The sequence below is a fragment of the Lysinibacillus sp. NPDC056232 genome (assembly GCF_042267565.1).
Classification (GTDB): domain Bacteria; phylum Bacillota; class Bacilli; order Bacillales_A; family Planococcaceae; genus Lysinibacillus.
Window position 1 is genome coordinate 1 of sequence record NZ_JBHJTF010000031.1, and the last position, 57,671, is coordinate 57,671.

The following is a 57,671-nucleotide window of genomic DNA, read 5'->3' on the forward strand; positions in this document are numbered from 1 at the left end:
CAGCGTTCGTCCTGAGCCAGGATCAAACTCTCCATAAAAAGAAATTTGATTAGCTCAAATTGTTTTGCTGGCATCATGTTTGATGTCCAAAATTTCGTTTCGTTCACCAACTCAAGGTTAGCTAGTAAAAACTTTATTGATTACGTTTTGCTTGTTCAGTTTTCAAGGTTCATTAATCTTTGTTTTAAGTGTCACCTCTTGGCGACTCACTAATAATATCAAGAATCTAAAACTATGTCAACACTTTCTCAAAAAAAATTAAAAGTCTTTTAAAATCTATTGTTCTTCTTCTAAACCACTTTGTTCAGAAGATTAGTTAGCCTTAAATCAGCATTCATCTCACCACCTATAGATGTGGGAGACTTCTGTAGCTGACACTTTGCTTTCGCTACAAAAGACATTTGTAACTGTCGTTTCACTTACGTTACATAAAACATTTGCTGAAAGAAGTGAAATCATTTCGAAGATATCAATTTTCTCGTACTTAGCTAGAGGTTGAAATCTTTGTTGATACTTTGGTTTTATCACCTAAATATAATTTATCGATCGAATTAAAAATAAAAAAGGCGAACGCCAATGTTAATGGGTTGCCTTTCAACTATTATAAATTTGTTATAATACGTGAAATATAGAAGGTACGATTTTTACCTAAATCAAATATCTCCCCTGTGTGGCTTAATTTGATAAGTGGTCGAGTTGGTGCAAATTTATTTACAAACATCACTTCGCCTTGTTCCAGATTAGATAGTTCAACAATTGTCCCTATAGGAAGGTCAGCAACAATATCTATCAATGCACGAACTACTTTAATATCGAACTTCCCAAACTCAGATTCATGAATCATCTCTATAACTTTAAATGAAGATTGCTTTGTTCTATACACTCGCTCACATGTCATTGCATGGAATACATCTGCAACAGCGATAATTTGAGCGAAAGTAGAAATATTGGCGATTTTTTCCCCTTTCGGATAGCCACTACCGTTTAAACGCTCATGGTGCTGGAAAATAGCCTCTTTCATTGTATCCTTTAAGATTGTTACATCTTTGACCATATTATAGCTATAAATCGGATGCTTATAAATTTCATCAAACTCCTGCTCTGTTAAGGTTGTTTTTTTATCGCGGATACGCGGATGAACTTTTGCCATTCCACAATCAGCTAATAACCCTCCAATCGCAACTTGAATCGTAATTCCTTTATCATAGCCTAGTTTTTGTGCAATCACTGAAGAAATCAATGCTGTTGCTACACAATGATGGTACAAATAGTCTTTTGGATTTGAATACTCATTTAAATCAAAAATTATTGCACGATCTTCTAAAACCATTTCTAATAATGGCAAAATAATTTTACGTGCTTTCGCAATATCTACCTTTGCACCAGCTTCCCAATTTTTAAATTCCTTTTTAAATTGTTCAACAGAATTATCATAAATCCTTCTAAAAGTCGGTATAGACTCTATTGGAACAACTAAATCTGTTTCCTTTACTTCTGGTTGAGCCTCTACACCTTCTTTATAAACAGGGACTCTCGAAATATTAAAAGCAAAAAAAACTTGTAAATGCTCGTGGGAAATTATTGTGTTTTTAAAAATTATTGGATGTTGTGTATTAGCAAAAATATCTTCGGAAATTACTTTACCAACGCGTAACTCTGAAATCGGGACATGTATAGTTTCCACGCAATTAACTCCTCTTCACTATTTCACTTGCATAAATATAAGGATCAATTATGCCTCGGCATAATTCCGTTGCCACAGGACATGGCGTTTTTAGACTGAGTTCCTCTTTTTCAGTGGGTGTTTGGACATCCGCTGAAGGAAGTTAAATTTATTTTATCATGGAATTCAAAATAATTACTTATTTTTCATGATTTATGCTAAAAAAAACCGATGAACAGCAACATTAGCTGTCGTCATCGGCCTTTTTATTATTCCTCTACTTGGTCATTTTCCTCAATCGATTCTTCTTCGTTCAATTCTTCTTCGATTGATTCTTCTTCTTTTTCAACCTTCGCTACAGTTGCAACAAGCTCTTCATCGCTTAAACGAATTAAACGAACTCCCTGTGTACTACGACCAATTAATGAAATATCATTCACATCCATACGGATTAGCATGCCGTTAATTGTGATCAGCATTAAATCTTCCGAGCCATCAACAGTTTTTACAGCTACCATTGGACCGTTTTTATCAGTGATTTGAATTGTTTTTAATCCAACACCACCACGGCTCTGTAAACGATATTCCTCTTCAGAAGTACGTTTACCGTAACCTTTTGCTGTAACAACTAAAATTTCCTGCCCTGGTTCAACGATTTCCATACCAACTACTTCGTCACCATCACGTAGTTTAATACCTCGTACACCACCTGCAGTACGGCCCATTGAACGAATATCATCCTCTTGGAAACGTACAAGCATGCCATCACGAGTACCGATAATCACTTGTTTCTCGCCATCTGTTAAACGAACAGAAATGAGATCATCATCTTCTCGCAAACTTATAGCTATTAAGCCGTTTGTTCGGATATTAGCAAATTGAGATACTGGTGTACGCTTTGTAATACCTGTTTTAGTAGTGAAGATAAAGTATGCATCTTCATCAAATGAACCTACACGGATCATTGCTGTTACTTTTTCACCTTTATCAATATTGAGTAAGTTAACAATCGGTAATCCTTTCGCTGTACGACCAAATTCCGGGATCTCATAACCTTTTGCTCTAAACACTTTCCCTTTTGAAGTGAAGAATAAAATTGTATCGTGTGTAGATGTATTCATAAGATGCTCTACAAAATCATCTTCATTTGTGCCCATACCTTGTACACCACGACCGCCACGTTTTTGACTGCGATATGTATTCGCAGCTAAACGTTTGACATAACCATTGTGCGTTAAAGTTACAACTGAATTTTCGACTGGGATTAAATCCTCGTCCTCAATCATTTCTAAACCGCCAGAAGTAATTTCAGTACGACGTTTATCGTTAAAGCGTTCTTTTAGTTCTAATATTTCAGTACGAATAATATCAATAATTTTAGCCTCATCCGCTAAAATTGCTTTTAATTCAGCAATTAAAATTTGAAGTTCTTGATACTCTGCTTCAATTTTTTCACGCTCTAATCCACTTAAACGAACTAAACGCATATCTAAAATTGCCTGTGCTTGACGTTCAGATAAATTGAATCGTTCCATTAATTGAGGTTTCGCTTCATCACCACTACGTGAACCACGAATAATAGCAATAATTTCATCGATATGATCAAGGGCAATACGTAAGCCCTCTAAAATATGTGCACGATCTTCCGCTTTTCTTAATTCAAATTCCGTACGACGACGAATAATAACCTTTTGGTGCTCTAAATAATGATACAGCATTTCTTTTAAGCCCATTACTTTAGGTTGACCATTTACTAATGACAGCATATTAATACCGAAGCTCGACTGCATGGCTGTTTGTTTATATAAATTATTTAAAACTACATTAGCATTTGCATCTTTACGAACTTCAATGACTACTCGCATACCACGTCGGTCAGATTCATCACGTAGGTTTGTTATACCATCAATTTTTTTATCGCGTACAAGCTCTGCTATTTTTTCAATAAGCTTAGCTTTATTTACTTGGTATGGTAATTCATGAATAAGAATTGTTTCTCTACCATTTGATTTTTGTTCAATCTCTACCTTTGCGCGAATAATGATGGAGCCACGACCTGTTTCGTAAGCACGGCGAATACCGCTACGACCTAAAATTAGTCCACCCGTTGGGAAATCAGGTCCTGGGATGATTTCCATCAATTCTTCTGTTGTGATAGCTGGATTTTCTGAAAGTGCTATCACTGCATCTATCGTCTCCCCAAGTTGATGTGGCGGAATATTTGTCGCCATACCAACCGCAATTCCTGCCGCCCCATTTACTAATAAGTTTGGATAACGACTAGGAAGGACAATAGGTTCCTTTTCTGAACCATCATAGTTATCTGTATAGTCAATTGTGTCTTTATTAATATCACGAAGCATTTCCATTGCAATACGAGACATACGTGATTCTGTATAACGCATCGCTGCCGCTCCGTCACCGTCGACAGATCCAAAGTTACCATGACCATCGACTAGCATGTAACGATAGCTGAAGTCTTGCGCCATACGTACCATTGCATCATAAATGGATGAGTCACCATGTGGGTGGTATTTACCCATTACGTCCCCAACAATACGTGCTGATTTTTTGTACGCTTTATCTGCTGTATTCCCTAGCTCTTGCATACCATATAAAATACGGCGATGTACAGGCTTTAACCCATCTCGTACGTCTGGTAATGCACGAGAAACGATTACACTCATCGCATAATCGAGGAAGGATGTTTCAATTTCTTTTGTTATATTAACTCCTTTAACACCGGAGCGTTCTTGTTCTGACAAAGTGTAGACCTCCTCTCAAGAAAAATTAAATATCTAAATTAGCGTATACAGCATTTTCTTCGATAAATTGACGACGAGGTTCAACTTCATCGCCCATTAAACGCTCAAATGCTTGGTTTGCATTAATTGCATCATCTAATTCTACTTGTAACAATGTGCGGTGCTCAGGATCCATTGTTGTTTCCCAAAGCTGCTCTGCATTCATTTCCCCAAGACCTTTGTATCGTTGTACATTTGGTTTTGGCATTTTCGGTAACCGTTCTAAAATTTCTTGAAGAGTAACATCATCATAGCAATACTCAACATGTTTACCTTGCTTAACTTGATAAAGAGGTGGCTGTGCAATATAAATATAACCTGCCTCTAAGAGAGGTCGAAGGAAACGGAAGAAGAATGTTAAGAGTAATGTGCGGATGTGCGCACCATCAACATCGGCATCTGTCATAATAACGATTTTATGATAACGAGCCTTTTCTAAAGTAAACTCTTCACCAATACCTGTTCCAAATGCTGTAATCATTGCACGGATTTCTGCATTCGATAAAATTTTATCTAAACGTGCTTTTTCAACGTTAAGAATTTTACCACGTAACGGTAAGATTGCTTGGAAGTGTCGGTCACGTCCAGATTTTGCTGACCCACCGGCAGAATCACCCTCAACGATATAAATTTCACATTCAGATGGATTTGTTGATGAACAGTCAGCTAATTTACCTGGCAGACTTGATACTTCAAGTGCATTTTTACGACGTGTAAATTCACGTGCTTTTTTAGCGGCGACACGTGCACGAGCAGCCATTAAACCTTTTTCTACAACTTTACGAGCGACAGTTGGATTTTCTAACATAAATCGCTCAAAACCATCTGAGAATAAGGAGTTAGTAATTTGGCTAACTTCAGAGTTACCAAGCTTTGTTTTTGTTTGTCCTTCAAATTGTGGATCAGGATGCTTAACTGAAACAATAGCTGTTAACCCTTCACGAACATCCTCACCAGTAAGGTTTGCATCTGATTCTTTTAATAGTCCATTTTTTCGTGCGTAATCATTAATAACACGTGTTAGAGCCGTTTTAAAACCAGACTCATGTGTACCGCCTTCATACGTATTAATGTTATTAGCAAATGAAAAAATGTTAGAAGAGAATCCAGCATTATATTGCATAGCAATTTCAACTGAAATACCATCCTTTTCCCCAAGAACATCAATTGGTTCATGGATAGGCTCTTTAGATTGATTCAAATGCTCAACATACGAACGAATACCACCTTCATAATGATACGTAGTAGAACGTTCTTCACCTTCGCGTTCATCAGCAATTGTAATCTTGATACCACGATTCAAATAAGCTAATTCACGAATACGATGTGCTAAAATGTCATATTCATAAACAGTTGTTTCTTTAAATATTTCAGGGTCTGCTTTAAAACGTGTAGTTGTTCCGTTACGATCTGAATCACCGATAACCATTAACTCTTGAACAGTTCTTCCACGTTCAAATTTAATTTCATGAATATGACCCTCACGATGAACTTGAACGATCGTCTCAATTGATAGAGCATTTACAACAGATGCCCCTACACCATGAAGACCGCCAGAAACTTTGTATCCTCCACCGCCGAACTTACCTCCAGCATGGAGCACTGTCATAATAACCTCAACAGCAGGCTTACCCATCTTCTCTTGAATACTTACCGGAATACCTCGACCATTGTCCTCTACACGAATCCAATTGTCTTGTTCTATCGTTACTTTTATATCTGTACAAAAGCCTGCAAGTGCCTCATCGATACTATTATCAACAATTTCCCATACTAAATGGTGAAGCCCTTTAGAGCTTGTTGAACCGATATACATCCCTGGTCTTTTACGTACAGCTTCTAACCCTTCTAATACCTGTATCTGATCAGCTTCATAAGCTTGATTTTGTAAACCTTCGTTCTCTATAGCCACGGCTTTCATCTACTCCTTCATAACATCATTGTGTGTAAATGAATGAACAGTCAACCGAGCTGACTATTACCATTCTTTTGTAATCTAAAAAACTCCCCGGGCTAACTTTCTTCAATCGCTCCTTGTTTCACGTGAAACAGCTGTGCATGTTCCATCGTTTCATGATGAATTCCATCAACACTTGTAGTCGTAACAAAGGTTTGAACTTCACCTTGAATGGTGTTTAATAAATGCGATTGACGATAATCATCGAGTTCCGACAATACATCATCTAAAAGTAGTATGGGTGTTTCATTTGTTTCTTGTTTAATTAACTCGATTTCAGCAAGTTTTAATGAAAGAGCGGTTGTACGTTGTTGTCCTTGTGAACCGTATGTCTGAACATCATAGTCATTTACCAAAAATTGCAAATCATCTCGGTGTGGACCAACTAGTGTTACACCTCGATCAAATTCACGGTCCTTAGCTTCTATTAGCTTTTTATGCAAAAAGCCTTCAATTTCACTAGAAGTATGTTCTTTTTCAATACCAGCTACTGTGCGGTATTTAATAGCTAACGTTTCTTTCCCTTGTGAAATACCTGCGTGAATTGGCTCTGCCCACTCCTGCAATAAATCCATGAATTGAAATCTTTTTCGAATAATTTGGGTAGCTGCGTGAATATATTGTTCATTATAAACTTCGTACATCACGTCATCTGGCATTTTTTTACCTTGATTCATTTTTAAAAAATGGTTACGTTGCTTTAAAATTTTTTGAAAGGTTAATAAATCATGCAAATAAACAGGCGAAATTTGCCCAATCTCCATATCAATAAAACGTCGTCGTAATTGCGGACTCCCCTTTACGACATTTAAATCTTCAGGTGCAAACATAACGACATTCATTTGGCCAATATAATGACTGAGGCGGCTTTGTTCTATATGATTTATCCTACCTTTTTTGCCTTTTTTCGTAATCGTAAGCTCAATCGGTAAAATACCATGCCTTTTTTGAACGGCCCCTTCTATTTTACCATAGTCTGAATCCCAACGTATTAATTCTTTATCGTTCGTCGTTCGATGGGATTTAGCCATTGCCAATACGTAAATAGATTCCATAACATTTGTTTTCCCTTGTGCATTTTCACCAATGAAAACATTAATTTTTGGAGAAAAGTTTAATGCTAAGTCATCATAGTTACGGTAATTTGTAAGTTTTAACTGCTCTATCTGCATAATCTACTGTCCAGTTGTGCCAACGATACGAAATCGACCACATCCAGGAATATTTACAATGTCACCATCACGTAGTTTACGACCGCGGCGGTCATCTATTTCTCCATTTACATAAACATCATTTTCATGTAAAAACCACTTTGCCATGCCACCAGAGCTTATAGCATCGGTTATTTTTAAAAGCTGTCCTAATGTGACAAATTCCACATCAATTTTAATGTCCTTCATAGCTGAGTTCCCCTCCAAATACAGACTGTCTATCTCTCTATCATACCTAAAATTCCGCCATAAGTAAAAAAAGATAGCCGCAGCTAGCGACTATCAGAACGATTTTCAAAGTATTTAGAGCTTGAAATTATGAGTATATTCTCTCCAACAAAAACTGTTTGAATTTTAATAAGTTCGTACAGGTAAAATCAACTGTAAAATTGCATCGTCATGAACAGAACGCAAAATAAACGGTCTCATTGCTCCTGTGAATTGAATGACTACTTCTTGACCATCTATTGCTTTTAGTGCTTCCATCATGTACTTCGCACTGAAAGAAATCTTTAAGTTCTCCCCTTCTAATGACTCAACAGGAATTTCTTCTTGGACCTTACCGATTTCTGGAGAATTAGAAGAAACTTCAACAGATTGATTATCGAAAATCTCAAAACGTACAACATTATTACGGTCACCACGAGCAACAAGAGATGCACGATCAATTGCTTGTAATAACGATTTACCGTTAATCGTTAGATTTGTTTGATACTCTTCTGGGATTAGACGTGTTGTATCTGGGTAATTACCTTCAAGTAAACGAGAGAAAAATAATACTTCTCCAGTTTTAAATAACACTTGCTGGCTTGTAATAACGATTTGTACAAGATTTGTTGAATCCTCTAAAACTTTATTTAACTCATTTAAACTTTTACCAGGAATTACAACACTATGTTCAACCTCAGGTAAATTTTCCAGTTGAACTTTGCGTCTTGCCAAACGGTGGCTATCTGTTGCAACACAGATTAATGCTTCATTTTTTATCTGCCAGTTTACACCTGTCAACACCGGTCTACTTTCTGAAGTGGCAACAGCAAATACTGTTTCACGGATAATTGACTTTAATAGATCTGCAGGAATAGTAAATTTTTGATCCTCTGTTAATTCGGGTAATAAAGGATATTCAGCAGCATCTGAGCCAATTAAGTGGAATTCAGATTTACCTGAACGAATATGAGTCTGGAAACCAGTTGTTACTTGAATTTCAACCTCATTTGTTGGTAATTTACGTACAATTTCATTAAACATACGAGCTTGTACAACAATAGATCCTGTTTCTGTAATATGAATTATTTGTTGACCATCTTCTTCAACTGGAATAAATGTTTGTATAGTGATATCAGCGTCACTACCTGTTAAACGAATACCCTCAGATGTTACATCGATTTTAATCCCCGTTAAAATTGGAATAGTTGTTTTAGAACTTACGGCTTTCATGACATCATTTAAACCCTCTAATAAACGGTCACGTAAAATATTAAATTTCATTCGTTTTCCCTCACATATTTATATTATTTATTTATATAAAATAAAAAAGATATAGTAATAGGTCCTGTGGATTTGTGGATAAGTGGTTTAAAGTGAATAAAATCAGTCTATCCACATGTAGATAGACTGTGTATAAGTTTGTGTTTAAACGTTGGTGTTGTCCACAGCATTATTTCCCTAGCATGCTTCGAATTTGTTTAATATCTTGTTGAAGCTGAACGTCATTTTTCGACAAAGAAGATATTTTTTCGTGAGCATGGATCACAGTAGTATGGTCACGTCCACCAAATTCTTCGCCAATTTTCGGCAGCGAAAAATCTGTTAATTCGCGAGATAAATACATCGCGACCTGACGTGGAAAGGCAATTAACTTTGTACGTTTTTTCGCGGAAAAATCCTCTAAACGAATGTTAAAGTGCTCTCCTACTGCATTTTGAATGTCTAGTATAGTGACAGTTCTTGGCTTCGAATTAGGAATAATATCCTTTAATGCTTCAGCAGCCAAAGTCGCATTAATATCCTTGTTAACAAGTGATGAATAGGCAACGACGCGAATAAGCGCACCTTCAAGCTCCCGGATATTGGAGTCAATCTGGTTCGCAATATAGAGCATGACTTCATTTGGCACTTCTAGACCATCAGCCTTTGCTTTTTTTCGAAGAATGGCGATACGAGTTTCCAAATCAGGAGGCGCAATATCTGTAATTAGTCCCCATTCGAATCGAGAACGTAAACGATCTTCCAATGTCGGAATTTCCTTAGGAGGACGGTCACTGGAAATAACAATTTGTTTCGATTCTTCATGCAATGTATTAAAAGTGTGGAAAAATTCTTCTTGAGTTGATTCTTTTCCAGCTAGAAATTGAATATCATCAATTAGCAGTACATCTACATTGCGATATTTATTGCGGAAATCAAGTGCCTTATTATCTCGAATTGAGTTAATAAATTCATTTGTAAATTTTTCAGATGATAAATAGACTACCTTTGCATTTGGATTGTGTTCCAATACATAATGACCAATCGCGTGCATTAAGTGTGTTTTGCCAAGCCCTACTCCCCCATAGATAAAGAACGGGTTATAAGCCTTCGCAGGTGCTTCTGCAACAGCTAGCGAGGCAGCATGTGCAAAGCGGTTACCAGAGCCAATAACAAACGTATCAAAAGTATACTTCGGGTTTAACATACCTGGTGAAATATCATGGTGATCGTCATTTTTTGCTTGGATAATCGGCGCTGGTAAATCGAAATCGTCCGAATCCTGGTTTTTTTGAACAACAAACTTAATAAGCAAGTCTTCGCCTGTAAGCTCCGTTAATATACCTGTAATCAAATGAATATAATGATTTTCAAGCCAGTCTCGAGCAAACGAATTTGGCGCAGCAATTGTCACAGTAGAACCACTACCATTGTAGGAAAGTAGTTTAGTAGACTTTAGCCACGTTTCGAAGCTTGGTTTAGAAATTTTTTGTTCAACTTGAGCCAGGACATTATTCCATAGTTCTTCTAAATGTTCCAAGCTGCTAATCTCCTTTACAGTTCAATACAATTAAAAAAGCGCATTTATAGAAACGGTAAATACGTTCATTTTACAACTAATCCACAAACTCACAAGTTGTGGATAAAAGTTAACCAAAGGCTGTGATAAAAATTATCCACAGCATATTAACAGTTGTGGATAAAATAATAAGTAATTTCAGTTTTCAACAAAGTGAAGCACAGATATCGTATCAGAAAAACAAAGCTATTTCAATAGTTTGCGAAACTTATCCACATACCTTTTATTTATGCACTTCCAAGTTGTCCACAAGGTCTGCTTATGTGAAAAAGGTGTAGATAAGTGTTGTGGATAAAAAATAATGCAAAAATTACTATACACAACTCTGTGTAAAAAAAACAAGTATTCTGTGGATAATTTATTTTATTCAGGAGAAGAGGATCGTAGGTATAGATAGGCATAGATTTGCTTAAATATATAAATTTATAAAAGTCATTGACAAAATAACTAGTTACTTTATATAATATTCAGGTCTGTATGTTGAAAAATTCAACTCATTCAGGAGGTGTCTATATAAATGAAACGTACTTACCAACCAAAGAAACGTAAGCACAGCAAAGTTCACGGTTTCCGCGCACGTATGAGCACGAAAAACGGTCGCAAAGTTCTTGCTGCTCGTCGTCGTAAAGGAAGAAAAGTATTATCAGCATAAAATAAGTCCACTGAGACACATCAGTGGTCTTTTTTTTCTTTATTTTTGGTAAACCTAGAAATGAGGATCAAAGGATAATTATCGAGTAGCAGGTGAAAGTAATGAAAAAACGCCAACGAGTGAAAAAAAATGATGATTTTCAAAAGGTGTTTAAGAAGGGTAAATCTTTCGCTAACCGTCAGTTTGTCGTATATTTTTTAGAAAAAGAGGGACAAACAGAATTTCGTGTAGGATTATCGGTTAGCAAAAAACTAGGGAATGCAGTAACACGCAACCAGATCAAGCGCTATATTCGACAAAGTATTCATGAATTAAAAGATGAGCTAAAGCAGAATATGGACTATGTTATTATCGCCAGACAACCGGCGGCCACTATGGATTTTTATGAAGTAAAACAAAGTTTGCAGCATGTACTACGAATCGCAAAAGTATTGAAGAAGACGTAATATGGATGGCAACCAAAGTGGTGAAATAGAAGCGTTTCTGCGCGAAAGTGAAGTCGCTGAAAATACGCGTAGGGGTATTTTGAAGATAGGATTTCACTGCGATATGTGAATGATTAGTAACATTACTTAGCAAATATATGTACATTGTTAGAATATTTAGTAGAGTGAAACGTTATTTGCATGATAAAATAACTGATAACTTTATTCAATAGCAGGAAACTGTAAATGTATAAAGAAGAGAACGCATATAGTTTTAGAAAAAGTGAATAGTATTTGTAGGGGGAAGAAGGTTGAAGAAACAACTTTGGGTAATTTTGTCGCTAGCATCAGTAGTATTACTACTATCTGGTTGTACAGAGTTCAAAGAACCAATCTCCAAAGAAAGCACAGGCTTCTGGAATGAATTCATTGTTTGGCCTTTAGTGTCAGCGATTAAATATTTTGCTGATATGCTCGGTTCATATGCATGGGGGATCATTGTTGTAACGATTATTATTCGTTTAGCCGTTCTTCCATTGATGATTAAACAAACAAAGAGCTCTAAAAAAATGCAAGAAATTCAGCCGAAATTGAAGGAATTGCAAAAGAAGTATGCTTCTAAGGATGCGCAGACACAGCAACAGTATCAGCAAGAGATGATGAAGCTTATGAGTGAGTCTGGTGTCAATCCACTTGCTGGATGTTTACCTGTATTCATTCAAATGCCAATTTTAATGGGTTTCTACCATGCGATTAGTCGTATGAATGCTACAGAGGCTTTCGAATTAGGGAATTTCTTTATTTTCCCGTTAGCAGATCCTGCACCGGCATTAGCAATTACTGCTGGTTTAATGCAATTTATCGTTTTACGTACGGGCCCAGCGATGGATAACCCTCAAATGAAAATAATGATGTATATTATGCCATTTATGATTATTGCTTTCGGTATGGCATTACCAGCAGCATTATCACTATACTGGGTAATCGGTAACATTATTTCGATTGCTCAAAACCTGTTTATTTATAAACCTTGGAAAAAAGATAAAACACAACCTGCTCAAAATGGAGGGGCTAAAAAGTGAAACAACTTACGCAAATAGGCGCAACAACACAAGAAGCGATCTCATTGGCGTTACAGAAACTTGGCAAAACCCGTGAACAAGTAGATGTTGAAGTTTTACAAGAAGGTAAAAAAGGATTTTTAGGTTTTGGGGCACGATCTGCAGAAGTTCGTGTAACAGTAAAGGAAGTACAGGTTCGACCAACGAGTGAGACAGAAAAAGCTGAACAGCAAAATACGACTCAATTTGTCGAACCAACAGTAATAGATGATGTTGAAACAATAAGTTCACAAGTTTCTGAACAACAAAGTGATATCGAAGCTGTTCAACAAGTCGTAGAGGAACAAAAAGAGGAAGAAGAAACCTCGGTAAACCCAATTGAAGATGCAAAGAATTATTTAGTCAATATTGCTGAACAATTGGATATTCATGATCTTGAAATTGAAACGACACGTGAAGGGAAATATGTATTATTTCAACTGAAAAGCGAGAAAGCTGCACTGCTTATAGGGAAACGTGGTCAAACATTAAATTCCTTGCAGCAATTAACACACCTTGTGTTAAATAAAAGTGCCAAGCAGTTCTTAATGGTGAAATTAGACGTAGAAAACTACCGTGAGCGTCGTCAAGAAGCATTGGAGTTACTCGCAGATCGTATGGCGGATAAAGCACTTCGCTTAAATCAGCGTGTGACGTTTGAGCCAATGCAGTCGTACGAAAGAAAAGTTATTCATAATCAATTGGCAAATCGCCTTGATATTGAAACATACTCAGAAGGAACGGAGCCTAATCGTTATTTAGTCATTGAACCTGTAAAAAACGACTAAACTTCGTAAAAAACATACAGACAAAGCTAAAGTCATTTTATCGTCATGATAAAATGACTTTTTTATGTTGTTGAAAAACAATTATGTCAGTGAAATTAAGGTGTTCTATTAAAGAAAGTATGGCTCTTCGGCAAAACGAGGGGTTGATTTCCGTTCCGACTGGACGCTTTGTTGTTGCTGCCGCTTCGCTTACGCACAGAGCAAAGCTTCTTGGGGGCGTCCGATGAGCCGCTTGGGCCAACAGATGTTTTTTGCGCGAAAGCGAAGTGCTAACGTAGCGGCAGCAAAAGGGTTTCATTCTGTGCGAAAGCGTAGTGCAACGAAGCGACAGCAACAGCACCGATGTTGGTCACGAAGGCGTTATCACAGGACGTGATGGTTTTAGCCTTCGTTCCCCTATTTGCTCGCTCCGCGTCTCATCTGTGACGCTAATCCCCAATGAGTCTCCCAGCCTCCACTCCAATCAACCACTTTACAATTTGCATATATCTTTTGGCATGACACTAATATATTAAAATGAAACTTCAGCAATGTTTTATCTATGCGAAAGCAAAGCGACAGTAATAACGGATGTACAATCACTTCACTGCAATAAGTCTATTTTGTTCGATTATGGTGAATAGCCATAGTGTTCACCTATGAAATGAATAAAATTTATAAAAGTTCTACGCTATCGTTGATTGGAGTGGAAGGCTACTTGACTCCCGTGGGAAAGCGAGACAGGCGAGACCCTGCACGGAGCGAAAGCGGCTCGCCCACAGGAAAGCGAGTAGCCTGGAACGGAAATCACCCTCATTTAAAGCGCCACAACATTTACAAAGATTCCATCGACCATTTTGATTTTTTATCTGTTAAAGCAACTAACTATAAGAGTTTTAATTGTGGACAACCAAGGGCATAGTTTTCGTTTAGGCTAAAGAATTATATTTTATAACGATCGCAATTTTTGTCGAAATACGTGCTATAATGTAGAGCTTTCTGATTATCCACAATTGGAAATTATCCTTACTTTAGATTTTGCAGAAAATATGTTAGTCTAAGGTGTTAGTAAGTATTGGTCGGTTTTTATTTATCCACATGTGGATAACGTTAAGGAGGTCATTAAATGGAGTTCGATACAATTGCTGCGATATCCACACCTATGGGTGAAGGAGCTATTGCTATTGTTCGCTTAAGTGGGGACGAAGCAGTCGCAATTGCAGATAAAATATTCAGATCGCCTGGTGGAAAAAGTTTAACAACGAAGGCTTCACATACAATTCATTATGGCCATTTGGTCGATCCAAAAACAAATGAGATTGTAGAGGAAGTAATGCTGTCATTAATGCGCGGACCTAAAACATTCACTCGTGAGGATGTAATAGAAATAAACTGTCACGGGGGACTTGTTTCGGTGAACCGTGTATTAAAGCTAGTATTAACAAATGGGGCAAGACTCGCAGAGCCAGGTGAATTTACAAAACGCGCGTTTTTAAATGGACGTATCGATTTATCACAAGCTGAAGCAGTCATGGATTTAATAAGAGCGAAAACAGATAGAGCGATGAATGTAGCGTTAGGACAAATGGATGGCAAATTATCGCGTTTAATTGGTGACTTACGCCAAGCGTTACTAGAGACATTAGCGCAAGTTGAGGTTAATATAGATTATCCGGAGTATGATGATGTAGAAGAGATGACAGTACCAGTATTAGTAGAGAAATGTACATGGGTACGGAATGAAATTATAAAACTTTTGCAAACATCTTCTCAGGGGAAAATATTACGAGAGGGTCTATCAACTGTTATTTTAGGTCGCCCAAATGTTGGGAAATCTTCTCTTTTAAATAGTTTAGTACAGGAGAATAAGGCTATTGTGACAGATATTGCAGGGACAACTCGTGATATTATAGAAGAGTACGTGAATGTACGTGGTGTTCCGCTTCGGTTAGTCGATACAGCTGGTATTCGAGAGACAGAGGATATCGTTGAACGAATTGGGGTTGAACGTTCTCGTGAGGCGTTGCGTGGCGCGGATTTAATTTTATTTGTGTTAAACTACGCAGAAGAATTGACTGCCGAGGATGAGCGTCTATTCGAAACCATTAAAGCGATGGATTACATCGTTATTGTTAATAAAACAGATCTACCGCAAAAAGTTGATTTAGCACATGTCAAAGAGCTAGCAGGTAATCGTCGCGTTGTGACAACTTCTCTTTTACAAGAAGAGGGTATTGCAGAGCTAGAGGAAGCGATTGCCGCGTTATTCTTTGAAGGGCAAATTGAAGCGGGCGATTTAACATATGTTTCAAATGCAAGACATATTGCATTACTTCATCAAGCACAAGCAACGGTCGAGGATGCATTAGCTGCAGCACAAACTGGTGTACCTGTTGATATGGTGCAAATAGATGTAACAAGAACATGGGAATTACTTGGTGAAATTATAGGTGACACAGTACAGGAAAGCCTAATCAATCAGTTATTTTCACAGTTCTGCTTAGGAAAATAATTTTACTAAAGAAAGGAAGATACGAGCTATGCCAACAAAATATGAGGCAGGCACGTTTGATGTTATCGTAATTGGCGCAGGTCACGCAGGTTCTGAAGCTGCATACGCCGCAGCCAAAATGGGTGCTAACACACTGATGTTAACAATCAATTTAGATATGATTGCATTTATGCCATGCAATCCTTCCATTGGTGGTCCTGCCAAAGGAATCGTAGTACGAGAAATTGACGCATTAGGTGGCGTCATGGGGAAAGTTATTGATAAAACGCATATTCAAATGCGTATGTTAAATACAGGGAAAGGTCCTGCTGTGCGTGCATTACGTGCGCAAGCGGACAAAGTTTTATACCAACAAGAAATGAAAAGCGTGTTGGAGGAAACTGAAAACTTAACAATGCACCAAGGTATGGTGGAAGAGCTAATTATCGAAGACGGGGAAGTAAAAGGTGTTATTACACAAATCGGTGCTATTTACCGCGCTAAAACAGTGGTTATTACAACAGGTACATTCCTTCGCGGTGAAATCATTATTGGAGACATAAAGTATTCAAGTGGTCCTAATAACCAACAACCGTCCATTCGTTTAGCAGATAACTTAAAAGAGATTGGCTTTGACCTTGTGCGTTTTAAAACAGGTACACCACCACGAGTGAATAGCCGTACAATTGATTATGATAAAACAGAGATTCAACCAGGGGATGATGTTCCACGTGCATTCAGCTTTGAAACAACTGAATTCATCATGGATCAATTGCCTTGCTGGCTGACTTATACAAGCCTAGAAACACATGAAATTATCGAGGCAAATCTACACCTTTCACCGATGTACTCAGGGATGATTAAAGGTACTGGTCCACGTTATTGCCCTTCTATTGAAGACAAAGTTGTGCGATTTAACGATAAACCGCGCCACCAAATTTTCTTAGAGCCAGAAGGTCGCAATACACGTGAAGTGTATGTACAAGGTTTATCCACTAGCTTACCAGAGCATGTACAAACACGTTTACTAAAATCAATTCCAGGCTTAGAAAAAGCAGAAATGATGCGAGCTGGCTATGCTATTGAGTACGATGCAATCGTGCCAACACAATTATGGCCAACTTTAGAAACAAAACGTATTAAAGGCTTATATACTGCTGGTCAAATCAATGGTACATCAGGTTACGAGGAAGCGGCAGCTCAAGGCTTAATGGCTGGGATGAATGCTGCTGCTAATGTGCTTGGAAAAGAAGAATTAATCTTAGGTCGTTCAGATGCTTATATTGGCGTATTAATTGATGATCTAGTAACAAAGGGAACAAATGAACCGTATCGCTTACTAACATCTCGCGCAGAGTATCGTTTACTACTCCGTCATGATAACGCTGATTTACGTTTGGTAGAACTAGGTTATAATATGGGAATGATTACTGAGGAAAGATATGCAACATTCAATGAGAAAAAAGAGCTGATTGATAACGAAATTGCACGTCTTCGTGAAGTTATTATTAAACCAAATGAAACAACACAAGCTGTTATCCGTTCTGTGGGTGGCAGTGAACTAAAAGATGGTATTCGTGGAGCGGATTTATTAAAACGTACAGAAATGCATTATGGTTTAATTTCTTCGTTAATTCCAGCAGACATAGAGTTTTCGGATGAAGTGAAGGAACAAATTGAAATTCAGCTTAAATATGAAGGCTATATTGAAAAAGCATTGCAACAAGTTGAAAAGCTTCATAAAATGGAGAATAAAAAAATTCCTGAAAATATTGATTATGATGCTATTTCGGGTCTAGCAACAGAAGCTCGACAAAAATTAAAACAAGTTACACCACTTTCCATTGCCCAAGCATCGCGAATCTCAGGTGTAAACCCAGCAGATATTTCAATATTACTTGTTTATATTGAGCAAGGTAAAATCGCACGCGTCAGCGGCGAATAATTAAGAACAGTAAAGTGAATATGAGGCGGGCATACCTTTGTGCCCGCTTCCTATTTTTAAGGCTATGCTATTTTTATATAGTTGATTTGGGGATGTGAACGTGCTTACAAATCAATAATAGGGATAGTAAGGCCATTTAGAAAAAGGAGACTTTACATGAACGAACAACAATTTATCGAGGCTTTAAAGAAAAAGGGCATCGAACTTTCTGAAAAACAGATTGCACAATTCAAAAAATACTTTGAATTACTTGTTGAGTGGAATGAAAAGATGAACTTAACAGCTATTACCGATTTAGAAGGTGTTTATTTAAAGCATTTTTATGATTCGATTAGTGCCTCTTTCTATTTTGATTTTTCAAAAGTAACGACAGTTTGTGATGTTGGAGCAGGTGCTGGTTTCCCAAGTATTCCAATTAAAATCTGTTTCCCACATTTACATGTAACAATTGTCGATTCTTTAAATAAAAGAATTACATTTTTAAATCATTTAAGTGATGAGTTACAATTAGAGAATATGAATTTTGTACATGCGCGTGCAGAGGAATTTGCTCAAAATGCCAAGTATCGTGAACAGTTTGATGTTGTAACAGCTCGTGCAGTAGCCCGATTATCGGTCTTATCAGAGTTATGCGTACCACTAGCAAAACAAGGTGGCTATTTTGTTGCTTTAAAAGCAGCAGCTGGTGCGGAGGAATTAAAAGATGCCAAAAAAGCATTGAGTACATTAGGTGTTGCACTAAAAGAAGAATTTTCTTTCCAGCTACCTGTTGAAGAAAGTGACCGCATGTTATATATCTTTGATAAAATAAAAGGAACACCGAAAAAATATCCGCGTAAACCAGGTGTACCAAATAAAACACCGATTCAATAATTAGTGTTTCATGTGAAACTTCTCAAAGTAGAAAATATTTTTTCTATTTTGAGCATACATACTAGTTATGGATGGTTCACGCAAATGACATCTACGAACTATATACATTTTAAGAAATATAATAAATAATAATAGAATAAAACAGAGCAACATAGTTACTTAAAGGTGGTGCCACTTGGATGAAAAGTCCTTTTTCACGTTTTTTTGGAGGCGGAAATAAAACGGAGCCTATTGTGAAAAATGAAGTAGAACAAGCAGAGACGGTTCATGCAGCGGAAGAGGTTATAAAGCTGCCGATTGATCAAATTGTGCCTAACCGTTTTCAGCCACGTACTATTTTTGATGATGAAAAAATTGAAGAATTATCAAGAACCATTCATACGCATGGTGTAATTCAGCCAATCGTTGTACGTAGAACAGCAGAAAACCAATATGAAATTATTGCTGGTGAGCGTCGTTATCGAGCAATGAAAAAGCTACAATGGACAGAAGTTCCGGCAATTATAAGAAATTTAACTGATAAGGAAACAGCCTCTATCGCGTTAATTGAGAACCTACAGCGTGAGGAGTTAACAGCAATTGAAGAAGCGGTTGCCTATCAAAAATTATTAGAGCTTCATGAGTTAACACAAGAAGCTCTAGCCCAACGACTTGGAAAAGGACAATCCACGGTAGCCAATAAATTACGTTTATTAAAGCTTCCTGAAGAAGTGCAGCAAGCTATTTTGAAACGTGAAATCTCTGAACGACATGCACGTGCATTAATTGCAATTAAAGATCAGCCACTACAGCTAGAAGTTTTACAACAAGCGATTGAAAATGATTGGAATGTTCGTCAGTTAGAAGAGCAGATTCATTCTTTATTACATCCAGAGGTGGAAGTTCAAGAAGAAGCAGAGCCGAAGAAAGTAAAGCCGAAGCGTAAGGCCATTAGTAAAGACGTACGTATTGCTTTAAACACGATTAAACAATCGCTATCAATGGTAACAAAGAGCGGTATAACAGTTAAGACTGAAGAAGAAGATACAGAGGAATATTATCAAATTACAGTGAAAATACCTAAAAAGAAAAAGTCTTGAGTCGTGATTGAAGTTTTATTAGAAAAATAAAGAATAGACTTTTATGACATCTTCAAAATTAGGGATGTCATCTGTATAACATATACCATGTATATAAGTTGATTGGAGTGGTGGTTAGACGCCCCAGCAGGAACGGAAATCAACCCCACATTATGATGATCAGTGGATTTTATATCTCTGTACGGAGGAGACATCTCAGTAATATTTCTGAGATGTCTCCTTTTTTTGCATATATTCTTAATATTTTATACAACTCTGTTCTGTTTTTTTGATAGAATGTAAGTAAGATAGAGGTATTGGATAGTGATTTTACAAATGATTTATCAAAGTGAACTTTGATAGATGAAAGCAGGTGCTTTTAAATGGGTAGAATTATAGCAATCGCCAATCAAAAGGGTGGCGTAGGAAAAACAACGACATCGGTCAATTTGAGCGCTTGTCTAGCATATTTAGGAAAGAAAGTGCTCTTAATCGATACTGATCCACAAGGAAATACAACAAGTGGACTTGGTGTCAATAAGGGAGAACTTCATGGCTGTATTTATGATGTGTTAATTGATGATGAAAAAGTTGAAAACGTCATTCAACAAACAAACGTTGAAAACTTAGCAATCATTCCAGCGACCATTTCATTAGCAGGGGCAGAAATTGAATTGGTTTCGACCATTTCCAGAGAAGTACGTTTAAAGCATGCACTTCAAGATGTAAAAGAAGACTATGATTATATTATTATTGATTGCCCGCCTTCGTTAGGGTTACTAACAATTAATGCTTTAACGGCTTCGGATGCACTCATTATTCCTGTACAATGCGAATATTACGCATTAGAGGGATTAAGCCAGTTGCTATCAACTGTCCGTTTAGTGCAAAAACATTTAAATCAGCAATTATACATTGATGGTGTATTATTGACGATGCTTGATGCACGAACAAACTTAGGCTTACAAGTTATTGATGAAGTAAAAAAATATTTCCAAGAAAAAGTATACAAAACAATTATTCCTCGTAATGTGCGATTAAGTGAGGCTCCAAGTCATGGGCAGCCCATTATCACTTATGACGCAAAATCAAGAGGTGCAGAAGTGTATTTAGAGATGGCGAGGGAAGTGATTAAAAATGGCTAAAGGTTTAGGAAGAGGCATAAGTGCATTATTTCCTGGGGAGTCTTTAGAACAAAGTGGGCAAGTGGAAGAAATACAATTAGACCGTATCGTCGCAAACCCATTTCAGCCTCGTAAAATTTTCGATGAAGAAACTTTACAAGAATTAGCTGACTCTATACAGGAACATGGTATTTTACAGCCAATTGCCGTACGTAAAAAGGGACGTAAATATGAAATCGTAGCTGGAGAACGCCGTTATAGAGCAACTCAATTAGCAGGGTTAGAGGTTATTCCAGCTATTATAAAAGAGCTATCAGATACGCAAATGATGGAACTAGCTATTTTAGAAAATCTACAGCGTGAAGATCTGACAGTTATTGAAGAGGCTGAGGCATACCAAAGCTTAATGGAAAACTTACATTTAACACAAGAGGAGCTATCCAAACGATTAGGGAAGAGTAGACCACATATTGCCAATCATGTTCGTTTACTGGCATTACCAGAGGATGTTCGTGAGTTTATGAACGATGGAACATTATCGATGGGACAAGGACGAGCGTTACTTGGATTAAAGAATAAAAGAAGAATATCCGAAGTGGCAAATAAGGTCATTAAACAAGGTTTAAATGTGCGACAAGTTGAAATGTTAGTACACAACTTAAATGAAGAAGTTTCACGTGAAACAACTCAACCAAAGAAGAAGGATATATTTGTGGTAGCTAAGGAATCACAGTTACGTGATTACTTTGGAACAAATGTGCAAATTAGAAAAGCTAATAATAAAGGGAAAATTGAAATTGAATTTTACTCTGAAGATGATTTAGAACGCATTTTAGAAATACTAAATTTACAGGAAGAGTAAGAGAAATATCGATAACGTAATCAGAGCGCCGAACTACAAGGCGCTCTCTATTTTTCTAGAGAGAAGGAAGGTAGGGACGTGGTATTACTAGGGGCATTAATTAATGCTCTGCTTATTATGGCAGGTGCATTAGTAGGACGCATTTTTAAAAATATACCTGAATCGATGAAGTCTACTGTATTATCAATTATCGGTTTAGCAGTTGCACTTTTAGGCATTAAAATGGGCTTTGAAAGTGATAATTTTATTATTTTAATGATAAGTTTAGTGATCGGTACAGTAATTGGTGAGTGGTTAGATTTAGATAAGCAAATGAATAGACTTGGACAATGGGTAGAATCTTTATTCAGCAAAAATCGTACTGATAACAATCAAATTAGCATAGCAGAAGGTTTTGTAACGGCTTCTTTAATATTTGTAGTTGGCTCTATGGGCGTCATTGGTGCGCTCGATAGTGGTTTGCGTAATGATCATAATGTACTGATTACGAAAGGATTAATCGATGGATTTATTTCGATAATATTAGCATCTACATTAGGTATTGGTGTGCTATTATCTGCATTCCCTGTATTCGTCTATCAAGGATTAATTGCACTTTTTGCAGGTATTATTAGCTCCTTTATACCAGATGCAGCACTACAAATGTTTATTCATGAAATGACTGCTGTAGGCGGTGTTATGATTTTTGCCATTGGTTTAAATATAGCAGGCTTAACTAAGATCAAGGCTGCTAACTTGTTGCCAAGTCTCATCGTTGTCGGTATTGCGGTTGCTATCTTCTATATGTTTCAGTGAATAACGATGTGCAGCAAGTAATAACGCTCTTGAAAGCTTTTCAGCCATTGCATAGGAAATATGAAGTCTTGTATTTTGTAAAACAAGCATTTCCATAAAGCCTCCAACATTGACTATTCCTTTAATGGAAATATCACCGATTGGAGGTAATTGTTTTTTTACAGCTTTTCCCGGAAAAATAGGTCCGTTCTGTACAGAAATATGTCCAACATTTTGTTCACTTCCAAGACATGCATCAATCGCAATAATGAAAGGTTTTATAGTATGATTGTGTAGCTGTTGCATAGTAGTGTCTAAATTAAGAGCATGCAAAGGATTGTCTAAAGAGCCAACAATTTCATGTGGAAAACTAACTGACTTTTTTAGGAAGCTACCTGTTAACGGCCCAAGTGTATCACCTGTACAACGGTCACTTCCAATACAACAGAAAATAAGGCGTTCATGATGAAATGGTATATGTTCTAAAAATAATGTACTTAATTGCCAAACGATATTTTTACTTTCATGATGAAGAGAATAAGGGAGTAACAATTTTGGTATAGTATTCATAAAAAAACTCGCTTTCCTTTTTATTTGTAAGAAGTGCTCGATTTTTATGCAGTATACGCAAATTTTTAGCAAGTTATTCAAGAGGTGGTAATAATGGATTGGTTTAGTGAAAAGGTATTAAGTAACTTATGGGATAAGTTGATATCAGAGGAGCTTTGGATAAATATCACAGAAGCTTCAATTAAGATTACGGTTATTTTGATCGCATCGTGGTTAGCTGTTCGATTAGGTAAAAAGTTTATTAAAAAAGTGTTTTTAATGCGAATGAGTTCACCTTTAAACCACTCAGAACGCCGGCAAAAAACAATTTCAAAATTATTACAAAGTATTATCTCCTATGCCGTTTATTTTTCAGCAATCATGGCTATTCTTCCTATCTTACACATTCAGATAGCAGGTTTATTGGCGGGAGCGGGGATTCTCGGTTTAGCAATCGGTTTCGGTGCGCAGAGCTTAGTGAAGGATGTCATTACTGGATTCTTTATTATTTTTGAAGATCAATTTGGCGTTGGCGATTATATAAAAATAAATGCAGCTGAAGGAACTGTTATAGAAATCGGTTTACGTACGACGAAGATTAATGGTTCTACAGGAGAGCAGTTTATTATTCCGAATGGTTCAATTGGTGATGTTGTCAATTACTCTGTCAACAACTCTAAAATTCATATAGATTTACAAATGACGACCGATGCCGATTTTGAAAGAGCTGAATCTATTATTAAAAAGTATTTAAATACTTTACCTGACATTCATAAGGAACTTGTAGCAGTACCTGTCTTTTTAGGTGTCCAAAATGTTAAGGGTACAGAAGTAACGATTCGTATAGTCGCAGAAACATTGCCACAACAACAATACGGGGTGGCTCGTACTATTCGTCGTGATGTTACAAAACTCTTTGAAGAAAATAATATACCAATGGCTCATCAAAAAATGATGTTCTACGGTGTGAATGGAAAAGATGAGGGGGATGGTGAATAATATGGAACCGAAGAAATTTGGTCTAAATGATATTGTTGAAATGAAAAAGCAGCACCCATGTGGCACAAATGAGTGGAAGATTATTCGTATGGGGGCGGATGTGCGTATTAAATGTGAAGGCTGTCAGCATAGCGTCATGATTCCACGCCGCGAATTTGAGAAAAAAATGAAAAAGGTTTTAATTTCCGCTAGTGAAGACTAGTTTGTATCTTCAATCAGTAGGTGTTCGGACACCTATTGATTGAAGACACAGCCTCCGGACGTAATTACGCTAAGGCGAAATTGATGTGTATTAGACTTTTTATGAGTGAATCAATATAATAGATAAGGTTATACAGTGATTCATCAGTGAGGACTTCTGTAACCTCACAGTATCCGTTAGTACGGGAAATAAGAACAAATTTGAACAGATCATAGAAAGGTTGTGTCCATTCATGGCATTAACAGCTGGAATCGTTGGTTTACCTAACGTCGGAAAATCAACATTATTTAACGCAATTACAAAAGCGGGCGCATTGGCTGCAAACTATCCATTCGCAACAATTGATCCGAACGTCGGTATTGTTGAAGTACCAGATGCACGTTTAGATAAATTAACAGAATTAGTAACACCTAAAAAAACAGTACCAACGGCATTTGAGTTCACAGATATTGCTGGGATCGTAAAAGGCGCTTCAAAGGGTGAAGGGTTAGGGAACAAATTCCTTGCTCATATTCGTGAAGTAGATGCAATTTGCCAAGTTGTACGTTGCTTTGTTGATGAAAATATTACGCACGTATCAGGTGCAGTTGATCCGATTGACGATATTGAGGTCATTAATTTAGAGCTTGCACTTGCTGATTTAGAATCTGTTGATAAGCGATTACAACGTGTTAGCAAAATGGCAAAGCAAAAAGATAAAGAAGCAATGATTGAAGAGCCAATTCTTGTGAAAGTTAAAGAGCAATTAGAAAACGGTCGACCAGCACGTGCTACAGAACTTTCAGAAGACGAGCTAAAGGTTATTAAAGGACTTCATCTTTTAACAATTAAACCTATGCTTTATGTGGCAAACGTTTCAGAAGATGAAGTAGCTGAAGCAGATAATAACGAGTATGTACAAAAGGTACGTGAGTATGCAGCTGCTGAAGGAGCCCAAGTTATCACAATTTGTGCAAAAATCGAGGAAGAAATTTCTGAGCTTGATGATGAAGAGAAAGCAATGTTCTTAGAAGAACTAGGCATTAAAGAATCTGGTTTAGACCAATTAATCCGTACTTCATATGATTTACTAGGACTAGCAACATATTTCACTGCTGGGGTACAAGAGGTACGTGCATGGACGTTCCGTAAAGGTATGAAGGCACCACAATGTGCAGGAGTCATTCATACAGACTTTGAACGTGGATTTATTCGTGCAGAAACAGTTGCTTTCGATGATTTAGTAGAAGCTGGTTCTCAACCTGCTGCTAAAGAAGCTGGTAAAGTACGTCTTGAAGGTAAAGAGTATGTTGTACAAGACGGCGATATTATGTTATTCCGTTTCAATGTGTAAAAAACGAACAGGGGCAATCTTTCAATAGATTGCCTTTTTTGTACATATATTTATCTGAATTTTCAATCCTTGAGGAGGTTAGTATGGAGATATTACAAATAAAAGAACGTGGTTTAGAAATTGAACAGCTAGGAAGATTACCAGAAGATATACTAGAGCTTATTTATGAGCATCAATTGTTTAAGCTATTCACTGTAAAGGAATTAGGCGGTAAAGATTTAGATCTACTAGAGGGCATTAAAGTATTCCAGCAAATGTCTGCACTTGATGGCAACTTTGGCTGGCTTGTCACAATAGGGACAGGTGGTAATGCGTTTATTCCAACATTGAACAAAGAGGTTTGTGAAAAAATATTTTCACCAAGAAATGCAGTCATAGCAGGTAGTGGCTATCCTACGGGTACAGCAGTAAAAATAGATGATGATTATAGAGTAACAGGTCAATGGAAGTATTGTAGTGGAGCAGATTATGCTACAACTTTTACGATGAATTGCTTTGTCGAGAATGAGGGCATTAGAACAGATGAAATAATTAGTTGCTCAATAAATAGTGATCATGTAGAGGTTCTTGATGATTGGCGAGCAATGGGCTTAAAAGCGACAGCTAGTCATACGATTCGTGTGCAAAATGTTTGGGTACCACAAGAGGAAACATTCCAATTAGGCACAATTAAAAACAAGTATGGAAGTGCGGTACATAGTTTTCCGTTTGGTGCATTTGCAGAAGCCTCTTTTATAAGCGTTTGTCTTGGGATAACAGAAAATTTCTTAGAAGAGGCGTCTATTTTAGTAAAGCAAAGAAAGCATGACCCAAGCGGTACTGAACGTATGGGCGCAATACAATTTCTATTGATGCAGCAACAGAAGAACTTTAGACAGCTTGAAGAGAAATTTTACTCAAAGTTGAATGAATACTGGCAAAAACATAAAGAAGGTCATGAGTTGACTGAAGAAGAGCTACAACAATTTTCACGAATAAATAAAGATACTGCAGCGGCTTGTATAGACATTGCCAATAGCTTAATACGTAGGCTTGGTATGGATGCAATTACGGAGACATCTTCAATTAATCGTATTTGGAGAAATTTATATACAGCTGCACAGCATGGTTTTTTAACGTTGTGAATTTGTGTAAAAAACAGAATCTTCTTGGAGATAAGCAGATTCTGTTTGTAACGTGACTCTCAGCAAAGTTATTTCTTTTCCTCGGGCAAATTTACATAAAGCTTAGGTAAATGAGGATCATCCTGTATTAATGCATTTTTTGGGTATTTACGTAATTCTTTATACATGGAAAAATCACCGACTGCTCCAGCGATTAAAAAAGCACCCACTAATACTAAAACAGTACTGTTAAAGTAGAAACCAGTAATTGTCGGGAGAACACCAGTTGTCCAAAATGGAAGTAATAAAGCTTTTTTCATTGCATGATTCGGTAAAGGTTGTTCAGTTGTTGCGTACGCTATGCCAAGCTCTAAATTCAGGCCATATTTTAATGATTTAAAGGGTACGCCTCCAAAGACCATAAAGCCAATTAAATGAAAGGCTTCATGTAAGACAATGAAAACAATATACAGAATAACGAAAAGGATAGATCCAATCATCATATTCCAAAATGAAAAATCAAAATCTTTAAAGCAAATATATTGAATAGCTACAAACAATATGACGAGACCACTTGTGACAACAATATTGTCCATCATTAGTTTTTTTATATCCAACTCTATTACGATAGGTTCTTTATCGGGTTGCATGAAGATCCTCCGTTCATTCATGAATTAAGTTCATTATATAGAAAGAATTGTTTGATTGCGACTTGAAAGACATGTATCTATATGTTACAATTCATTGATGTGAGTAATAATTATTACTTGCTCCTTGCTCCCTTTTATAGGAGAGCCTAAGTCCATAAGGAGGTGTAAACAGATGAGAAAATACGAATTAATGTACATCGTACGTCCGAACATTGAAGACGAAGCGAAGAAAGCTTTAGTTGAACGTTTCAACGAAATCTTAACTTCTAACGGTGCAGAAGTCATCGAATCAAAAGAGTGGGGCAAACGCCGCTTAGCTTATGAAATTCAAGACTTCCGCGAAGGTTTCTACCAAATCGTGAAAGTAAACGCTACTTCAGAAGCAATTAACGAATACACACGTCTTGCTAACATTAGCGAAGATATCATTCGTCACATTGCGGTTCGCCAAGAAGCATAATTATTTAACAAAATGCTGAAAAAAGGAGGTTGCATTTCTGATGATAAACCGTGTCGTATTAGTTGGAAGACTAACAAAAGATCCTGAGCTACGCTATACGCCTAATGGTGTTGCGTCTACAAGATTTACAGTTGCTGTAAATCGAACATTCTCAAACCAACAAGGTGACCGCGAAGCTGATTTCATTAGCTGTGTTGCTTGGCGCAAACAGGCCGAAAACCTAGCGAACTTCATGCGAAAAGGAAGTTTAATTGGAGTGGAAGGTCGCATTCAAACAGGCAGTTACGAAGGACAAGATGGTAAGCGAGTATACACAACAGATGTAGTGGCCGATAGCGTACAGTTTTTAGAACCTCGTAATGGTGGTGGTGCTCCTGCATCTCCTCAATACGGTGGTGGACAGACTTACGGTAATAACCAACCGTCATATGGCGGTGGTCAACCACAACAACAGTTTGGTGGTGCTATGCCAGGGCAGGGTTCATTTGGCGGCGATGCTTATCAGCAAAATCAACCACCTGTGAATCAGCCGAATTATACACGTGTAGATGAGGATCCATTTGCTAATAGCAAAGGACCGATAGAAGTATCTGAGGATGACTTACCGTTCTAATACTTCTAAAATAAAAAATGATAAGGAGGAGACACACTATGGCACCACGTCGCGGAGGCCGCAAACGCCGTAAAGTTTGCTACTTCACTTCAAACAATATTACGCACATCGACTACAAAGATGTAGATTTATTAAAAAAATTCATCTCTGAGCGCGGTAAAATTTTACCACGTCGCGTAACTGGCACAAGTGCAAAGTACCAACGTAAATTAACTTCAGCTATCAAAGTATCTCGTATCATGGGATTACTTCCATTCGTAGCAGAAGATAAATAAGATATAAATAAAGGCACAACAAGGTTTAATCGCTTTGATTGTGCTTTTTTTATTTGTGAAAATGGAGTTGCCAATCTTGTTTAGCATGTGAATAATCATATAGGGTAGAGAAATCAACTCCCACGCTATGGCGATGAGCTTAGTTGATCTCAGTAATTGCTCTATATATTACCATTTGCTATTATCATAAGAATTTATTACACTCTTAGTAGACATGAATAAAGAAAAGATGAAATTTTAGAGATTGAGAAACAATCGACTAAGTACCATTTTTTAAAACAAAACGGCTTATAATCATTTCGATTAAAAGCCTTTTTTCATGTATTAGTAACTGTCGTAAGTTGCTTTTTTTATTGTTGAAAAAATTTGAGAAACACATATATATAATCAATGAATGAATTTGTTATGCCTTTTCGGTAAAAAATCTCCTATATAGCTATGTATTTTATGCTTTAGTCATTGGTTCTACAAAATTAATGACAAAGCATACAGTTGTTCTTAGCGTTTTTTGTTCAATAACCTGAAAAAATGGTACAATAAAGGTCAGTAAGTTTGACTAAAAAAAGGAAGGTTTTCAATGCCGAATAATCAAACAAAGGCGCTTGTACAAGGCTCAATGATGGTCGCAATCTTTACGATTCTAATGCTTATTTCTGCATATGTACCATTCATTTTTATAGTAGGTCTACTATTTGCCCCACTACCGATTGCTTGGTATAGCGCAAATTACAAGCGTTCTTCATCAATACTCGTAGCAGTAGTAGGATGTATCTTAACCACTTTAACGAGTGGCATAACTATGTTACCATTTGCCTTTATTTTGGCATTAGTTGGTATCGTTATAGGAAGCGCAATAAATCAAAAGAAGAGCAAACTTTACCTATTCATGTCGTCTGGGGTTGCTGTTCTTCTGTCAATGGCAATTGTCTATGTAGCCTATGTTCAATTTGCTGGTATCAATATCATTGCCATGAGCACAGATCTTTTACGCGAAAATTATGAGCAATCAAATGAACTTACAAAAACTGTGACGGGTCAAGTAATGTTTCAGCAAGAACAAATTGACGCTATGTTAAAAACAATTGAGCTGACAATACCTGCAACAGTAACAATCTCTGCATTTATGGCAGCATTTATTATCATAGCGGTAAATTTACCTGTATTAAAACGTCTTGGTTTAGACGTACCAAAATTTGCACCGTTCCAAAATATGCGTCTACCACGATCTATTTTATGGTATTACATGATTGTTTTATGCATTAATTTATTTATGCGTCCAGAATTTGGATCTACATTAGAGATTATTGTTTTAAATGTTTCTTCTATCTTATGGATGTTATTAATCCTGCAGGGGATTTCCTTTATACATTACTTTATTTCTAAGAAGGAAATGCCCAATGTTGTCAAATGGATAGCAACGTTGATAGCCTTGCCACTATCATCCATTATAATATTGCTAGGCATCGTAGATTTAGGTTTCGACTTACGTTCACTTGTGAAGGGGAAAACTAAAGAATAAGGGGCTGATGTAATGGGGACTTTTAGAAAACGACCAATTCGCTATCCGCTTTTTGTTCTTTCCATTTTTGGCATTGTGACGTTCGTGCTTCTATGTATTTGGAATATCGGGATAGGTATCGGTTACGGAGTAGGTTTTGTTCTATTAATGGCCTATACGTGGAAGGTAGAAAAGATTACCTTTGAGGAAACAGAAAAGCATATTGAATCCATCTCTTTTCGCATGAAAAAAGTTGGGGAAGAGGCATTGCTTGAAATGCCAATTGGGATTTTGCTTGTCAATGATCAATATGAAATAGAATGGTCGAATCCATATATGCAAGGTGTTTTAAATATGGAGAATTTAGTAGGTGAAGGAATCGTTAATATATCTGACGACATTTACGTGCTAATGAAGAGCGAAGAGACAAACGAAGATACGATTACGCTCCGTGATCGTAAGTACCGAGTTTATTATAAAAAAGAAGAGAATTTACTATATTTCTTTGATATCACTGAGCAGATAGCTATTGAAAAACAATACTATGCTGATAGTACAGTGATTGCGATTTTATTTGTTGATAATTATGACGAAATTACACAAGCAATGGACGACCAGCCACGTAGTATAACGAATACGATGGTGACATCAATTGTTAATGATTGGGCGGCTGAGCAAGGGATATTTGTGAAACGAATTTCATCCGATCGTTTTTTAGCTGTATTAAACGAATCTATTTTAGTGGAGCTTGAAAAGAAAAAATTTGCTATTTTAGATACAATTCGAGAAAAAACAGCGCAAAAAAATACGTCATTAACATTAAGTATTGGCGTTGGCGCAGGATCATCTTCATTAATAGAGCTTGGTGAACTAGCACAATCAAGTTTAGATCTTGTTTTAGGCCGTGGTGGTGATCAGGTTGCCATCAAGCAACCTACAGGAAAGCTAAAATTTTATGGCGGGAAAACTAACCCGGTTGAGAAACGAACACGCGTGAGAGCACGTGTAATTTCCCATGCACTACGTGATTTAATTCAGGATAGTGATCAAGTGTTTGTTATGGGACATAAAAACCCTGATATGGACTCTATTGGTGCCTCTGTTGGTGTACGTAAAATGGCACAAATGAATGATGTGAAGGGCTATGTGATCGTAAATTTTGAAGAATTAAACGGAAGTGTAACACGTTTAATGAATGAAATAGAGAGTAAATCGGATTTCTATGAGAATTTCCTAACGCCAGATGAAGCTGCGGCAAGAATGACAGAAAAATCATTGCTCGTAATTGTCGATACACATAAACCTAATTTAGTCATCGATGCACACCTATTGAAGCTGGCTGAAAAAGTTGTGGTCATTGATCATCATCGTCGAAGTGAAGATTTTATAGAAAATCCAACGCTTGTTTATATGGAGCCATATGCATCATCAACAGCAGAGCTTATAACAGAGTTACTTGAGTATCAACCAAAACGTGCAAAGATTAATATGTTAGAGGCTACGGCATTGCTGGCGGGAATTATTGTCGATACGAAGAGTTTTACATTGCGTACAGGAGCCCGTACGTTCGAAGCGGCTTCTTATTTACGGACAAATGGTGCGGATACAGTGCTAGTACAGCGATTATTAAAAGAAGACGTCGATACGTATATCGAGCGTTCTAAAATAGTGCAAACAGTTAAGTTCGTGAAGCCGGGTATTGCAATTGCTGTAGGTGAGGAAGCGAAAGTGTATGATTCTGTACTAATTGCGCAAACAGCAGACATTTTACTAACAATGAAGGATGTTGGTGCTTCCTTTGTCATTGCGCATCGTTCAGATGGCAAAATCGGCATAAGTGCAAGATCACTTGGCGAAGTAAACGTACAGCTTGTTATGGAGAAGCTAGGCGGCGGCGGGCATTTAACGAATGCAGCTTGCCAAGTCGAATCAAATTCCATTGCTGGAGTAAAAAAATATTTAGAAGAGGCCATAAATGAGGTACTCGAAGGGAGTTCTGAATCATGAAAGTAGTATTTTTAAAAGATGTTAAAGGAAAAGGGAAAAAAGGGGAAATAAAAAATGTAGCAGACGGCTATGCACAAAACTTCTTAATTAAAAATGGTTATGCTGCTGAAGCAAATGCACAAGCATTAAGTCAATTAGAAGGTCAAAAGAATTTAGAAGCTAAAAATGCTGCTGCCGAATTAGCTGAAGCGGAAGCATTAAAAGAAAAATTAGAAGCTTTAACGGTAGAACTAAAAGCAAAATCAGGTGAAGGTGGTCGCCTATTTGGTTCAGTATCTTCAAAGCAAGTTGCCGATGCACTTCAAAAAAAGCATGGCATAAAAATTGATAAACGTAAAATGACTTTAAGTGATGGAATTCGTGCGCTAGGCTTTACAAATGTACCTGTAAAACTACACCACGAAGTATCTGCTACTTTAAAAGTTCATGTAACGGAAGAATAAGGGGCGACAATCCATGAACGAACCGATGATGGATCGCGTTCCACCGCATAACCGGGAAGCGGAGCAATCGGTTATCGGTGCGATTTTCCTCGATCCTCAATCGTTAATCACTGCATCTGAAATTTTACTAGCAGATGATTTTTATCATAATGCACATAAGCAAATTTTCGAAACGATGCTACGTTTAAGTGATCAAGGGAAAGCGATAGATGTTGTCACAGTTACTGAAGAATTATCAGCTAAAAAAGAAATTGAGGATGTTGGCGGGCTATCGTATTTACTAGAGCTCGCCAATGCTGTCCCTACAGCTGCTAACGTCGCACACTATGCGAAAATTGTCGAAGAAAAGGCCCTATTACGTCGTTTAATTCGTGTAGCTACTAAAATAGTAGAAGATGGCTATACTCGTGAAGATGAGGTAGAGGCATTACTTGGTGAAGCAGAGAAGAAAATGATGGAGGTAGCCAGTCGTAAAAATGCGGGTGACTTTAAGCATGTTAAAGACGTATTGGTGGAAACCTTTGATAACATTGAGAAGCTTCAGTCACAAAAAGGTGATGTTACAGGTATTCCGACAGGCTTCCGTGACTTAGACAATATAACAGCTGGCTTCCAGCGTAACGATTTAATTATTGTTGCGGCACGTCCATCTGTAGGGAAAACAGCCTTTGCATTGAATGTCGCACAAAGTGTTGCCGTTCAAGCGCGGGAAAATGTTGCGATCTTCTCCTTAGAGATGGGTGCTGAGCAGCTAGTTATGCGTATGCTTTGTGCAGAGGGAAATATAGATGCACAAGTTTTACGTACTGGTGCTTTAACAACAGAAGATTGGGGTAAACTAACTATGGCAATGGGGAGTTTATCAAATTCAGGAATTTTTATTGACGATACACCGGGTGTACGTATCAATGAAATTCGCGCAAAATGTCGACGTTTAGCACAAGAGCATGGCCTCGGTATGATTTTGATTGACTATTTACAACTTATTCAAGGTAGTGGTAAAGCAGGGGAGAACCGTCAGCAAGAGGTATCTGAGATTTCACGTTCTTTAAAACATTTAGCGCGTGAATTAAAGGTTCCAGTCATTGCATTATCACAGCTATCTCGTGGCGTTGAGCAACGTCAAGATAAACGACCAATGATGAGTGACTTACGTGAATCGGGAAGTATTGAGCAAGATGCTGATATTGTTGCCTTCTTATATCGTGATGATTATTACGATAAGGAGTCCGAGAGTAAAAATATGATTGAAATTATTATTGCTAAACAGCGTAATGGTCCAACGGGTACAGTTACACTTGCTTTTAAAAAAGAATTCAACAAATTCATTAATGTGGATTGGTCGCAAATGCCGCCACCACCTCCACGTGATTAAATATTAACCTTCATTCAACAGGAAAAAATTCCTTTTTTAGAGGGAACTCAACGTTGGAGATTACGCCAAGACGTAATTAATCTGAATGTTAGATAATATTCATACCATTCTGTTATTAAACACGAACGTTGAATCATATTTTTTGATTTTATGTTCGTGTTTTTAAGTATTTTTGTTGACTAGGCGTTTCTATCATTGTTACAATAATTAACGGCTTAAAAATTGAGATACAAATCGTATCTAACGGAGGTGCTGACTATGACATCAGTTGTAGTTGTAGGAACACAGTGGGGAGACGAAGGAAAAGGTAAAATTACGGATTTCCTTTCACAAAAAGCCGATGCAATCGCTCGTTTTGCAGGCGGTGATAATGCAGGACATACTATTAAATTTGATGGTGAAACTTATAAGTTACATTTAATTCCATCAGGGATTTTCTATAAAGAAAAAACTTCAGTAATCGGAAATGGTCTGGTTGTTAATCCAAAGTCATTAGTGACTGAGCTTAGAGGCTTACAAGAGCGTGGTGTGGATACAGATAATTTACGAATTTCTAACCGTGCGCATGTTATTTTGCCATATCATATAAAGCAAGATATCGCTGATGAGGAAAGCCGTGGTGATAATAAAATTGGTACGACTTGTAAAGGGATTGGACCATGTTATCAGGATAAAGTAGCACGTATCGGTATCCGTATGGCTGATTTACTAGACAAAGATGTATTTGAAGAAAAGCTACGTCAAAATTTAGCAATTAAGAATAAATTATTTGAGAAATTTTACGAAGTTGAAGGTGTAACATTCGAAGAAATTTTCGAGGAATATTACAACTATGGACAAGAAATCGCAAAATATGTAACAGACTCATCGAAAATCTTAAATGATGTACTAGATGAAGGCGGCAAAGTGTTATTTGAAGGAGCACAAGGTATTTTACTTGATGTCGATCAAGGTACGTACCCATTTGTAACATCTTCAAATCCTGTTGCCGGCGGAGTAGCAATCGGTGCTGGTGTTGGTCCATCACGAGTTACAAGTGTTATTGGTGTATCGAAAGCCTATACATCTCGCGTTGGTGATGGTCCGTTCCCAACTGAACTATTTGATGAAGTGGGTCAACAAATTCGTGAAGTTGGTCGTGAATACGGTACAACAACTGGCCGTCCACGTCGTGTAGGCTGGTTTGATACGGTAGTTGTACGCCATTCACGTCGAGTAAGTGGTATTACGCATCTTGCGCTTAATTCAATTGATGTTTTATCTGGCTTAGAAACAGTGAAAATTTGTACTGCGTATAAATATAAAGATGAAACAATTACTGAGTATCCAGCAAATCTTCATATTATTGAACAATGTGAACCAATTTATGAAGAGCTTCCAGGCTGGTCGGAAGATGTTACAGGCTGCAAAACATTAGAAGAGCTACCTGAGAATGCACGACGCTATGTAGAACGCGTGAGTGAATTAACTGGTATTGAAATTGCTACTTTCTCTGTTGGTCCTGCACGTGAACAAACGAACGTTTTAGTGGACGTTTGGGAAGCATAATTAATTTTAAATAACAAAAGGGCGTACCATATGTGGTACGTCCTTTTTTATAGCTAATCTTTTTGCGTTGGCTGAATTTGAGGCAAGAGATGACTTATTACCAGTTAATGGAGTATATTTTATATATTCAAAAGTGAACGTTTTGGCTACTACTATAATCAAAGAAAATAGACGTATAACAGTGACGCTATTTTTCAATTGGTATAGCTACACACAAATGTTACTGCCGAATCGCTTATGCAAGAAATAAATCTGTTGCTTCGTTACACTTCGCACAAAAGATATCTGGTATGAACGTTATATTTTCGTATATTATCACTATAAAATAGAGTAATATGCTTGAAGATACATGCTAGTGAATTGGTTGATTGGAGTGGAGACTGAGCGACTCCTCGGGGATCAGCGTCACAGATGAGACCCTGGAGCGAGCAAATAGGGGAACGAAGGCTAAAACCATCACGTCCTGTGATAACGCCTTCGTGACCAACATCGTGTTGGCCCAAGCGGCTCATCGGACGCCCCCAGGAAGCTTTGCTCTGTGCGAAAGCGAAGCGGCAGCAACAAATGTTTTATCTGTGCGAAAGCGAAGCGACAGCAACAACAAAGCGCTCAGTCGGAACGGAAATCGACCCCTCGTTTTGCCGAAGAGCCATACTTAATTTTATTGGTGAAATAGTATTTCAACAACCATAAAAGGACGTACCATATACGGTACGCCCTTTTTGTCATTAATGAATATCTCTCTTCTTGAAGCGACCACCTTTAACTTCTGCAATATTACCAATTGCTAGGAATGCATGATCATCAATTTCAGCAACGATTGATTTAAGCTTCGATTCTTCTAATCGAGTAATGATGGTAAAAATAACTTTTTTATCGTTACCCGTATAAGCCCCCTCACCGTGAAGGAAGGTTACACCTCGACCAAGTCGGTCCATAATGGTCTGCCCAATTTCATCAATTTCATCACTAATGATATAAACAGATTTAGATTCCTCCATTCCTTGAATGACGATGTCAATCATTTTATAGGCAATATAGTATGCCAGGATAGAGTACATGGCTTGTTCCCATGTGAACACAAATCCCGCTACCGTAAAGATGAGTAAATTGAAGAACATAATAATTTCACCAACGGAGAACGGTGTTTTTCTATTAAATAAAATAGCTAAAATTTCTGTTCCATCTAACGAACCACCGTAACGAATGACGATGCCGACACCAATACCTAAAATCATGCCTCCAAAAACTGTGGCCAATAGCGTATCCTGAGTAAACGGGTTTAGATTATGTAAGAAAAGTGTTGTTAATGAGAGTACTGTAATTCCGAGTCCTGATGAAAGTGCGAAAGTTTTACCAATTTGTTTATAGCCTAAAAAGATAAAAGGTAGGTTTAAAATGAAGATGAAAATACCAAGAGGTAAATTTAATAAATGAGAAGTGATAATGGAAACGCCTACGATTCCACCATCCATAATGTTGTTTGGTACTAAAAATAGCTCCAGTCCCAGTGCCATAATGACTGCACCTAATGACACCATAATGGTCCTAAGTATAAGTTTACGAACAATCTTCTTACTTTGGGGCTTTTTTACTTTAGGGGTTATTCCAGAGGTTTGTGAATCATTCAAATTAATCGCTCCAATCTAGTATATCTCTTTTTTATTTTATCGGAATATTAAAAAAGTAAAAAGCAATAAGTCTAAAATCATACTAAAAACAAATGAAATACTACGTTTTTCTCCAACATTACAAATTTATTGAAAGAATTTAACCAATTGCTTTGGAGTGGATGTTGAGTGGATCCACAGCAGACATCCTCTGAAAATACCCGACTGGAGCAAAAATCCACGTCTAAAATTATTTTATTAATAGCTACAAAAATAGGAATTATGTAACAATTAGTAGAGAAATAATACATTTCCATTACAAAAAGATGAAAACAATCTTATCGTATTTACTTTATGGTACAGTATATTAGTGCAAAAATCATTGTGGGTAATTAATACTATAATAGGTTAAAATTAGGATTGGCTTTGTTGTTGAGTTCGTCTTGGTCAAGAAAAGAAAAAAACAGTAGATTCGCTTTTACGGACACCTATCTTCAATTAAAGTGACAGTAGGACAAGAAGTAGGAAAAGGTCTGTTATAGGTATTATGGGCTCTACTGGAAATTCAGCAGGTACACATCTACACTTTGAAGTTAAAAAATGGTTCGTTAAAAAATCCATTAACATATGTAGGGCGTTAATCAGTTCGAATAGAAGACAGTCCAAAATAGGGCTGTCTTTTTGTATACGCTGTATATAAATCTATATTATTTCCCAAGAAATATTTGTCGAAATATAGTTCGAGACAATATCGTAAAATGTCTTAGGATTTAGAATAATGCATAGAAGCTAAAAGCATGGTAGAGTTAGAGTAGTGACTTTAACTAATTTCAGCAAGTGTTTTGGTAGCGAAAGCAAAGCGTCAGCTACAAATGTTTTATGTAACGAAAGTGAAACGGCAGTTACAAGTGTTTTGGTAGCGAAAGCGAAGCGTCAGTTACAAAAGTCTCCCACCTCTAAAGGTAGGGAGTTGAATGCGAATTGAAGTTATTTTTCAGTGGGTGTCTGCTGAAATAAAGGAACTCAGTCTAAGAACGCCACGTCCTGTGGCAATTTATCTGTGCGAAAGCGTAGCGACAGCAATACACGACTGAGTGACCAACATCACGTTGGCCCAAAACCTCCGGCGGATGTCACGGATTCGGAAAGGAGTGCTTAAAGGATGTTAGCCTAAAATCATCGCATCCATGCGATAACGGCTAACTGACTTGCATCGGTAAAAACGCCACGTCCTGTGGCATTACCGACATGACCGACATCGTGTCGGCCCTCGTGCAGGCCTAAGCACAAAGCCGAATCCGGACGCAATTATGCCGAGGCATAATTGATAAATACAAATCGTTTAAAAATAGATAAAAAGCGAAAGGGAGAGAAAATATGGACAAAACCATTTTAGTTGTTGACGATGAAAAACCAATCGCAGATATTTTACAGTTTAATTTAATAAAAGAGGGTTACAAAGTTATTTGTGCTTATGATGGAGATGAAGCACTAGAGAAGGTTGAGGAAGAGCAGCCTGATTTAATGCTTTTAGATATAATGTTACCTAAACGTGATGGGATGGAAGTTTGTAGAGAAGTACGAAAAAAATATGATTTTCCTATCATTATGCTAACGGCAAAAGGTTCTGAGATTGATAAAGTATTAGGATTAGAAATGGGCGCAGATGATTATGTGACGAAGCCATTTAGTACACGAGAGCTTATTGCGCGTGTAAAGGCAAATATGCGTCGCTTACAGGTAGTAGCTCCTACTGCTGAAGAGGTCGAGGAAGAATCAAATGAAATTGTAGTTGGCTCTCTTGTTATTCAGCCAGACGCTTACTTAGTATTGAAACGTGATGAGGCAATTGAACTAACGCATAGGGAGTTTGAATTATTACATTACCTAGGTAAGCATATCGGTCAAGTAATGACGCGTGAACATTTACTGCAAACTGTGTGGGGTTATGACTATTTCGGCGATGTACGAACAGTAGATGTAACAATTCGTCGTTTACGGGAAAAAATAGAGGACAATCCTAGTCATCCGGCTTGGATCGTCACACGTCGTGGTGTAGGTTATTATTTACGAAATCCTGAACAGGAGTAAAAAGGAATGCAGAAAGTTAGCTTCTTTAAATCAATTCATGTCAAGCTAGTACTAATTTACATTTTACTAATCCTACTTGCTTTGCAAATAATAGGAATCTATTTTGCGCGTGAATTAGAGCAAAATTTAAAAGAAAACTTCCGAGAATCCATTTTTCAACGTGTCGATTTGATGCAATATAGCATTCGTGAAGAAATGTTAAAAGAGCGCGATGAAAGTAGTATGCCATCTCTTGAAGAGAGCTTGAAAACGATTGTTATGGAGTTTTCTACGGGGTTGAAGGAAGTTTCTGATGGAGATATTTTAGGAATCCGTGTCATCGATAATAGACAGCGTATTCGCGCCACATCTGAGGTAGACAATCAAAGTTTGATTGGACAGCGCTCGAATAATGATCTCGTGCGCCGTGCAATCTCTGCGGAAACTTTATTTGAAAACATTAAACTTGATAATAAAACAAGAAATCGAGTGTGGGTGTTAGCTTCGCCAATTCGAGATGGTGCAGGTCCTGATGATGAAATCATAGGGGTACTCTACATTGAAGCTAATATTGAATCTGTTTTTGAACAAGTGAATGAAATTAACCGTATTTTCCTTGGGGGTACGGCTGTGTCCTTGGTGATTACTATCTTTTTAGGAATTTTAGTGGCACGAACAATTACACAGCCAATTTCAGATATGCGTAAGCAGGCACAGGCGATGGCAAAGGGTAACTATTCTCGAAAAGTGCGGGTTTATGGTACAGATGAGATAGGGCAACTTGCGATAACCTTTAATCATTTAACGAATCGCTTGCAGGAGGCACAATCTACTACGGAGGCAGAGCGGCGAAAGCTCGATTCGGTCCTTAGTAATATGACGGATGGTGTTATTGCGACAGATCGAAAAGGGCGCATCATTCTTATTAATGATCCTGCGCTAGAACTGCTGCATATTTCAAGAGATATTACATTAGGTCGTCCAATTGCATCTGTTTTAGGTATTGACCAAGAGTATAGTTTTGAGGATTTAATTCATATGAATGATGCGGTGAATTTAAATTTCAGTACGGCAGACGCACCGTATATTTTACGTGCTAATTTCTCGGTTATTCAAAAAGAAACAGGCTTTATTAATGGGCTCATTACTGTACTGCATGATATTACGGAGCAGGAAAAAATAGAGATGGATCGTAGAGAATTTGTATCGAATGTGTCACATGAATTACGGACACCATTAACGACGATGCGTAGTTATTTAGAAGCGTTAGCTGATGGTGCATGGAAAGATGAAAATATTGCTCCAACATTTTTGAATGTTACACAAACAGAGACAGAGCGTATGATTCGTTTAGTGAATGACTTATTGCAGTTATCACGAATGGATAGTTCAGATTATGAGTTGAATAAAGACATTGTTCTATTCAATTCATTCTTTAACCGTATTATCGATCGTTTTGAAATGTCTAAGTCAGACAAAGTGAGATTTGAACGTTTATTACCAGAAGCCTCTTATTATGTAGAGATTGATACGGATAAGGTGACACAGGTTATCGATAATATCATTTCCAATGCTATTAAGTATTCACCAGATGGAGGCAATATTCGCTTTGGCTTTACAGTGCAAGGAGACATGCTAAAGGTTATGATTTCTGATGATGGTATGGGAATTCCTAAGGAAAATGTTGGACGTATTTTTGACCGTTTCTACCGAGTAGATCGAGCTCGAGCACGATCTATGGGAGGTACTGGCCTAGGTCTAGCTATTGCCAGGGAAATGATTGAAGCTCATGATGGTAAAATATGGGCCGAAAGTGAGGAAGGACATGGAACAACGGTGTTCTTCACATTACTACTTAATTTAGATGATTTCGACGAGGCAGGTGAGTGGGAATGAAATATATAGAACCAGTTAAATCCGTTGTATTATTCCTACTCGTTGTGCTAAGTGTGGTTTTAACTTTTATGATTTGGACATACACGCCAGATTATAAATATATTGAACAGACTGAAGGAAAAGAAATCCTGATTGGTCCACAAAAAAAAATGGCGGATGTCATTCGTCCATATAAAGCTATTTACCGTTTTGATAAGGAATTTACCGGAACAGTTTCTAATGGCGTCATGGAAGATATTATGCAAACATTTGAGGGGTGGAATATTCTAGATTTAATGCCTGTAAACAATAATCTTACGGCCGACTCTGTAAACGAGATGATTCGTACTAATAATTGTATGACTGTCTTTTTTACTGGTGAGATTCCTTACTCTGCCTTTAACTCAATTTTTCAGTTCGCCGATAAGGAGTTACCTGAAACAACCTTTAATCGTATGATTATAGATTGGAGTAAGTATAGTAACAAAGAGTTACAGGTGTTTTTCATTAGTGGCAATAATGAATCATTGATGCGTTCGCATGTAAGTCTAGAAAATGCTAATCAGTTTGTACGAAATATTATTGAGCCAGCGAAAACATATGGTACTTTTACAGAGGTGGAGCGAGATGGCTTTACCTCACTATATATTGCAAACGATAAAATTGAATCAGCAAAGTATACGTATTTTATCGAAGAGAAACCTGAATTGTTTAAAAATGTAGTATTTACAAATCTAAAAAGTGTCCGGCGCACTGATGAAAGTACAACTACTGAAAGATATCAAGATGGAATGTCACGGATGGTGCTTGATTCAAAATTGAAATCATTGACCTATGTATATCCTGCTGCAGAAAGTAGTATAAGAATAGCACCTTCCAAGCTCTTGACGGATAGTTTTGAATTTATCAATGAACATGGAGGCTTTACAGATGATTATCGCTATGTATCAACAAGTACAAGCAATAACCAATTAGATTATCAGCTATATTTACATGGATTACCGATTTATAGTGAACAGACTATAAATCGAATTTCAACCGTTTGGGGAGATAATCGTATTTTCGTCTACAAACGTCCATACTTTTCTTTTGAGAAAGATATTCCATCCGAAAGAGAGATGAAAGAACTTCCGTCAGGATCGGAAATTGTTGAACAGATTAAAAAGCTAAATAACATTACTTTATCAGATATAGATGACATTGTTGTGGGTTTCTATTTGACTCCTGATCAAAGCACAATAGTGACATTAGAGCCGTGCTGGTTTGTAATTCGTAACGGTGTATCCACGAAACTGACGCCTGAAATAGTAGGGGGTGTCAAAAATGGATTGGAATAGAACAAAATCTATTTTTATATTCGTTTTTTTAATCTTAAATATCTTCTTGTATTGGCTGTATTTAGATCGTTATAATGAAGCGCAGAGCGTAGAAATACTAGGTGAAAAAACAATAGAAGCCCGTTTAAAAGATGATAATATTACGTATGGACCACTGCCTAATAGTAACGAGACTGCTACTTACATTACAGGCGAAGTGCATATTTTTAAAAATACTGCTCCTGATGATAATCAGAAAGTGAGTTTCACGGACGAGACACATACAAAAATAAGTGCTGTTTTTGTCAATCCTGTGAAATTACGAAATATTGATGATGATGCAAGTTTTATCGATTTTGTCCACACAAACGTTAAAAATGGAGATTCTTATGCATTATGGAAGGTAGACCGTGAGGAACGAGTCGCAGTCTTCTTCCAGAAGAAAAATAATCGAATGTTCTATTACAATGATAGTGCCGTATTAAAAGTACACTGGAATATGGATAACGAAGTGATAATGTATGAGCAGACAATGATTGATAATATTGAAGAAATGGAGCAACAGGAAACTGTCATTCCACCACTTCAAATTTTCCAAACACTTTATAATAAAGGGCTATTAAAGTCAGAATCAAGTATTAAGCAAGTGAAGTTAGGTTACTCGACATTTAGTAATTTAACGCAAACGCAAGTGTTGATACCAACATGGGAAGTACAAGTGGAATTATCGGACGGAGAAATAGAAGAGCACTTCGTTGATGCTATTGATGGGAAAATTATCGAAATCCAAGGAGACAAGCAAAAAGGCGAAGAGGAAGACTGGGGAGTTGAATAATGCGATTTAGTGTTTTAGCAAGTGGCAGTACAGGAAATTCGATTTATGTAGAGAATGAAGATCACGCATTTATTGTCGATGCTGGTCTCAGTGGCAAAAAGATGGAGCAACTATTTACAAAAATCGACCGCAATATGAAACAACTAAGTGGCATTTTCGTTACGCATGAGCATAGTGATCATATTAAGGGAATAGGTGTATTGGCACGGAAATATAATGTACCTATTTATGCAAACAACAAAACATGGCAGGCGATGGACGGGCTAGTTGGTGAAATACCTTTAGAGCAACGTTTTGAATTTGACATGGATACTGTAAAGCATTTTGGTTCATTAGCCGTTGAATCCTTTGCCGTATCACATGATGCAGCAGATCCAATGTTCTATAGTTTTCATGAAAACGGGCGTAAGCTTGTTGTTATTACGGATACAGGCTATGTTAGCGACCGTATGAAGGGTATCATTCGAGGTGCTGATTCCTTTGTATTTGAAAGTAACCACGATGTGAATATGCTGCAAATGGGGCGCTATCCATGGTCTATCAAACGTCGTATTTTAAGTGATGTAGGGCACGTTTCAAATGAGGATGCAGCTATAGCAATGAGTGAGGTAGTATTTGAAAAACCAACGAATATTTATTTATCACATTTAAGTAAAGATAATAATATGAAAGAGCTTGCGCGCATGAGTGTCACACAAACTTTGCAATCCTGCGGCATTATTGCCGGAGAGTATTTAAATTTACTTGATACAGATGCAGAAGAGCCGACGAAATTAGTAACTGTTTAACTTCTTTCAATAAATGTTTTTGGCTTAGCGAGAGTTAATAATTTCGACATTATACAATAAAAAAATGAAGCTTTAATGGGGCTGTTCAATCACATTTTATAGAAAATGTGATTGAACAGCCATTTTTATGTCCATTTTATTTATTTTTCATCTGATTTTAATGTTTGAATTGTAATATTAGAGTAACAACTAACAAATACTGATAAGGGAAAGGATGAGGAGAATGAGCTATTTTCAAGATGATGATAAAAACAATGATCTATTAAAAAATGATGAAATACAGAAGTCACCTCTTCAGGAGCGACTCGATCAAGAGGAGCGAGAAATGCAAGAGAAGCGTCATAAAAAGAAAGGCGGTGGCGGAGGTAAGGGTGGTTATTTTTTCACTGGTCTTATTGGTGTCATCATAGGTGCTTTACTCGTTTGGCTCATGATGCCTGGACTTGTCAATCAAATGCCAGGTACAACGACAAGTAGCACAGGTAATGGTAATAAAAATGAAACGACCATTAATCAAGTTGCAACAGAAGTGACAACTGATGTTACGAAAGCAGTAGATAAGGCTTCAGATGCTGTTGTAGGGATCACAAATATTCAAGAAGTATCAAGTGGCGGATTCTGGAGTTCGCAATCTTCAACAGAACAGGCTGCAGGAAGCGGTTCAGGTGTTATTTACAAAGTTCAAGGTGATAAAGCCTTTATCGTGACAAATAACCATGTTATTGAAGGTGCAAAGCAGTTAGAAGTAACAATGCCAGATGGTACGAAAGAAGTAGCACAATTAGTTGGCCACGATGTTTGGACAGACTTAGCAGTCATTTCAATCAGCTCTAAAGATGTTAAGACAGTAGCGACATTTGGTAACTCAGATGTATTAAAACAAGGTGAAACAGTAATTGCGATTGGTAACCCACTCGGCTTAGAATTCTATGGTTCTGTTACTACAGGTGTTGTTTCTGGTAAGGATCGTTCTGTACCAGTTGACATAAACAATGATGGCACTATAGATTGGCAGCAAGAAGTATTACAAACAGACGCAGCTATCAATCCTGGTAATAGTGGTGGTGCACTTGTAAACATTGCTGGTGAATTAGTCGGCATTAACTCCATGAAAATTGCGGAATCTTCTGTTGAAGGTTTAGGTTTCTCAATTCCGATTAACTCAGCAATTCCAATTATCGAGGAGTTAGAGAAAAATGGTGAAATGAAACGTCCAACAATGGGTATTTCATTAGCAAACTTAACAGATGTTCCGTCATTCACCCAACAGCAAACGTTAAAATTACCAAGAGACATAACAACAGGTGTTGTTATCACAGAAGTTGTGGCGAACTCTCCAGCTTCAAAAGCAGGCGTTCAACAATACGATGTTATTGTTGAAATGGATGGCCAAAAAATCGAAACAGCAATCGATTTACGTAAACATCTATATAACGACAAAAAAATTGGTGATAAATTAACGATGAAAGTATACCGCCAAGGTAAATTAGTGGACCTCTCACTAACATTAACAAATAGCGATTCATTGTAAATTAAAAATCAGTGGGGATTATATGATCTCCACTGATTTTTTTGTGGAATCAAAAAATATTATTTATCATCAAAAGTTAGAGCTAATATTTGTTAGAATATATGCCATTTTTATAAGTTGATTGTAGTGGAGGCTGGGTGACTCCTTGGGGCTCATCGGACGCCCTAGCCGGAACGGAGATCAACCGGACATTATAGTGATGAGCCAAAAAATATTCGGAGGCATCGACTGAATTATTAAGAATGATTTAGAAAATATTGTGGATAACTAGAAAATTGTGAATAATAACATTAACACAGCGAGTGGCGGTAGGAAGCCTGTTCTTCCATACTTGCCTGTCCTTTGTTACAATAGATTGTGGATAACATAGACCGAATTGTGAATAAGTTTGTGGAAATTTCGGAAAATAAGAAGAGGTGCAAAAATGGAAAAATACAGTTGTAAAAACCATATAGAACACGCTTTAGACATGTTTGTGGCAGAGCAAAAAGAGTTCCCGATTATGGATAAAGTCGAAGAGGATAAAAAGTTATCCACAAAATGTAGCTACTGTGAACTACCTGCAGAATATCTTGTATCAAGTAAATAACTTTACACAAGATATAGGAATCAATTGTGGATATGTTGATAACTTTTGTGGATAATTTGTTTGTAAATGAAATGTAAAGGTGGATAACGTGTGAATATAACGATTGTATCAGTCGGAAAACTAAAAGAAAAGTACTTAAAAATGGGCATAGACGAATACGTAAAACGTCTCGGTGGCTACGCAAAAATGGATCTAATCGAAGTGCCAGATGAAAAAGCACCCGAACAGCTAAGCGAAGCAGAAATGGAAATCGTCAAGAAAAAAGAGGGTGAACGTATTCTATCTAAAATCGGTCCAGATACATACGTTATCGCCTTAGCTATTAACGGCAAAATGAAAACCTCAGAACAAATGGCGGCAGATCTTGAATCCCTTATGACCTACGGCAAAAGCAAAATCGCGTTCGTCATCGGCGGATCCCTTGGTTTACACGAGGACGTGTTGAAACGGGCTGATGAACTACAATCCTTTGGAAAGATGACATTACCACATCAACTAATGAAGCTTGTTTTGGTGGAGCAGATTTATAGAAGTTTTAGGATTATGAAGGGTGAACCGTATCATAAGTAAGTGCAGTTTTAAACAATTTATTGGAAATATGCTTTCCGATAAATTGTTTTTTTTATATACTGTGGTTAGCAAAATTTTATGAGAGGTGATTAATTGCGTGATGTAAGTAGTTGGGGATTTTATGGATATGGTGTAGATAGTACACTAGAAAAAATTGAATTATTGGCACCTGAAAGAACACCAAATGAATCAGAGGGACATAGAAGATACATATTGAAATATCCTAGAATTTTTGAAATCGGAATTTCTTGGGAGGATATTACAGAGTTAATTGCATCACAGGTAGGGAAGCTTTTGAAGTTGAAAATGATGGATGTAGAAATTGTTCAAAGAGAAGGTAGAAGAGGTGCTCTTTTAAAGAATTTTGTGCCTTATAGAGGACAATTTTTGGAAGGTGGTTCGATTCTTTCTGATTTTGAGGACTATGAAAGCCCTATCTTGTCAGAACTAAAAGGTGAAGATTTAATAAACTTTGGTTTGGATATGATTGAAAAGCTTCCTTTTTGGAAAGATATTAAGAAGGAATTCATCGCAATGAATTTTTTTGATATTTTAATCGGAAACCAAGATAGGCATCCGTTTAATTGGATGATGCTTTATTATGAAGATGGTAAGAAAAGTTTTTCTCCTATATATGATAATGGCGCATCACTTGGCTTTAGGTTTGATGATGAAAAATTAAAAATGTATTTGTCAAATGAAATTCAATTACATAAATATATAAGAAATACGAAAGTTAAAGCTGGATTATTTGAATACAAACAGGTTAAGGCGAAGGATTTAATTAAAGTATTGAAGAATAGATATATTGAGGAAAGTAGTATTATCATTTCTCATATTGAAGCTTTTGATTTCTATAAGTATGAAGGGTATATTGACCGAAGTCTTTTTTTAACCGAAAGGCAAAAGGAATGGTTAAAGCTAATTATTTCAATTAGACAGGAATATATTTTAAAATGGTATAAAGGGGAGGAAAAGATATGAATAAACATGAATCGCTTTGGTTAGTTTGGCAAAATGTTAATACTCGCTTATTTTATCATGTGGGGACATTATCATTTTACGATAACCAGTATACATTTCAGTACACATATCAAAGTAATGGTCCTCAAAAAATAAATGACGCTATAAAGAATGGTTATTTATTACATCCTATGTTTCCAGATTTGAAAAAGGAATACAAATCCAAAAACTTATTTGGAGCATTTAAACGTCGATTACCATCGGAGATTCGAGTGGATTTTAAAGAAATTTTGAGCGATTTAAGCCTTTCAGAAGGCTACTCTGAAATGGAATTGCTTGAACGTACTCGTGGAAAATTAGGTGGAGATCAATATTCTTTTGAAAAACCATTAAAAATTATTGACGGCATTTTAAAAACTTCATTTTATATTAATGGTATGTCTTATCAAGATTTACCTCAAAATTGGTTTGAAGTTTTAAAGTCATATAAAAAAGTTATTTTAAAATTAGAACCTGAAAATCCAGTAGACGAAAATGCAATTGCAATTTATACGGGATTTAAAATCAAGTTAGGCTATGTCCCAAGATTTTATGCATCAGGGATATCTGCATTAATAAATAATGGAATGTCACCTGAAATTTCTGTTAACTATATAAATGAGTCAAGTACATCAAGTTGGTGGGTTAAATTAGATTTTGAATGTGAAGTACCTGAGATAAATAAAACAAATTTATCTAAAATGGATCCAATCTTCGAATCAGTAGTGTGAACTACTTATTTATAAAGAGCTTGGAACATAACTAAATGGTTCTTTCATAAAGTCGAATAATCTCTAAATTAACAAAAGACGATAAATTGAAAAACCGAACTATTCCAAAACACTTTATGAGCGTTTCATTGAATAGTCCGGTTTTTTTGTTGGCTGAAACACTTATGTCCCAGTTTCTTTCATTGTTAATAAAATACAAGACTAATGAAGATTGATATAATTTAGTACAAGGAGATGAAAGATTTTATAATGAAAGTAATATTAGCAATTTTTCTTGGTATCATAACTATATTTGTCTTAGCAATATTTACAAATACTATAATGTTATTAAATACATTTCCAGGATTCGTTCAGGGGGATATTGGAAATTGGATAGGGTTTTATGGAACACTAATAGGAGGTCTATTAACACTAGCTGGTGTATTTTTAACTATTCAATTTAATAAAAAACAGATTAATGAACAAGAAACTATCCGAAAGGAAGCAGAAGCGAAAAATAAAAATTTAAATACAATTAAAATTTTATGGGAGATAGAATTAAGTCTCACAACGTTAGTTAAAGAGTTAAGGATCCTAGCAGAATATATTGAGGGAAAAATTAATACCATAGATGTTCATGAATATGCTCTATTAGTGAATGGAAAATTAGATAGTAAATTTTATAAAAAAGATATAAAACCTAATTCTGAACAAATAAAAAATATTTTAGGTAAAGTTGGCTTTGATTATACATATGAAAAATTTATTCAGATACAAGACCAATTATTAAAAACAAAAGATCGTTTTGATAATAAAAATTTACAAGTTAAATCTGCAGAAGTAGATTGGGATATTTATGAAAAAATTAATTCTATCGCGAATGAGTTATATGAAATATTCGATACTCAAAAGTGTGTAACAACGATAGATTCTAATCATTTATCGGTTTTTAAATCATAGTCAGGGCTAATTATAAAAAAGTTAAACGGTATGATGGGTATTGGAGCAAAGGTTTCAGGTCTTATATATTCAGTTAGAGAAAAAAGAAATAAGATTGAAAAACAGTATTTTAATATTTTCTAAAACCTCCAGTTAATGTGGTGGGGTGAACCTAATGAGTAAAAGCAATAAATTGTGATACTATTCTAGATGATTTCAAAGGTAAGAGCTGATTGCATGGATGAAAGAATCCCTCTTAAAATACAGAGGGATTCTCAAGCTTTTATACAAGAAGTGTCTCAATACAAATGACATGTCCTTTGTATGATGTTTGTTAATTTTTATTCATGGGTGATTTTAATTGTATTGTACTTTGTTAGTAAGAGATTAAGAGGAAAGTAAATTAGAGGGAATGGCTGATAGAGGCTATTCTCTTTTTATTTAGGTATAAAATGGAGAGGAGGAAGTGAAATGTTATATTTTGTGTTGGGTACAGTAGTTGGGATAGCTTCTAGCATATTATCAGATATAATGTCTTAAATATAAGAAAGGCGAGGCAGATATTATAAATAGCAATTAAAGAAGACATGATACAAAAGACACAGGCTTTTAAATTAAGATATGTATAAATGTTTGCTTATGCAAGTGCAATATATGGTATATTATATTTAAAATGATTCCATATATTGGGGTGGTAAAATGGATTTTAATATCTATAAGATATTTATTGATAGGGAAGAATTTATAAATATTTTACGAGAAAAGGGAATGGAAAGAAAAGGTGAGAGAATCACACATGATAGTAAATTAATAATAAATAATGAATCGGTAGACCAATTTGAGATTGAAATTGATTTTTTCTTTAAATTATCTGGAGAAGAAAGTGTTGAGATTGATTGGTTTAATTACTGGTCTTCTATTTTTGATTCAATACAAAAAGAAACAAAGATAATTGAATCAGCATATGGAATGATTATACTGTCAATTCATCAATCCGTATATGCAATCTCATTAGGGCGAGGTCATAGCTATGCTAATAGTTATTCGGATATGGATTTTGGTTTTGATGTTGCTGAAATAATTCATGATGAAGAGAGTGTGGAGGTAAAGGGTTCAAAATTCTTTAAACAAACAAAATCTAAATCTCTAACACAGTATAACTCTAATAGTATCGTTGTCTCTGAAATAGGGGAGAGTCATGAATTTTTAATTAGCAAGATAAAAATGAAAGAAAAATATAAGCATTTCCATTTATTTAGTTATGAAAAAAAAATAAAGTTCAGTAATTCTGTTAAAGTGGAAAGCGATTCTTATCAACCTCTACAAATCATAAAAATTGTGCATGAATTACATTACATTTATGAAAATGAAGATAGGTTGGGTAATTTGCCCAGAATGATAATTATAAAAGACACAGAAGATAATGCACCAATGCTTTCAGATTTAAATAATAGACTATTAACGGCAATTAAATCAAATAATGAATCTGTAAGTATTGCATATTTTATTGAAGAAAACGGAGATATGATAGTCAATCCTTTTAGTGATGAGGAAGTAGCACTTGTTTATGATAGAAAAACTTATCCACTAACAAGTTATTCTATTGATGCTATTTCAAAAGTATTATCGGATATAAACTGTACAGATATAACAAAGGCTTCAATTCGAAATTTAACAGATAAAGAAACAGTAAAGATTATTAAACTTCTAGATTTCACTACTAAATATCGAGGCGAAAAAGATTACTCTTTATATAAAGGGAAATGGGCAAGTTTTAATACTTCGTATATTAACTTTATTGAGCAGCAAATTAATAGAGTTAATGAAGTTACATTTTATAATCCACCATATAACTTAACTCAAGATAAAATAATAAGCGGTAGAGAAATACAAATAAGAAATACTGAAAAATATGACCAAAAACCTAGTTATGCAGAGTATCCATATAATATTTACTTAGAAAATAAATACGGATTCATACTTTTAGATAGAAAAAGGGAACATCCATCGTATAAATTTGTGGAGTTTGCAGATTTATACGATAGTAGTACTAAATCACTGATTCATGTAAAAATTGGAGATACAACAAGTTTAAGATACTGTATTCAACAGTCTTTGCATAGTACACAAATTTTTAATACTAAGAGAGATGTTTTGGAAGTATATGAAGTAGATGAAGTCACGATAGTATCTATGCTATTTGTTTTAAAAAGCACTAGTATTATTTGTGATGACGAAAGGATTGATTTTTCTAAAAATAACTCAGTTTACTTCAAAATAGAACTAATTGAATGGTTGAATACAGTACAATCACTTGGATACCAACCGCAAATTATAATTGCAATAGATTCCCGTGGGACTAGTAGTGAAGAAAATACAGAAGAATTAGTTACAGAAAATACTTAGAACCTCACTTAGATGCGTCACGGTGAACCGTACCATAAGTAAGTGCGGTTTTAAAAAAGACCATTTAGGACGTTGAAAATTTGCAACGTCTTAGGTGGTTTTAATTTATTGAGTAAGAAAATATAAATTTCCGCAGAAGGTAACATTGAAAATGCTATTATTTACGTTTATGGCAAAGCGCTTTTGTTTATGATTTTAATTGATAGCCCCAAAAAATTTCATGGAAACAAAAAAGGCAACATCTCACAAGGAGATGCTGCGGTAGAATTCTTTGTTCCTGAAGAACTCTAATGGGTTTGGCACCCAATAACGCTAATTTGTTCAATCTAAAATTACCATTATTCGGTGTCAATAATTGTTGTTTACTACTTATATAATATAGCATAGCAACCTGTGATATATTAATTAATTATGTATTCTGTGTATACGTTACCATTTAACCTCTGTAGCTAATAAATTTTACATTAGGAAAGTTATAAATGAATAAAATAAGCTGTATAGAAAGTTAGATTTTTACTAACTTCTATACAGCTTATTATTTTTAATCCCTATATAATGTGCTTTAAAACATGCATCTCACTCTAAAAAAACCGATCATGTATGCCACAAATTTGCGCTGGGCATAAACATAATCAATGCATAGTCAGAGCTATTATCGTTAACTTTTTATTGCTAAGCCACTAAAAGAAATCGGTCCAACAATATTTGCTTGTGTGTTAGGTGTAATGTTCTCAACAAAAACCTGATAGAAGCTAGCGCCAGCTGGTAAGTTGGAATCAATAGCTTGGAATGTAAAGATATAGTTTTGTTCTGAACCAGCTGATTCTGCGCCATTTTGAGTATTATAGATTTCTTTCCCGTTACGGAAGATTCTAAATACAAGTTGAGAAATATTTGTAACTCCCGTCACACCAACGCTTGCAAGTAGCTCAACGTTATTATTTCTTGAAGCGGTGCCTGGGATGTTTATTTGAATCGAAGCTAAAAGAACTCTAAATGGAGCTTGTGGAATTGGAAAAGCAGTTTCTGGGTTAAACGTACTTAGAGGTTCAGTTGCTTGGTAATCAAGAACTTGCGCCATTTTATCACCTCCTTTTGCTAGGATACTATAAGATATGTTCTATATTAGAGCTCCGATTGTGTAGTAAACTAAGCCGTGCTATTTTTTTAAACTTTGTTTAGTTACCCGTTCTAGCTCTACTTAAATTTGTTGTGTGTAAGCTCTCAAATTAAAGTCATGTAGATGTATTAGGGAGAAATTTTTCATAAGTTTGAGGAATAAAATATGTGAAAAGGTATGTGAACATAGTTGTTTTTCATACCTTTTAGACGGGATTAAAGAAAGGTGTTTAAATTTGAGGTTGCTATTCTTTTTGCATTGAAATGAGCCAAATAAAATCATCCTCAATAATAATTTGTATGTCTTGGCCGAGGCTCATCAACTTCTCAGCTTTTAATTGTTTCGTACTTATACCACGACGTTTGTTCCCAAGAATAAGGAAATCTGTATCCTGTGTAACTGCCCCTTGCATAATCCCTCCATAAGCTCGTACTTTTTTCGCAGCTTCTGAACGTGTCATAGTGGAAAGGGCCCCAGTAAAGACGATTTGTTTATTATAAAACGGATGCATCAAGCATTCGGATGGGTCAGAAAGTAAGATGACTTCTGTGTTGTCCTTATTGTTGTTCATGTTTACTCTCCTTAATTGAAATGAAAGATTTTTACCTGAATTATAGGTGAGATTGATTGATACGATAGGATGTAGGTAACAAAAGAATGTCTCTCTACATTTAAACTATTCATGGAGAATAGTATCATATAGATCCGTTCTTCATGAATACTTGTATCAATAGATGAAAATAAATTGATTTCGCATACTTTTTTCCAAAAGAAGGATTTTATAAATATTGCCCGAACTATGGAATAAGAGCAGACAAAAAAATAAAATTTCTTATTAAACAAACTAGCTCATTAGCAAACGAAAAATAAGGGGAAAAGGATGGTTCATAGTGATTCAATTCCAAAAAGATAATATTACAGTTTTTCAAAGTGCATTATATATGACTACCTCGGCAATTATTCAAACGAATGAAGCAGTAATTATGACAGATCCTAATTGGCTACCTATCGAAATTGAAGAAATTAAGAGCTATATAAATGAGATTAAAGGTGATAAACAACTATATATTATTTATACACATAGCGATTTTGATCACATTGTTGGGTCTGGGGCATTCCCAGAAGCTAAGGTAATTGCCTCTAAACAATTTGATGAAAATCCTAACAAAGAAGACATCATGCAAAAAATTAAACAATTTGACCAAGGATATTATTTGAATAGAAGCTACTCACCTAAATATCCAACTGTAGATATTGTTGTTTCAGAAGATGGGCAAAAATTAGAATTAGATTCCGTTACCATGACATTTTATCAAGCACCTGGTCATACGAATGATGGTTTATTTACAGTTATTGAGCCTGTTGGTCTGTTTCTGTCTGGCGATTATTTGTCAGATATTGAGTTTCCATTTATTTTTAGCAACTATAAAGACTATGTAATTACGGTCAATAAAGCTGAAAATATTTTGCTTAATCATCACATAACGACCCACATACCTGGACACGGTACGACAACGCAAAATCAACAGGAAATTCAAAAAAGGATAAACAGTTCGAAGGATTACTTAGAGCAGCTTCTTCATGATAATGGAGAGTTAGAAAGTTATTTAAGTGAAGAATATTCATTTTTTGAAGGGATGAAAAGCATTCATACTGACAATAAGAAAATGGCTGATCAAGAATTTTAAGAAAGAATTGTGCTTACAATTAATGAGGAGGAAAATCAATATGATTCAAAAAGTTGGACAAGTCGGAATCCCAGTTAAGAAGTTAGATAAAGCAATATATTTTTATAAAGAAAAACTTGGACTTTCACTTTTATTTAATACTGATAGCATGGCGTTCTTTGATTGTAATGGATTGCGACTCTTGTTAAGCCTCCCAGAAAAAGATGAATTTACTTATTCCAGTTCAATTATTTATTTTCAAGTAGAAAATATCAGTAAGACTTATGAGGATTTAGTAAGGAAAGAAGTTACTTTTATTGATGAACCACATGTTGTAGCGAGAATGGGACAAACAGAAACATGGATGGTATTTTTTAAAGACTCAGAAGATAATACTCATGCATTAATGAGTGAGGTACAAGTTTAAGAAAGACCGTCTAAATAAATGAGCGGTCTTCATACTTTTTATCAGCCTCTTTAATACTTCATTTTTTAGAGTTAATCGCATATATTATTTCATCCTAAGAATATACTATTCAACTTAGTAAATCTTATCCTAATCACCATTTTTCAACTTTTATTTAATAATGAATTTTTTGTATTATCACCAAAAGTTGTGGATGAAATTTGTTAAGACGTATGCCTTGTATATAAGTTGATCTTCATTACGACTGGGTGACTCTTTGGGGATCAGCAATAGAGGAACGAAGGCTAAAACCACCACATCCTGTGATAACGCCTTCGCCCCAGGAAAGCGCCCAGTCGGAACGGAAATCAACCACACGTTAAGGTGATGAGCCAATTTTTTAGTTTGTTGTTATTCGCTAATTCATCCGTACATATTTTCTGCACATTTTCCAATACTATATCTAGGTTTTTTATCAAATTAGCAGGAAGGGAAGAGGCAAAATTGGCTAAGCACTCAGATATGAGCTGGAAAAAGGATCATCCAAGCACTTTGTTTGGGAACTCTGTCCAAAAGGCGGAGCGTTTGTTGAAGCATGTAAAGTCACATCCAGAGGAGATAGCGATTGAACATGCTTTCAATCAAATCGAACATGCAGAAAATGCATTTACGAATGCAAAGGAATATGGTGAGCATTTGGATACAGTCCAACAAAATAAAGAATACTTAGAGCAGATCAAGCAGCAATTACACGAAATGCAAGGTGAGCAGTAGACAGAAGAAATAAAAATAATGCTTTAAGCGGCTTAAGCCCTATAATTAAAAGGACTTAAGCCGCTTAATTGTATTAATTTTGTTTGCAGTAACTGCACTGTTAGTCTATTTTTTATGTGATCTGTCGTGAAGGATGAGCTTAACACCGGGGTGATGATTACCTTTCCCGGGAAATATTTTTTGTCTATTTTTAATATTCGCTTTAATTTGCGTTATCACAAAAGTAGGAATGATATTTACATATGTCATGAATATCATTGATTGGATAGGGGCGCCCCTGGACAGTACCAGTTGGAACGGAAATCAACTACATGTTCCTAATCTTAAATTAACACCAAACGATTATTTTATACGGTGTGGTTTGTGCAGGGATACTTCTTGTAGTAGGGCCGTAGATCACAATTAAATTTCGATTTGCTAGGTTTTTTGAAAAAGGTTGCCCATTTTTGAGGAAGATAAGTGTATAAGCAGAAAGATTTAGTTGTAATTGGCCATCACTACTCACTAATTGATTATTAAAAAAGTCGACTTTAACATTTTGATTGTTATTTTCCTTTACAACAACAAGTGCTCGATATTGAGGCGGGTATATTAAAGGTACAGGTGCATTCCCATCATAATATCCAGTAATCTGATCGCCGGGAGTCACAATTTCTTGGTTTACAAAGTAAGTAGAAGGAGAGATGACAAAATTGACGATGCCCTGAGTACTATCTTCAACTGTCATAAGCTTATAACAGCCTTCCTTTTCTCCATTTTGCCCAATTGGGAAATCATCAATTTGCGTAACGACACCACGAAATGATTTAAAGTTTACCATTGTTATTCCTTTCTTTATAAAATTTCAAGCAACCATTGGTGAGACAAATGTTCAGTATAACTATTGTTTACCCAAAGGAACTTATTTGAATTCAAAATAAAAAGAAAAACCAATCTTATAATAAGTGCTTTTGTACAGCATCATTATAATTTATGTAACATCTCCAATTTGGGTGACAGAGAGTGATTGTAAGGACAGGTTTATATATTATATGAATCAATATATACTTAATTGGCAAACTATAAACGTTATTTTTAAGAGGAGGGGAGCCTATTGAAGTGGATTTCTAAAAATAAGAAACTCCTTTTAATATTCATCATTATTATTATTTTCATTGCTGGTATACTCGATATCAAATATGAAGGATTATTCTTTCAAATATTACCTGAATCTGTTCAAAACTATTTAGCTGATATTTTCTAAGTAGAATTGCATTTCTAGGACACAAAGACTGGCTAAAAAACGAGTCTATTCATAGTTGGAATTGGATTTTTATCCAATTCCTTTATTTAATCTCAAGCAAAAATTCAAAAACAGCTTTATCAAATACATAAAGAACATATTAGTATCTCAGAATTTGAAGAATGGCTTTACGAAACACAAGAAGTTGAAAGTGTTTATAACAATGATTTTCACTTCAAGTTACTTGATTTGGATTATAGAAAAGAAGAAGAAAAGATAAAATTTCATAATATTGAAAGGGTGTTTAAAGAATAAGTCATGAAAGGATAAAGTGGTGGTGAGGCAATGAATGAAGTTGTAAAAGCAATTTTATCTCCAAGTAAAGAATATAAGGTTGAAATTATTAAAAGAAATGACGGTCTTTATACAAT

At 36.1% G+C, this 57,671-nt stretch carries 58 protein-coding genes and 1 pseudogene (1 of these 59 running past the window's edge); 44 read left to right on the top strand and 15 right to left on the bottom strand.

The window, feature by feature from the left end; translation table 11 throughout:
- Positions 1-290 precede the first annotated feature (290 nt).
- The 8 genes from ACFCYJ_RS19700 to dnaA form a co-directional block, all read right to left on the bottom strand.
- On the bottom strand, positions 291-419 hold the full coding sequence (locus ACFCYJ_RS19700) for a hypothetical protein (protein ID WP_376076051.1): 129 nt from the start codon (positions 417-419) through the stop codon (positions 291-293).
- Positions 420-601: 182 nt separating this feature from the next.
- Entirely contained in the window at positions 602-1,684 is a 1,083-nt protein-coding gene (locus ACFCYJ_RS19705) for an HD-GYP domain-containing protein (protein ID WP_376076053.1), read from the bottom strand.
- A 248-nt stretch (positions 1,685-1,932) separates the two neighbouring features.
- Positions 1,933-4,428 (bottom strand): DNA gyrase subunit A, encoded by a 2,496-nt coding sequence (gene gyrA, locus ACFCYJ_RS19710; protein ID WP_376076055.1) that lies wholly within the window; start codon positions 4,426-4,428, stop codon positions 1,933-1,935.
- A 25-nt stretch (positions 4,429-4,453) separates the two neighbouring features.
- Complete coding sequence (gyrB, locus tag ACFCYJ_RS19715) at positions 4,454-6,388, bottom strand: DNA topoisomerase (ATP-hydrolyzing) subunit B (protein ID WP_376076057.1); 1,935 nt, start codon at positions 6,386-6,388, stop codon at positions 4,454-4,456.
- A 92-nt stretch (positions 6,389-6,480) separates the two neighbouring features.
- Positions 6,481-7,596, bottom strand: a complete 1,116-nt coding sequence (gene recF, locus ACFCYJ_RS19720; protein ID WP_376076058.1) for a DNA replication/repair protein RecF — start codon at positions 7,594-7,596, stop codon at positions 6,481-6,483.
- A gap of 3 nt (positions 7,597-7,599) precedes the next feature.
- The gene (yaaA, locus tag ACFCYJ_RS19725) at positions 7,600-7,824 is read right to left on the bottom strand and encodes a S4 domain-containing protein YaaA (protein ID WP_376076060.1); all 225 of its coding nucleotides are present in this window, start codon (positions 7,822-7,824) and stop codon (positions 7,600-7,602) included.
- A gap of 165 nt (positions 7,825-7,989) precedes the next feature.
- Complete coding sequence (gene dnaN, locus ACFCYJ_RS19730) at positions 7,990-9,126, bottom strand: DNA polymerase III subunit beta (RefSeq protein ID WP_376076062.1); 1,137 nt, start codon at positions 9,124-9,126, stop codon at positions 7,990-7,992.
- A 169-nt stretch (positions 9,127-9,295) separates the two neighbouring features.
- The gene (gene dnaA / locus ACFCYJ_RS19735; protein WP_376076063.1) at positions 9,296-10,645 is read right to left on the bottom strand and encodes a chromosomal replication initiator protein DnaA; all 1,350 of its coding nucleotides are present in this window, start codon (positions 10,643-10,645) and stop codon (positions 9,296-9,298) included.
- Between the two features lie 556 nt (positions 10,646-11,201).
- Between dnaA and rpmH the strand changes: the two genes are divergently transcribed.
- From rpmH to ACFCYJ_RS19795, 12 genes are all read left to right on the top strand, one after another.
- Entirely contained in the window at positions 11,202-11,336 is a 135-nt protein-coding gene (rpmH, locus tag ACFCYJ_RS19740) for a 50S ribosomal protein L34 (protein WP_004233310.1), read from the top strand.
- Positions 11,337-11,437: 101 nt separating this feature from the next.
- Positions 11,438-11,782: a ribonuclease P protein component gene (gene rnpA / locus ACFCYJ_RS19745; protein ID WP_376076066.1), complete on the top strand. Its 345-nt coding sequence runs from the start codon at positions 11,438-11,440 to the stop codon at positions 11,780-11,782.
- Positions 11,783-12,072: 290 nt separating this feature from the next.
- The gene (gene yidC, locus ACFCYJ_RS19750) at positions 12,073-12,843 is read left to right on the top strand and encodes a membrane protein insertase YidC (protein ID WP_376076069.1); all 771 of its coding nucleotides are present in this window, start codon (positions 12,073-12,075) and stop codon (positions 12,841-12,843) included.
- Positions 12,840-13,649: an RNA-binding cell elongation regulator Jag/EloR gene (jag, locus tag ACFCYJ_RS19755; RefSeq protein ID WP_376076071.1), complete on the top strand. Its 810-nt coding sequence runs from the start codon at positions 12,840-12,842 to the stop codon at positions 13,647-13,649. Before yidC ends, jag begins: the two co-directional genes overlap by 4 nt.
- Before the next feature lie 223 nt (positions 13,650-13,872).
- On the top strand, positions 13,873-14,025 hold the full coding sequence (locus ACFCYJ_RS19760) for a hypothetical protein (protein ID WP_376076074.1): 153 nt from the start codon (positions 13,873-13,875) through the stop codon (positions 14,023-14,025).
- A 729-nt stretch (positions 14,026-14,754) separates the two neighbouring features.
- Entirely contained in the window at positions 14,755-16,140 is a 1,386-nt protein-coding gene (gene mnmE, locus ACFCYJ_RS19765; protein ID WP_376076076.1) for a tRNA uridine-5-carboxymethylaminomethyl(34) synthesis GTPase MnmE, read from the top strand.
- 28 nt (positions 16,141-16,168) lie between these two features.
- Positions 16,169-18,064: a tRNA uridine-5-carboxymethylaminomethyl(34) synthesis enzyme MnmG gene (mnmG, locus tag ACFCYJ_RS19770; RefSeq protein ID WP_376076079.1), complete on the top strand. Its 1,896-nt coding sequence runs from the start codon at positions 16,169-16,171 to the stop codon at positions 18,062-18,064.
- A 156-nt stretch (positions 18,065-18,220) separates the two neighbouring features.
- Complete coding sequence (gene rsmG / locus ACFCYJ_RS19775; RefSeq protein ID WP_376076081.1) at positions 18,221-18,937, top strand: 16S rRNA (guanine(527)-N(7))-methyltransferase RsmG; 717 nt, start codon at positions 18,221-18,223, stop codon at positions 18,935-18,937.
- 179 nt (positions 18,938-19,116) lie between these two features.
- Positions 19,117-20,016 carry a nucleoid occlusion protein gene (noc, locus tag ACFCYJ_RS19780; RefSeq protein ID WP_376076083.1) on the top strand — a complete coding sequence of 300 codons (900 nt, stop codon included), beginning with the start codon at positions 19,117-19,119 and terminating at the stop codon, positions 20,014-20,016.
- A gap of 362 nt (positions 20,017-20,378) precedes the next feature.
- The gene (locus ACFCYJ_RS19785; protein WP_079563360.1) at positions 20,379-21,140 is read left to right on the top strand and encodes a ParA family protein; all 762 of its coding nucleotides are present in this window, start codon (positions 20,379-20,381) and stop codon (positions 21,138-21,140) included.
- Positions 21,133-21,981: a ParB/RepB/Spo0J family partition protein gene (locus tag ACFCYJ_RS19790; protein WP_376076086.1), complete on the top strand. Its 849-nt coding sequence runs from the start codon at positions 21,133-21,135 to the stop codon at positions 21,979-21,981. The genes ACFCYJ_RS19785 and ACFCYJ_RS19790 overlap by 8 nt, the downstream gene beginning before the upstream one ends.
- Before the next feature lie 78 nt (positions 21,982-22,059).
- Positions 22,060-22,776, top strand: a complete 717-nt coding sequence (locus ACFCYJ_RS19795; protein WP_376076088.1) for a DUF554 domain-containing protein — start codon at positions 22,060-22,062, stop codon at positions 22,774-22,776.
- On the opposite strand, the gene yyaC is transcribed toward ACFCYJ_RS19795, so the two are convergent.
- Positions 22,693-23,325, bottom strand: a complete 633-nt coding sequence (gene yyaC, locus ACFCYJ_RS19800) for a spore protease YyaC (protein WP_376076089.1) — start codon at positions 23,323-23,325, stop codon at positions 22,693-22,695. The genes ACFCYJ_RS19795 and yyaC overlap by 84 nt on opposite strands.
- A 93-nt stretch (positions 23,326-23,418) precedes the next feature.
- On the opposite strand from yyaC, the gene ACFCYJ_RS19805 reads away from it, so the two are divergent.
- The 4 genes from ACFCYJ_RS19805 (at position 23,419) to ACFCYJ_RS19820 (ending at position 26,962) form a co-directional block, all read left to right on the top strand.
- Positions 23,419-24,303, top strand: a complete 885-nt coding sequence (locus ACFCYJ_RS19805; protein ID WP_376076091.1) for a mechanosensitive ion channel family protein — start codon at positions 23,419-23,421, stop codon at positions 24,301-24,303.
- A 1-nt stretch (position 24,304) separates the two neighbouring features.
- Positions 24,305-24,505: a DUF951 domain-containing protein gene (locus ACFCYJ_RS19810; protein WP_376076094.1), complete on the top strand. Its 201-nt coding sequence runs from the start codon at positions 24,305-24,307 to the stop codon at positions 24,503-24,505.
- Positions 24,506-24,737: 232 nt separating this feature from the next.
- Complete coding sequence (ychF, locus tag ACFCYJ_RS19815; RefSeq protein ID WP_376076095.1) at positions 24,738-25,838, top strand: redox-regulated ATPase YchF; 1,101 nt, start codon at positions 24,738-24,740, stop codon at positions 25,836-25,838.
- 83 nt (positions 25,839-25,921) lie between these two features.
- Complete coding sequence (locus ACFCYJ_RS19820; RefSeq protein WP_376076096.1) at positions 25,922-26,962, top strand: acyl-CoA dehydrogenase family protein; 1,041 nt, start codon at positions 25,922-25,924, stop codon at positions 26,960-26,962.
- A 68-nt stretch (positions 26,963-27,030) separates the two neighbouring features.
- Here ACFCYJ_RS19820 and ACFCYJ_RS19825 read toward each other — a convergent pair whose 3' ends face one another.
- Complete coding sequence (locus tag ACFCYJ_RS19825) at positions 27,031-27,591, bottom strand: DUF3267 domain-containing protein (RefSeq protein WP_376076099.1); 561 nt, start codon at positions 27,589-27,591, stop codon at positions 27,031-27,033.
- A gap of 172 nt (positions 27,592-27,763) precedes the next feature.
- Between ACFCYJ_RS19825 and rpsF the strand changes: the two genes are divergently transcribed.
- The 8 genes from rpsF to ACFCYJ_RS19865 all read left to right on the top strand — a co-directional run bounded on the left by rpsF (position 27,764) and on the right by ACFCYJ_RS19865 (position 35,810).
- Positions 27,764-28,051 carry a 30S ribosomal protein S6 gene (gene rpsF, locus ACFCYJ_RS19830; RefSeq protein ID WP_053482932.1) on the top strand — a complete coding sequence of 96 codons (288 nt, stop codon included), beginning with the start codon at positions 27,764-27,766 and terminating at the stop codon, positions 28,049-28,051.
- Positions 28,052-28,091: 40 nt separating this feature from the next.
- A complete protein-coding gene (ssb, locus tag ACFCYJ_RS19835; protein ID WP_079563368.1) occupies positions 28,092-28,664 on the top strand; it encodes a single-stranded DNA-binding protein in 573 nt (190 codons plus the stop codon).
- Between the two features lie 38 nt (positions 28,665-28,702).
- On the top strand, positions 28,703-28,939 hold the full coding sequence (gene rpsR, locus ACFCYJ_RS19840) for a 30S ribosomal protein S18 (protein WP_004233359.1): 237 nt from the start codon (positions 28,703-28,705) through the stop codon (positions 28,937-28,939).
- Between the two features lie 577 nt (positions 28,940-29,516).
- The gene (locus ACFCYJ_RS19845; RefSeq protein ID WP_376076103.1) at positions 29,517-30,458 is read left to right on the top strand and encodes a YybS family protein; all 942 of its coding nucleotides are present in this window, start codon (positions 29,517-29,519) and stop codon (positions 30,456-30,458) included.
- Positions 30,459-30,470: 12 nt separating this feature from the next.
- Positions 30,471-32,444: a DHH family phosphoesterase gene (locus tag ACFCYJ_RS19850; RefSeq protein ID WP_376076105.1), complete on the top strand. Its 1,974-nt coding sequence runs from the start codon at positions 30,471-30,473 to the stop codon at positions 32,442-32,444.
- Positions 32,441-32,887 (top strand): 50S ribosomal protein L9, encoded by a 447-nt coding sequence (gene rplI / locus ACFCYJ_RS19855; RefSeq protein ID WP_370043986.1) that lies wholly within the window; start codon positions 32,441-32,443, stop codon positions 32,885-32,887. Before ACFCYJ_RS19850 ends, rplI begins: the two co-directional genes overlap by 4 nt.
- 13 nt (positions 32,888-32,900) lie before the next feature.
- A complete protein-coding gene (gene dnaB, locus ACFCYJ_RS19860) occupies positions 32,901-34,262 on the top strand; it encodes a replicative DNA helicase (protein WP_376076107.1) in 1,362 nt (453 codons plus the stop codon).
- A 258-nt stretch (positions 34,263-34,520) separates the two neighbouring features.
- Positions 34,521-35,810: an adenylosuccinate synthase gene (locus tag ACFCYJ_RS19865; RefSeq protein ID WP_376076109.1), complete on the top strand. Its 1,290-nt coding sequence runs from the start codon at positions 34,521-34,523 to the stop codon at positions 35,808-35,810.
- Between the two features lie 263 nt (positions 35,811-36,073).
- Here the strand turns inward: ACFCYJ_RS19865 and ACFCYJ_RS19870 are convergent, their stop codons facing one another.
- On the bottom strand, positions 36,074-36,322 hold the full coding sequence (locus tag ACFCYJ_RS19870) for a hypothetical protein (protein WP_376076111.1): 249 nt from the start codon (positions 36,320-36,322) through the stop codon (positions 36,074-36,076).
- A 26-nt stretch (positions 36,323-36,348) separates the two neighbouring features.
- Here ACFCYJ_RS19870 and ACFCYJ_RS19875 point away from each other — a divergent pair, with 26 nt between their 5' ends.
- A complete protein-coding gene (locus tag ACFCYJ_RS19875) occupies positions 36,349-36,486 on the top strand; it encodes a hypothetical protein (protein WP_376076114.1) in 138 nt (45 codons plus the stop codon).
- A gap of 52 nt (positions 36,487-36,538) precedes the next feature.
- Here ACFCYJ_RS19875 and ACFCYJ_RS19880 read toward each other — a convergent pair whose 3' ends face one another.
- Positions 36,539-37,351, bottom strand: coding sequence for a YitT family protein (locus ACFCYJ_RS19880; protein ID WP_376076172.1), 813 nt, complete (start codon positions 37,349-37,351; stop codon positions 36,539-36,541).
- A 548-nt stretch (positions 37,352-37,899) separates the two neighbouring features.
- Between ACFCYJ_RS19880 and ACFCYJ_RS19885 the strand changes: the two are divergent.
- From ACFCYJ_RS19885 to ACFCYJ_RS19950, 14 genes and pseudogenes are all read left to right on the top strand, one after another.
- Positions 37,900-38,061: pseudogene (locus tag ACFCYJ_RS19885) on the top strand (M23 family metallopeptidase); the annotation flags it as partial.
- A 173-nt stretch (positions 38,062-38,234) separates the two neighbouring features.
- A complete protein-coding gene (locus ACFCYJ_RS19890; RefSeq protein WP_376076116.1) occupies positions 38,235-38,405 on the top strand; it encodes a hypothetical protein in 171 nt (56 codons plus the stop codon).
- Positions 38,406-38,797: 392 nt separating this feature from the next.
- Positions 38,798-39,511 carry a response regulator YycF gene (gene yycF / locus ACFCYJ_RS19895; protein WP_049662630.1) on the top strand — a complete coding sequence of 238 codons (714 nt, stop codon included), beginning with the start codon at positions 38,798-38,800 and terminating at the stop codon, positions 39,509-39,511.
- Positions 39,512-39,517: 6 nt separating this feature from the next.
- Positions 39,518-41,386 carry a cell wall metabolism sensor histidine kinase WalK gene (walK, locus tag ACFCYJ_RS19900; RefSeq protein ID WP_376076118.1) on the top strand — a complete coding sequence of 623 codons (1,869 nt, stop codon included), beginning with the start codon at positions 39,518-39,520 and terminating at the stop codon, positions 41,384-41,386.
- Positions 41,383-42,702, top strand: a complete 1,320-nt coding sequence (locus ACFCYJ_RS19905; RefSeq protein WP_376076120.1) for a YycH family regulatory protein — start codon at positions 41,383-41,385, stop codon at positions 42,700-42,702. Before walK ends, ACFCYJ_RS19905 begins: the two co-directional genes overlap by 4 nt.
- Complete coding sequence (locus ACFCYJ_RS19910) at positions 42,689-43,516, top strand: two-component system regulatory protein YycI (RefSeq protein WP_376076122.1); 828 nt, start codon at positions 42,689-42,691, stop codon at positions 43,514-43,516. Before ACFCYJ_RS19905 ends, ACFCYJ_RS19910 begins: the two co-directional genes overlap by 14 nt.
- Positions 43,516-44,304, top strand: a complete 789-nt coding sequence (locus ACFCYJ_RS19915) for an MBL fold metallo-hydrolase (RefSeq protein WP_376076125.1) — start codon at positions 43,516-43,518, stop codon at positions 44,302-44,304. Before ACFCYJ_RS19910 ends, ACFCYJ_RS19915 begins: the two co-directional genes overlap by 1 nt.
- 223 nt (positions 44,305-44,527) lie before the next feature.
- Complete coding sequence (locus tag ACFCYJ_RS19920) at positions 44,528-45,835, top strand: S1C family serine protease (protein WP_376076127.1); 1,308 nt, start codon at positions 44,528-44,530, stop codon at positions 45,833-45,835.
- 424 nt (positions 45,836-46,259) lie between these two features.
- Positions 46,260-46,424: a CxxH/CxxC protein gene (locus ACFCYJ_RS19925; protein WP_376076129.1), complete on the top strand. Its 165-nt coding sequence runs from the start codon at positions 46,260-46,262 to the stop codon at positions 46,422-46,424.
- A gap of 90 nt (positions 46,425-46,514) precedes the next feature.
- Positions 46,515-46,994 (top strand): 23S rRNA (pseudouridine(1915)-N(3))-methyltransferase RlmH, encoded by a 480-nt coding sequence (gene rlmH, locus ACFCYJ_RS19930; protein WP_376076132.1) that lies wholly within the window; start codon positions 46,515-46,517, stop codon positions 46,992-46,994.
- 93 nt (positions 46,995-47,087) lie between these two features.
- Positions 47,088-47,978 carry a HipA domain-containing protein gene (locus tag ACFCYJ_RS19935; protein ID WP_376076135.1) on the top strand — a complete coding sequence of 297 codons (891 nt, stop codon included), beginning with the start codon at positions 47,088-47,090 and terminating at the stop codon, positions 47,976-47,978.
- Positions 47,975-48,727, top strand: a complete 753-nt coding sequence (locus ACFCYJ_RS19940; RefSeq protein ID WP_376076137.1) for an HIRAN domain-containing protein — start codon at positions 47,975-47,977, stop codon at positions 48,725-48,727. Before ACFCYJ_RS19935 ends, ACFCYJ_RS19940 begins: the two co-directional genes overlap by 4 nt.
- Positions 48,728-48,976: 249 nt before the next feature.
- The gene (locus ACFCYJ_RS19945) at positions 48,977-49,666 is read left to right on the top strand and encodes a hypothetical protein (RefSeq protein WP_376076139.1); all 690 of its coding nucleotides are present in this window, start codon (positions 48,977-48,979) and stop codon (positions 49,664-49,666) included.
- Between the two features lie 678 nt (positions 49,667-50,344).
- Positions 50,345-52,051, top strand: coding sequence for a hypothetical protein (locus ACFCYJ_RS19950; protein ID WP_376076141.1), 1,707 nt, complete (start codon positions 50,345-50,347; stop codon positions 52,049-52,051).
- A 658-nt stretch (positions 52,052-52,709) separates the two neighbouring features.
- Here ACFCYJ_RS19950 and ACFCYJ_RS19955 read toward each other — a convergent pair.
- Both ACFCYJ_RS19955 and ACFCYJ_RS19960 read right to left on the bottom strand, forming a co-directional pair.
- Positions 52,710-53,132 carry an exosporium protein C gene (locus tag ACFCYJ_RS19955; RefSeq protein WP_376076144.1) on the bottom strand — a complete coding sequence of 141 codons (423 nt, stop codon included), beginning with the start codon at positions 53,130-53,132 and terminating at the stop codon, positions 52,710-52,712.
- Between the two features lie 283 nt (positions 53,133-53,415).
- A complete protein-coding gene (locus ACFCYJ_RS19960; protein ID WP_376076147.1) occupies positions 53,416-53,742 on the bottom strand; it encodes a BRCT domain-containing protein in 327 nt (108 codons plus the stop codon).
- Positions 53,743-54,061: 319 nt separating this feature from the next.
- On the opposite strand from ACFCYJ_RS19960, the gene ACFCYJ_RS19965 reads away from it, so the two are divergent.
- The 3 genes from ACFCYJ_RS19965 to ACFCYJ_RS19975 all read left to right on the top strand — a co-directional run bounded on the left by ACFCYJ_RS19965 (position 54,062) and on the right by ACFCYJ_RS19975 (position 56,018).
- Entirely contained in the window at positions 54,062-54,859 is a 798-nt protein-coding gene (locus ACFCYJ_RS19965) for an MBL fold metallo-hydrolase (RefSeq protein ID WP_376076150.1), read from the top strand.
- A 40-nt stretch (positions 54,860-54,899) separates the two neighbouring features.
- Positions 54,900-55,265: a VOC family protein gene (locus ACFCYJ_RS19970; RefSeq protein ID WP_376076153.1), complete on the top strand. Its 366-nt coding sequence runs from the start codon at positions 54,900-54,902 to the stop codon at positions 55,263-55,265.
- Between the two features lie 483 nt (positions 55,266-55,748).
- Positions 55,749-56,018, top strand: a complete 270-nt coding sequence (locus ACFCYJ_RS19975) for a hypothetical protein (protein WP_376076156.1) — start codon at positions 55,749-55,751, stop codon at positions 56,016-56,018.
- Positions 56,019-56,346: 328 nt separating this feature from the next.
- On the opposite strand, the gene ACFCYJ_RS19980 is transcribed toward ACFCYJ_RS19975, so the two are convergent.
- Positions 56,347-56,838, bottom strand: a complete 492-nt coding sequence (locus ACFCYJ_RS19980; RefSeq protein ID WP_376076159.1) for a hypothetical protein — start codon at positions 56,836-56,838, stop codon at positions 56,347-56,349.
- A gap of 273 nt (positions 56,839-57,111) precedes the next feature.
- Between ACFCYJ_RS19980 and ACFCYJ_RS19985 the strand changes: the two genes are divergently transcribed.
- Entirely contained in the window at positions 57,112-57,261 is a 150-nt protein-coding gene (locus ACFCYJ_RS19985) for a hypothetical protein (RefSeq protein WP_376076162.1), read from the top strand.
- A 324-nt stretch (positions 57,262-57,585) separates the two neighbouring features.
- Positions 57,586-57,671: the beginning of a hypothetical protein gene (locus ACFCYJ_RS19990; RefSeq protein WP_376076164.1), read on the top strand. 157 nt of this gene lie beyond the right edge of the window; only the first 86 of its 243 coding nucleotides appear in the window; it begins with the start codon at positions 57,586-57,588; its stop codon lies off the right edge, out of view.

Bases quoted from the DNA above. Each gene is read 5' to 3' on its own strand.
- ACFCYJ_RS19920 (WP_376076127.1), top strand. From the start codon at position 44,528: ATGAGCTATTTTCAAGATGATGATAAAAACAATGATCTATTAAAAAAT.
- ACFCYJ_RS19845 (WP_376076103.1), top strand. From the start codon at position 29,517: ATGCCGAATAATCAAACAAAGGCGCTTGTACAAGGCTCAATGATGGTC.
- mnmE (WP_376076076.1), top strand. From the start codon at position 14,755: ATGGAGTTCGATACAATTGCTGCGATATCCACACCTATGGGTGAAGGA.
- gyrB (WP_376076057.1), bottom strand. From the start codon at position 6,388: ATGAAAGCCGTGGCTATAGAGAACGAAGGTTTACAAAATCAAGCTTAT.
- rnpA (WP_376076066.1), top strand. From the start codon at position 11,438: ATGAAAAAACGCCAACGAGTGAAAAAAAATGATGATTTTCAAAAGGTG.
- yaaA (WP_376076060.1), bottom strand. From the start codon at position 7,824: ATGAAGGACATTAAAATTGATGTGGAATTTGTCACATTAGGACAGCTT.
- ACFCYJ_RS19970 (WP_376076153.1), top strand. From the start codon at position 54,900: ATGATTCAAAAAGTTGGACAAGTCGGAATCCCAGTTAAGAAGTTAGAT.
- mnmG (WP_376076079.1), top strand. From the start codon at position 16,169: ATGCCAACAAAATATGAGGCAGGCACGTTTGATGTTATCGTAATTGGC.
- ACFCYJ_RS19760 (WP_376076074.1), top strand. From the start codon at position 13,873: ATGAGCCGCTTGGGCCAACAGATGTTTTTTGCGCGAAAGCGAAGTGCT.
- dnaN (WP_376076062.1), bottom strand. From the start codon at position 9,126: ATGAAATTTAATATTTTACGTGACCGTTTATTAGAGGGTTTAAATGAT.
- rpsF (WP_053482932.1), top strand. From the start codon at position 27,764: ATGAGAAAATACGAATTAATGTACATCGTACGTCCGAACATTGAAGAC.
- ACFCYJ_RS19915 (WP_376076125.1), top strand. From the start codon at position 43,516: ATGCGATTTAGTGTTTTAGCAAGTGGCAGTACAGGAAATTCGATTTAT.
- ACFCYJ_RS19820 (WP_376076096.1), top strand. From the start codon at position 25,922: ATGGAGATATTACAAATAAAAGAACGTGGTTTAGAAATTGAACAGCTA.
- ACFCYJ_RS19870 (WP_376076111.1), bottom strand. From the start codon at position 36,322: ATGAGCCGCTTGGGCCAACACGATGTTGGTCACGAAGGCGTTATCACA.
- rplI (WP_370043986.1), top strand. From the start codon at position 32,441: ATGAAAGTAGTATTTTTAAAAGATGTTAAAGGAAAAGGGAAAAAAGGG.
- ACFCYJ_RS19850 (WP_376076105.1), top strand. From the start codon at position 30,471: ATGGGGACTTTTAGAAAACGACCAATTCGCTATCCGCTTTTTGTTCTT.
- ACFCYJ_RS19810 (WP_376076094.1), top strand. From the start codon at position 24,305: ATGGAACCGAAGAAATTTGGTCTAAATGATATTGTTGAAATGAAAAAG.
- ACFCYJ_RS19945 (WP_376076139.1), top strand. From the start codon at position 48,977: ATGAAAGTAATATTAGCAATTTTTCTTGGTATCATAACTATATTTGTC.
- yyaC (WP_376076089.1), bottom strand. From the start codon at position 23,325: ATGAATACTATACCAAAATTGTTACTCCCTTATTCTCTTCATCATGAA.
- noc (WP_376076083.1), top strand. From the start codon at position 19,117: ATGAAAAGTCCTTTTTCACGTTTTTTTGGAGGCGGAAATAAAACGGAG.
- ACFCYJ_RS19865 (WP_376076109.1), top strand. From the start codon at position 34,521: ATGACATCAGTTGTAGTTGTAGGAACACAGTGGGGAGACGAAGGAAAA.
- ACFCYJ_RS19950 (WP_376076141.1), top strand. From the start codon at position 50,345: ATGGATTTTAATATCTATAAGATATTTATTGATAGGGAAGAATTTATA.
- ACFCYJ_RS19925 (WP_376076129.1), top strand. From the start codon at position 46,260: ATGGAAAAATACAGTTGTAAAAACCATATAGAACACGCTTTAGACATG.
- ACFCYJ_RS19980 (WP_376076159.1), bottom strand. From the start codon at position 56,838: ATGGTAAACTTTAAATCATTTCGTGGTGTCGTTACGCAAATTGATGAT.
- rsmG (WP_376076081.1), top strand. From the start codon at position 18,221: ATGAACGAACAACAATTTATCGAGGCTTTAAAGAAAAAGGGCATCGAA.
- walK (WP_376076118.1), top strand. From the start codon at position 39,518: ATGCAGAAAGTTAGCTTCTTTAAATCAATTCATGTCAAGCTAGTACTA.
- ACFCYJ_RS19790 (WP_376076086.1), top strand. From the start codon at position 21,133: ATGGCTAAAGGTTTAGGAAGAGGCATAAGTGCATTATTTCCTGGGGAG.
- ACFCYJ_RS19905 (WP_376076120.1), top strand. From the start codon at position 41,383: ATGAAATATATAGAACCAGTTAAATCCGTTGTATTATTCCTACTCGTT.
- ACFCYJ_RS19805 (WP_376076091.1), top strand. From the start codon at position 23,419: ATGGATTGGTTTAGTGAAAAGGTATTAAGTAACTTATGGGATAAGTTG.
- ychF (WP_376076095.1), top strand. From the start codon at position 24,738: ATGGCATTAACAGCTGGAATCGTTGGTTTACCTAACGTCGGAAAATCA.
- ssb (WP_079563368.1), top strand. From the start codon at position 28,092: ATGATAAACCGTGTCGTATTAGTTGGAAGACTAACAAAAGATCCTGAG.
- ACFCYJ_RS19785 (WP_079563360.1), top strand. From the start codon at position 20,379: ATGGGTAGAATTATAGCAATCGCCAATCAAAAGGGTGGCGTAGGAAAA.
- ACFCYJ_RS19940 (WP_376076137.1), top strand. From the start codon at position 47,975: ATGAATAAACATGAATCGCTTTGGTTAGTTTGGCAAAATGTTAATACT.
- ACFCYJ_RS19880 (WP_376076172.1), bottom strand. From the start codon at position 37,351: ATGGTGTCATTAGGTGCAGTCATTATGGCACTGGGACTGGAGCTATTT.
- yycF (WP_049662630.1), top strand. From the start codon at position 38,798: ATGGACAAAACCATTTTAGTTGTTGACGATGAAAAACCAATCGCAGAT.
- rpmH (WP_004233310.1), top strand. From the start codon at position 11,202: ATGAAACGTACTTACCAACCAAAGAAACGTAAGCACAGCAAAGTTCAC.
- rpsR (WP_004233359.1), top strand. From the start codon at position 28,703: ATGGCACCACGTCGCGGAGGCCGCAAACGCCGTAAAGTTTGCTACTTC.
- dnaB (WP_376076107.1), top strand. From the start codon at position 32,901: ATGAACGAACCGATGATGGATCGCGTTCCACCGCATAACCGGGAAGCG.
- ACFCYJ_RS19910 (WP_376076122.1), top strand. From the start codon at position 42,689: ATGGATTGGAATAGAACAAAATCTATTTTTATATTCGTTTTTTTAATC.
- ACFCYJ_RS19960 (WP_376076147.1), bottom strand. From the start codon at position 53,742: ATGAACAACAATAAGGACAACACAGAAGTCATCTTACTTTCTGACCCA.
- ACFCYJ_RS19955 (WP_376076144.1), bottom strand. From the start codon at position 53,132: ATGGCGCAAGTTCTTGATTACCAAGCAACTGAACCTCTAAGTACGTTT.
- recF (WP_376076058.1), bottom strand. From the start codon at position 7,596: ATGCAGATAGAGCAGTTAAAACTTACAAATTACCGTAACTATGATGAC.
- ACFCYJ_RS19825 (WP_376076099.1), bottom strand. From the start codon at position 27,591: ATGCAACCCGATAAAGAACCTATCGTAATAGAGTTGGATATAAAAAAA.